General features: G+C 71.7%; 55 protein-coding genes (1 of these 55 cut by a window edge). 22 read left to right on the forward strand and 33 right to left on the reverse strand.

The window, feature by feature from the left end; translation table 11 throughout:
• Window positions 1-57: 57 nt before the first annotated feature.
• Window positions 58-531, reverse strand: a complete 474-nt coding sequence (locus ACWIF2_RS00825; RefSeq protein WP_454357856.1) for a nitroreductase family deazaflavin-dependent oxidoreductase — start codon at window positions 529-531, stop codon at window positions 58-60.
• On the reverse strand, window positions 528-1,712 hold the full coding sequence (locus tag ACWIF2_RS00830; protein ID WP_454357857.1) for an acyl-CoA dehydrogenase family protein: 1,185 nt from the start codon (window positions 1,710-1,712) through the stop codon (window positions 528-530). The genes ACWIF2_RS00825 and ACWIF2_RS00830 overlap by 4 nt, the downstream gene beginning before the upstream one ends.
• A gap of 106 nt (window positions 1,713-1,818) precedes the next feature.
• Here ACWIF2_RS00830 and ACWIF2_RS00835 point away from each other — a divergent pair, with 106 nt between their 5' ends.
• The 3 genes from ACWIF2_RS00835 (at window position 1,819) to ACWIF2_RS00845 (ending at window position 4,192) form a co-directional block, all read left to right on the forward strand.
• Window positions 1,819-2,988: a thiolase C-terminal domain-containing protein gene (locus tag ACWIF2_RS00835; protein WP_454357858.1), complete on the forward strand. Its 1,170-nt coding sequence runs from the start codon at window positions 1,819-1,821 to the stop codon at window positions 2,986-2,988.
• 79 nt (window positions 2,989-3,067) lie between these two features.
• Window positions 3,068-3,493, forward strand: a complete 426-nt coding sequence (locus tag ACWIF2_RS00840; protein WP_454357859.1) for a pyridoxamine 5'-phosphate oxidase family protein — start codon at window positions 3,068-3,070, stop codon at window positions 3,491-3,493.
• Window positions 3,494-3,520: 27 nt separating this feature from the next.
• The gene (locus ACWIF2_RS00845) at window positions 3,521-4,192 is read left to right on the forward strand and encodes a pyridoxine/pyridoxamine 5'-phosphate oxidase (RefSeq protein WP_454357860.1); all 672 of its coding nucleotides are present in this window, start codon (window positions 3,521-3,523) and stop codon (window positions 4,190-4,192) included.
• Between the two features lie 31 nt (window positions 4,193-4,223).
• Here the strand turns inward: ACWIF2_RS00845 and ACWIF2_RS00850 are convergent, their stop codons facing one another.
• The 6 genes from ACWIF2_RS00850 to ACWIF2_RS00875 all read right to left on the reverse strand — a co-directional run bounded on the left by ACWIF2_RS00850 (window position 4,224) and on the right by ACWIF2_RS00875 (window position 7,764).
• Window positions 4,224-4,904 carry an NAD(P)H-dependent oxidoreductase gene (locus tag ACWIF2_RS00850; protein WP_454357861.1) on the reverse strand — a complete coding sequence of 227 codons (681 nt, stop codon included), beginning with the start codon at window positions 4,902-4,904 and terminating at the stop codon, window positions 4,224-4,226.
• Between the two features lie 34 nt (window positions 4,905-4,938).
• Window positions 4,939-5,271: an ArsR/SmtB family transcription factor gene (locus tag ACWIF2_RS00855; protein ID WP_454357863.1), complete on the reverse strand. Its 333-nt coding sequence runs from the start codon at window positions 5,269-5,271 to the stop codon at window positions 4,939-4,941.
• 75 nt (window positions 5,272-5,346) lie between these two features.
• Window positions 5,347-6,204 (reverse strand): GNAT family N-acetyltransferase, encoded by an 858-nt coding sequence (locus tag ACWIF2_RS00860; protein WP_454357864.1) that lies wholly within the window; start codon window positions 6,202-6,204, stop codon window positions 5,347-5,349.
• A 40-nt stretch (window positions 6,205-6,244) separates the two neighbouring features.
• Window positions 6,245-6,859: a GNAT family N-acetyltransferase gene (locus ACWIF2_RS00865; protein WP_454357865.1), complete on the reverse strand. Its 615-nt coding sequence runs from the start codon at window positions 6,857-6,859 to the stop codon at window positions 6,245-6,247.
• A gap of 36 nt (window positions 6,860-6,895) precedes the next feature.
• Window positions 6,896-7,315 (reverse strand): Zn-ribbon domain-containing OB-fold protein, encoded by a 420-nt coding sequence (locus ACWIF2_RS00870; protein WP_454357866.1) that lies wholly within the window; start codon window positions 7,313-7,315, stop codon window positions 6,896-6,898.
• Complete coding sequence (locus tag ACWIF2_RS00875; protein WP_454357868.1) at window positions 7,315-7,764, reverse strand: DoxX family protein; 450 nt, start codon at window positions 7,762-7,764, stop codon at window positions 7,315-7,317. Before ACWIF2_RS00875 ends, ACWIF2_RS00870 begins: the two co-directional genes overlap by 1 nt.
• Window positions 7,765-8,022: 258 nt before the next feature.
• Between ACWIF2_RS00875 and ACWIF2_RS00880 the strand changes: the two genes are divergently transcribed.
• From ACWIF2_RS00880 to ACWIF2_RS00895, 4 genes are all read left to right on the forward strand, one after another.
• The gene (locus tag ACWIF2_RS00880; protein ID WP_454357869.1) at window positions 8,023-9,207 is read left to right on the forward strand and encodes a flavin-containing monooxygenase; all 1,185 of its coding nucleotides are present in this window, start codon (window positions 8,023-8,025) and stop codon (window positions 9,205-9,207) included.
• Window positions 9,208-9,425: 218 nt separating this feature from the next.
• On the forward strand, window positions 9,426-11,651 hold the full coding sequence (locus ACWIF2_RS00885; protein ID WP_454357870.1) for an acetate--CoA ligase family protein: 2,226 nt from the start codon (window positions 9,426-9,428) through the stop codon (window positions 11,649-11,651).
• Window positions 11,651-12,436, forward strand: coding sequence for an enoyl-CoA hydratase/isomerase family protein (locus ACWIF2_RS00890; RefSeq protein ID WP_454358009.1), 786 nt, complete (start codon window positions 11,651-11,653; stop codon window positions 12,434-12,436). The genes ACWIF2_RS00885 and ACWIF2_RS00890 overlap by 1 nt, the downstream gene beginning before the upstream one ends.
• A gap of 44 nt (window positions 12,437-12,480) precedes the next feature.
• On the forward strand, window positions 12,481-13,116 hold the full coding sequence (locus tag ACWIF2_RS00895; protein WP_454357871.1) for a flavin reductase family protein: 636 nt from the start codon (window positions 12,481-12,483) through the stop codon (window positions 13,114-13,116).
• 4 nt (window positions 13,117-13,120) lie between these two features.
• Here the strand turns inward: ACWIF2_RS00895 and ACWIF2_RS00900 are convergent, their stop codons facing one another.
• Window positions 13,121-14,239: a methyltransferase gene (locus ACWIF2_RS00900; RefSeq protein ID WP_454357872.1), complete on the reverse strand. Its 1,119-nt coding sequence runs from the start codon at window positions 14,237-14,239 to the stop codon at window positions 13,121-13,123.
• Window positions 14,240-14,370: 131 nt separating this feature from the next.
• On the reverse strand, window positions 14,371-15,627 hold the full coding sequence (locus ACWIF2_RS00905; RefSeq protein WP_454357873.1) for an alpha/beta fold hydrolase: 1,257 nt from the start codon (window positions 15,625-15,627) through the stop codon (window positions 14,371-14,373).
• On the opposite strand from ACWIF2_RS00905, the gene cutA reads away from it, so the two are divergent.
• Window positions 15,586-15,912 (forward strand): divalent-cation tolerance protein CutA, encoded by a 327-nt coding sequence (gene cutA, locus ACWIF2_RS00910; RefSeq protein WP_454357874.1) that lies wholly within the window; start codon window positions 15,586-15,588, stop codon window positions 15,910-15,912. The genes ACWIF2_RS00905 and cutA overlap by 42 nt on opposite strands.
• Before the next feature lies 1 nt (window position 15,913).
• On the opposite strand, the gene ACWIF2_RS00915 is transcribed toward cutA, so the two are convergent.
• Complete coding sequence (locus tag ACWIF2_RS00915) at window positions 15,914-17,170, reverse strand: helix-turn-helix domain-containing protein (RefSeq protein ID WP_454357875.1); 1,257 nt, start codon at window positions 17,168-17,170, stop codon at window positions 15,914-15,916.
• A gap of 403 nt (window positions 17,171-17,573) precedes the next feature.
• Here ACWIF2_RS00915 and ACWIF2_RS00920 point away from each other — a divergent pair, with 403 nt between their 5' ends.
• Window positions 17,574-17,990 carry a hypothetical protein gene (locus ACWIF2_RS00920; RefSeq protein WP_454357876.1) on the forward strand — a complete coding sequence of 139 codons (417 nt, stop codon included), beginning with the start codon at window positions 17,574-17,576 and terminating at the stop codon, window positions 17,988-17,990.
• Window positions 17,987-18,367, forward strand: coding sequence for a hypothetical protein (locus ACWIF2_RS00925; protein ID WP_454357877.1), 381 nt, complete (start codon window positions 17,987-17,989; stop codon window positions 18,365-18,367). Before ACWIF2_RS00920 ends, ACWIF2_RS00925 begins: the two co-directional genes overlap by 4 nt.
• Here the strand turns inward: ACWIF2_RS00925 and ACWIF2_RS00930 are convergent.
• From ACWIF2_RS00930 to ACWIF2_RS00940, 3 genes are all read right to left on the reverse strand, one after another.
• Window positions 18,345-19,490: an RNA polymerase sigma factor gene (locus ACWIF2_RS00930; protein WP_454358010.1), complete on the reverse strand. Its 1,146-nt coding sequence runs from the start codon at window positions 19,488-19,490 to the stop codon at window positions 18,345-18,347. The genes ACWIF2_RS00925 and ACWIF2_RS00930 overlap by 23 nt on opposite strands.
• Window positions 19,491-19,507: 17 nt before the next feature.
• Window positions 19,508-19,903 carry a YciI family protein gene (locus ACWIF2_RS00935; RefSeq protein WP_454357878.1) on the reverse strand — a complete coding sequence of 132 codons (396 nt, stop codon included), beginning with the start codon at window positions 19,901-19,903 and terminating at the stop codon, window positions 19,508-19,510.
• 144 nt (window positions 19,904-20,047) lie between these two features.
• Window positions 20,048-21,352, reverse strand: a complete 1,305-nt coding sequence (locus ACWIF2_RS00940) for an MFS transporter (protein ID WP_454357879.1) — start codon at window positions 21,350-21,352, stop codon at window positions 20,048-20,050.
• Window positions 21,353-21,424: 72 nt separating this feature from the next.
• On the opposite strand from ACWIF2_RS00940, the gene ACWIF2_RS00945 reads away from it, so the two are divergent.
• On the forward strand, window positions 21,425-22,489 hold the full coding sequence (locus tag ACWIF2_RS00945) for a GlxA family transcriptional regulator (protein WP_454357880.1): 1,065 nt from the start codon (window positions 21,425-21,427) through the stop codon (window positions 22,487-22,489).
• Here the strand turns inward: ACWIF2_RS00945 and ACWIF2_RS00950 are convergent.
• The 3 genes from ACWIF2_RS00950 to ACWIF2_RS00960 all read right to left on the reverse strand — a co-directional run bounded on the left by ACWIF2_RS00950 (window position 22,479) and on the right by ACWIF2_RS00960 (window position 25,677).
• Window positions 22,479-23,528 carry a Zn-dependent alcohol dehydrogenase gene (locus ACWIF2_RS00950; RefSeq protein ID WP_454357881.1) on the reverse strand — a complete coding sequence of 350 codons (1,050 nt, stop codon included), beginning with the start codon at window positions 23,526-23,528 and terminating at the stop codon, window positions 22,479-22,481. The genes ACWIF2_RS00945 and ACWIF2_RS00950 overlap by 11 nt on opposite strands.
• Window positions 23,528-24,676, reverse strand: coding sequence for an acyl-CoA dehydrogenase family protein (locus ACWIF2_RS00955; RefSeq protein ID WP_454357882.1), 1,149 nt, complete (start codon window positions 24,674-24,676; stop codon window positions 23,528-23,530). Before ACWIF2_RS00955 ends, ACWIF2_RS00950 begins: the two co-directional genes overlap by 1 nt.
• Before the next feature lie 89 nt (window positions 24,677-24,765).
• Entirely contained in the window at window positions 24,766-25,677 is a 912-nt protein-coding gene (locus tag ACWIF2_RS00960; protein ID WP_454357883.1) for an SDR family oxidoreductase, read from the reverse strand.
• Window positions 25,678-25,781: 104 nt separating this feature from the next.
• Here ACWIF2_RS00960 and ACWIF2_RS00965 point away from each other — a divergent pair, with 104 nt between their 5' ends.
• Complete coding sequence (locus ACWIF2_RS00965; protein ID WP_454357885.1) at window positions 25,782-26,708, forward strand: cyclase family protein; 927 nt, start codon at window positions 25,782-25,784, stop codon at window positions 26,706-26,708.
• A 527-nt stretch (window positions 26,709-27,235) separates the two neighbouring features.
• Here the strand turns inward: ACWIF2_RS00965 and ACWIF2_RS00970 are convergent.
• The 4 genes from ACWIF2_RS00970 to ACWIF2_RS00985 all read right to left on the reverse strand — a co-directional run bounded on the left by ACWIF2_RS00970 (window position 27,236) and on the right by ACWIF2_RS00985 (window position 31,438).
• A complete protein-coding gene (locus tag ACWIF2_RS00970; protein WP_454358011.1) occupies window positions 27,236-27,715 on the reverse strand; it encodes an ATP-binding protein in 480 nt (159 codons plus the stop codon).
• 509 nt (window positions 27,716-28,224) lie between these two features.
• Complete coding sequence (locus tag ACWIF2_RS00975) at window positions 28,225-29,106, reverse strand: acyl-CoA dehydrogenase family protein (protein ID WP_454357886.1); 882 nt, start codon at window positions 29,104-29,106, stop codon at window positions 28,225-28,227.
• A 2-nt stretch (window positions 29,107-29,108) separates the two neighbouring features.
• Entirely contained in the window at window positions 29,109-30,242 is a 1,134-nt protein-coding gene (locus tag ACWIF2_RS00980) for an acyl-CoA dehydrogenase (protein WP_454357887.1), read from the reverse strand.
• Window positions 30,242-31,438, reverse strand: a complete 1,197-nt coding sequence (locus ACWIF2_RS00985; protein WP_454357888.1) for an amidohydrolase family protein — start codon at window positions 31,436-31,438, stop codon at window positions 30,242-30,244. The genes ACWIF2_RS00980 and ACWIF2_RS00985 overlap by 1 nt, the downstream gene beginning before the upstream one ends.
• A gap of 91 nt (window positions 31,439-31,529) precedes the next feature.
• On the opposite strand from ACWIF2_RS00985, the gene ACWIF2_RS00990 reads away from it, so the two are divergent.
• Entirely contained in the window at window positions 31,530-33,032 is a 1,503-nt protein-coding gene (locus ACWIF2_RS00990; RefSeq protein WP_454357889.1) for a class I adenylate-forming enzyme family protein, read from the forward strand.
• Between the two features lie 20 nt (window positions 33,033-33,052).
• Here the strand turns inward: ACWIF2_RS00990 and ACWIF2_RS00995 are convergent, their stop codons facing one another.
• On the reverse strand, window positions 33,053-33,565 hold the full coding sequence (locus tag ACWIF2_RS00995; RefSeq protein ID WP_454357890.1) for an EF-hand domain-containing protein: 513 nt from the start codon (window positions 33,563-33,565) through the stop codon (window positions 33,053-33,055).
• A gap of 168 nt (window positions 33,566-33,733) precedes the next feature.
• Complete coding sequence (locus tag ACWIF2_RS01000; protein WP_030236368.1) at window positions 33,734-34,108, reverse strand: STAS domain-containing protein; 375 nt, start codon at window positions 34,106-34,108, stop codon at window positions 33,734-33,736.
• A 334-nt stretch (window positions 34,109-34,442) separates the two neighbouring features.
• Here ACWIF2_RS01000 and ACWIF2_RS01005 point away from each other — a divergent pair, with 334 nt between their 5' ends.
• Entirely contained in the window at window positions 34,443-35,024 is a 582-nt protein-coding gene (locus ACWIF2_RS01005) for a sigma-70 family RNA polymerase sigma factor (RefSeq protein WP_454357891.1), read from the forward strand.
• Between the two features lie 11 nt (window positions 35,025-35,035).
• On the forward strand, window positions 35,036-36,310 hold the full coding sequence (locus ACWIF2_RS01010; protein ID WP_454358012.1) for a zf-HC2 domain-containing protein: 1,275 nt from the start codon (window positions 35,036-35,038) through the stop codon (window positions 36,308-36,310).
• A gap of 78 nt (window positions 36,311-36,388) precedes the next feature.
• Here ACWIF2_RS01010 and purU read toward each other — a convergent pair whose 3' ends face one another.
• Together purU and ACWIF2_RS01020 are read right to left on the reverse strand one after the other, a co-directional pair.
• Window positions 36,389-37,270 (reverse strand): formyltetrahydrofolate deformylase, encoded by an 882-nt coding sequence (gene purU, locus ACWIF2_RS01015; RefSeq protein WP_454357892.1) that lies wholly within the window; start codon window positions 37,268-37,270, stop codon window positions 36,389-36,391.
• Window positions 37,271-37,316: 46 nt separating this feature from the next.
• A complete protein-coding gene (locus ACWIF2_RS01020) occupies window positions 37,317-37,817 on the reverse strand; it encodes an SCO4402 family protein (protein ID WP_454357893.1) in 501 nt (166 codons plus the stop codon).
• 117 nt (window positions 37,818-37,934) lie between these two features.
• On the opposite strand from ACWIF2_RS01020, the gene ACWIF2_RS01025 reads away from it, so the two are divergent.
• Entirely contained in the window at window positions 37,935-39,245 is a 1,311-nt protein-coding gene (locus ACWIF2_RS01025) for an ABC transporter substrate-binding protein (RefSeq protein WP_454357894.1), read from the forward strand.
• A 45-nt stretch (window positions 39,246-39,290) separates the two neighbouring features.
• On the opposite strand, the gene ACWIF2_RS01030 is transcribed toward ACWIF2_RS01025, so the two are convergent.
• Entirely contained in the window at window positions 39,291-41,240 is a 1,950-nt protein-coding gene (locus ACWIF2_RS01030; protein ID WP_454357895.1) for a hypothetical protein, read from the reverse strand.
• 201 nt (window positions 41,241-41,441) lie between these two features.
• Window positions 41,442-42,827, reverse strand: coding sequence for a transcriptional regulator (locus ACWIF2_RS01035; RefSeq protein WP_454357896.1), 1,386 nt, complete (start codon window positions 42,825-42,827; stop codon window positions 41,442-41,444).
• 306 nt (window positions 42,828-43,133) lie between these two features.
• Here ACWIF2_RS01035 and ACWIF2_RS01040 point away from each other — a divergent pair, with 306 nt between their 5' ends.
• The 3 genes from ACWIF2_RS01040 to ACWIF2_RS01050 all read left to right on the forward strand — a co-directional run bounded on the left by ACWIF2_RS01040 (window position 43,134) and on the right by ACWIF2_RS01050 (window position 46,281).
• Window positions 43,134-43,796, forward strand: coding sequence for a bifunctional DNA primase/polymerase (locus ACWIF2_RS01040; RefSeq protein ID WP_454357897.1), 663 nt, complete (start codon window positions 43,134-43,136; stop codon window positions 43,794-43,796).
• Between the two features lie 104 nt (window positions 43,797-43,900).
• On the forward strand, window positions 43,901-44,692 hold the full coding sequence (locus tag ACWIF2_RS01045) for an ABC transporter ATP-binding protein (protein ID WP_454357898.1): 792 nt from the start codon (window positions 43,901-43,903) through the stop codon (window positions 44,690-44,692).
• Complete coding sequence (locus ACWIF2_RS01050) at window positions 44,689-46,281, forward strand: transporter (RefSeq protein WP_454357899.1); 1,593 nt, start codon at window positions 44,689-44,691, stop codon at window positions 46,279-46,281. Before ACWIF2_RS01045 ends, ACWIF2_RS01050 begins: the two co-directional genes overlap by 4 nt.
• Window positions 46,282-46,308: 27 nt before the next feature.
• Here ACWIF2_RS01050 and ACWIF2_RS01055 read toward each other — a convergent pair whose 3' ends face one another.
• Together ACWIF2_RS01055 and ACWIF2_RS01060 are read right to left on the reverse strand one after the other, a co-directional pair.
• Window positions 46,309-47,253, reverse strand: coding sequence for an alpha/beta fold hydrolase (locus ACWIF2_RS01055; protein WP_454357900.1), 945 nt, complete (start codon window positions 47,251-47,253; stop codon window positions 46,309-46,311).
• 575 nt (window positions 47,254-47,828) lie between these two features.
• A complete protein-coding gene (locus ACWIF2_RS01060; protein WP_215120741.1) occupies window positions 47,829-48,521 on the reverse strand; it encodes a metal-dependent transcriptional regulator in 693 nt (230 codons plus the stop codon).
• A gap of 280 nt (window positions 48,522-48,801) precedes the next feature.
• Here ACWIF2_RS01060 and ACWIF2_RS01065 point away from each other — a divergent pair, with 280 nt between their 5' ends.
• A complete protein-coding gene (locus ACWIF2_RS01065) occupies window positions 48,802-49,557 on the forward strand; it encodes an SIS domain-containing protein (protein WP_454357901.1) in 756 nt (251 codons plus the stop codon).
• Between the two features lie 25 nt (window positions 49,558-49,582).
• Here the strand turns inward: ACWIF2_RS01065 and ACWIF2_RS01070 are convergent, their stop codons facing one another.
• Window positions 49,583-51,034 carry a PAS domain-containing protein gene (locus ACWIF2_RS01070; protein ID WP_454357903.1) on the reverse strand — a complete coding sequence of 484 codons (1,452 nt, stop codon included), beginning with the start codon at window positions 51,032-51,034 and terminating at the stop codon, window positions 49,583-49,585.
• 405 nt (window positions 51,035-51,439) lie between these two features.
• Between ACWIF2_RS01070 and ACWIF2_RS01075 the strand changes: the two genes are divergently transcribed.
• Window positions 51,440-51,913 carry a diadenosine tetraphosphate hydrolase gene (locus tag ACWIF2_RS01075; RefSeq protein ID WP_454357904.1) on the forward strand — a complete coding sequence of 158 codons (474 nt, stop codon included), beginning with the start codon at window positions 51,440-51,442 and terminating at the stop codon, window positions 51,911-51,913.
• Between the two features lie 69 nt (window positions 51,914-51,982).
• Here the strand turns inward: ACWIF2_RS01075 and ACWIF2_RS01080 are convergent, their stop codons facing one another.
• Window positions 51,983-53,083, reverse strand: a complete 1,101-nt coding sequence (locus tag ACWIF2_RS01080; RefSeq protein ID WP_454357905.1) for a citrate synthase 2 — start codon at window positions 53,081-53,083, stop codon at window positions 51,983-51,985.
• Between the two features lie 284 nt (window positions 53,084-53,367).
• Between ACWIF2_RS01080 and pdxH the strand changes: the two genes are divergently transcribed.
• Complete coding sequence (gene pdxH, locus ACWIF2_RS01085) at window positions 53,368-54,036, forward strand: pyridoxamine 5'-phosphate oxidase (RefSeq protein ID WP_382495268.1); 669 nt, start codon at window positions 53,368-53,370, stop codon at window positions 54,034-54,036.
• Window positions 54,037-54,059: 23 nt separating this feature from the next.
• Here pdxH and ACWIF2_RS01090 read toward each other — a convergent pair whose 3' ends face one another.
• Window positions 54,060-54,671 (reverse strand): TetR/AcrR family transcriptional regulator, encoded by a 612-nt coding sequence (locus tag ACWIF2_RS01090; RefSeq protein ID WP_382495266.1) that lies wholly within the window; start codon window positions 54,669-54,671, stop codon window positions 54,060-54,062.
• On the reverse strand, window positions 54,659-55,081 hold the 3' portion of the coding sequence (locus ACWIF2_RS01095) for an enoyl-CoA hydratase family protein (protein WP_454357906.1). Its footprint extends 312 nt past the window's final position; only the last 423 of its 735 coding nucleotides appear in the window; its start codon lies beyond the right edge, outside the window; the stop codon is at window positions 54,659-54,661. Before ACWIF2_RS01095 ends, ACWIF2_RS01090 begins: the two co-directional genes overlap by 13 nt.

Raw genomic sequence — 55,081 nt, forward strand, 5'->3', positions numbered from 1 at the left:
GTCGCGCTTTCGGCTTCCGTGCGACGTCTACGTCTACGTCTACGTCTACGTCTACGTCTACCTGCGTACGATCCTGAAGAGCCGTATCTCCCGCGCCACCCGCGCCTGGTACGCGGCGTACGGCGGCCAGAACTCCAGCACCGCCTTCCACGCCGCCGCCCGCTCCTCTCCCTGAAGCAGCCGGGCCGTGACCGGGATGTCCTGGCCCTTCCAGCTGATCTCGGCTCTCGGGTGGGCCAGCAGATTGTGGCTCCAGGCGGGGTGCCCCGGGCGCCCGAAGTTGGACCCGACCAGGATCCAGCCGCGCTCACCGTCGCCCTCCGGCATACAGGCCAGCGGCGTCCGCCGGGCCAGCCCGCTGCGCGCCCCGGTGGCGGTCAGCACCACACCCGGCAGCATCTGCGCGCTGAGCAGCACCTTTCCACGGGTGAGCCGGTGCACGGCCCGGTCCAGGGCCGGGAACACATGGGGTGCCACCCGCGCGAACCCCGGGGTGGAGGACACCTTCTGCACGAACCGCACGCCCCTCATCGGCCGGCCTCCTCGAAGACATGCGCCGCGTCGGCGGCCCGCGCCCGCAGCCGGTGCACCGGCCCGAACAGCAGCTCGTCCCCCGCGGCACGCTTGAAGTACAGCTGTGTGTCGTGCTCCCAGGTGAACCCGATGCCGCCGTGCAGCTGGATCCCCTCGGCGGCGGCCCCGCGCAGGGCCTGAAGCGCCTGGGCGAGGGCGAGGCCGCCTGCCTTCTCGCCTTCGCCTGCGGCACCGGCCCAGGCCGCGTAGTACGCCGCCGAGCGGGCCGCCCGCACCTGGACGTACGCGTCGGCCAGCCGGTGTTTGACCGCCTGGAAGGAGCCGACCGGCCGCCCGAACTGCTCGCGCCGCCCCACGTACTCCACGGTCCGCTCCAGCACCCGGTCGGCGGCCCCCACGGCCTCGGCGGCGAGACAGACGGCGGCGGTGTCGCCGAGCCGGGCGAGGGCGGCGAGGACGTCGCCGTCCTCCCGCCCCAGCAACTCGGCTTCCACCTCGCGGAGTTGGACGCGCGCTTGCGGACGGGTCGCGTCCAGCGCGGTCTGCCGTGTGCGGGTGAGCCCGGCGGCGTCCGCCCGTACGAGGAAGAGCAGGACGCGGGAACGGGCGAACCCCCCGGTGTGCGCGGGGACCAGGAGCAGCCCCGCGCTGTGCCCGTCGAGGACCTGCCCGGCCTCCCCGTACAGCCGCCAGCCGTCCGTCCGCCGGGCCTGCACTCCCCCGGCGCGTCCGCCGCCGGCCCACGTCCCGCGCGGGTCGTGGCCGGTGAGCGCGAGGGCGGTGGCGAGGGCGGTCCCCGGTACGGCGAGGGCCGCGGTGAGGGCGCCGGAGGCGATGCGCGGGAGGAGGCCGGCCCGCTGGGTGTCGGTGCCGAGGGCGAGGAGCAGCGGGGCCGTGAGGACGGCCGTGGCGAGCAGCGGCGAGGGGGCGAGGGCCCGGCCCGTCTCCTCGCAGGCCAGGGCCAGCTCGGTGACGGAGCAGCCGACACCGCCGTAGGTCTCGGGGAGGGCCAGCCCGGGGAGGCCGAGCTGCTCGGCGAGGGCGGTCCACAGGGCCGGGTCGTGTCCGGCCGGGGTGTCGAGGGCGGCCCGCAGTTCCACGGGTCCGCACCGCTTGTGGAGGAGCTCGCGCAGGGTGCGGCGGATCTCTTCCTGTTCGGCGGTGAGGCGGGCGTCCATGGGGGTACCTCCGCATCTGACGGTGCGTCATATTAGGCCGCCTTGACGGGGATGCCCAGAGCCCCGGCGCTCCCTCCTGAGCCCTATCTGATGTACCGTCAGATTCATGGTTGGCCGGAGGAAAGTGGCCGTCGTCGGCGTGGCCCTCTCGGACTGCGGCCGCGTGGACGACGCGACCCCGTACGCCCTGCACGCCCAGGCGGCCCGCCGCGCCCTGGCCGACGCGGGCCTGGACCGCTCGCTGGTCGACGGCTTCGCCTCGGCGGGCCTGGGCACATTGGCCCCCGTCGAGGTCGCCGAGTACCTGGGGCTGCGTCCCACCTGGGTCGACTCCACCTCCGTCGGCGGCTCCGCCTGGGAGGTCATGGCGGCCCACGCGGCGGACGCGATCGCGGCCGGGCACGCGCGCGTGGTGCTGCTCGCCTACGGCTCGACGGCCCGCGCGGACGTGAAGGCGGGCCGCCGCACCGGGACACTGTCCTTCGGCACCCGCGGCCCCCTGCAGTTCGAGGCCCCCTACGGCCACACCCTGATCGCCAAGTACGCCATGGCGGCCCGCCGTCACATGATCGAGTACGGCACGACGATCGAGCAGCTCGCGGAGGTGGCGGTCCAGGCCCGGGCCAACGCGGCCCTGAACCCGGAGGCGATGTTCCGCGCGCCGGTCACTGTCGACGACGTCCTGGCCGGTCCGATGATCGCGGACCCCTTCACCAAGCTGCACTGCTGCGTCCGTTCCGACGGCGGGGCGGCGGTGCTGCTGGCGGCGGAGGAGTACGTACGGGACTGCCGTACGGCACCGGTGTGGGTGCTGGGCAGCGGGGAGCACATCAGCCACTCCGCGATGTCCGAGTGGCCGGACTTCACGGTGGCGCCGGCGGCGGTGAGCGGACGGCTGGCCTTCGAGCGCGCGGGCGTACGGCCCTCGGAGGTCGACTTCGCCGAGATCTACGACGCGTTCACCTATATGACCCTGGTGACGCTGGAGGACCTCGGGTTCTGCGCGAAGGGCGAGGGCGGGGCGTTCGTGGAGAAGGGCCGGCTGCGGGTCGAGGGCGGCGAGCTGCCGGTGAACACCGACGGGGGCGGTCTTTCGGCCCAGCACCCCGGGATGCGGGGTCTGTTCCTGCTGGTGGAGGCGGTACGGCAACTGCGGGGCGAGTGCGGCGACCGACAGGTGCGACGCGGCGACGGCTCCCTGCCGCGGCTGACGGTGGCGTCGGGAACGGGGGGCTGGTTCTGCTCGTCGGGGACAGTGGTGCTGGGGGCGGGGTGAGACAAGGGGAACACCGATGCCGGGGCCGGTGTTGGCTTGGGGAAGAAGGATCTGAGCGAGCCGCTGGAGGAGACCCGGAATGGCCCTGACCCGCGAAGAGCGCGAACAGTTCCTGGCCGAGCCGCACATCGCCGCGCTGGCGGTCGACGCGGGGGCGGGCCGTGCCCCGCTCACGGTGCCGATCTGGTACCAGTACGAGCCCGGTGGCGACATCTGGATCATGACGGGCCTCGATTCCCGAAAGAACGAGCTGATCAGCAAGGCGGGCCGGTTCTCGCTGATGGTGGACCGGCTGGAACCGACGATCCGCTACGTGTCGGTCGAGGGCCCGGTCGTCGACACGGCCCCCGCGACCCTCGAGCTGCTCCGGGAGCTCTCGGCCCGCTATCTGCCGGCCGACAAGGTCGACGGCTATGTCGACTTCGCCTGGAAGAACCACGGAGAACAGCTGGTGCTGCGGATGCGGCCGGAGCGGTGGGTGTCGTCGGACCTGGGGCAGGTCTGACCAACACTCCCGGGTGACAATCGGCCCATGGCACCCGATCTTCACGAGCTGCTGAGGTCCCTGCGCGTCTGGGACCCGCAGTCCACGCACCTGCCTCCCTTCGACCCGACGGCCGCCCCCGCGACCCCGCTGCCGCTCTTCACCGAGTGGTTCGCGGCGGCGGTGGCGGCCGGGCAGACCGAGCCGCACACCATGTCCCTGGCGACCTCGGACGAGTCCGGCCTGCCCGACGTACGGATCGTCATGCTGCACGGCGCGGACGAGACCGGCTGGTCCTTCGCGTCCCACGCCGGCAGCCGCAAGGGCCGGCACCTCGCCGCCCGGCCGTACGCCGCCCTCACCTTCTACTGGCCGGTGCTGGGCCGCCAGGTCCGGGTCCGCGGCCCGGTGACGGCGGCCCCCTCCGCCGACGCCCAAGGCGACCTGCACGCGCGGTCGACGGGCGCCCTGGCAGCCGCGCTGACCGGCCGCCAGAGCGAGGTCCTGGACTCGGTGGAGGACCTGACCCGGGCGTCCGAGGCGTCCTGGGAACGAGCCCGCAGCGAGCCGGAGGCTCCCGTGCCGTCCTGGACCCTGTACCGGCTGCGGCCGGACGAAGTCGAGTTCTTCCAGGGCGACGGACAGCGACGGCACGTACGGCTGCGCTACCGGCGCGGGGAGGAGAAGGAGGGGTGGGTGCGAGAGCTGCTGTGGCCTTGAGGGGCCACGTGCCCCGGCTCCCCGGTCGGCGTCAGTGGACGGCCGTGCGGACATCCGTCGCGTGGAGCTTGACGGACTCGCCGACCCTGGTCAGCGCGGCCGTTCGTTCCTGGTCGGTCATGCGGGCCGGGCCGTAGGTGATCACGGGGGCGAGGACCTCGAAGCCGACGAACTCCAGCATTCCGCGGTGGATGTGGAACAGGAAGTCGTCCATCGGGCCGAAGGCGCCGCCGGGCCGGAACGACTCGTCGGCGCCGCCGGTAGTGAACAGCAGCATCGCGCGCTTGCCGGCGAGCGCCGCGTCGCCGAAGAGTCCGTGGTCCCCACCGAAGACACCGCCCATCACGAAGACCCGGTCCACCCAGCCCTTGAGGATGGCGGGCAGCGAGAACCACCACAGCGGGAACGACAGGACGAGCAGATCGGCGGCGAGCAGCCGGTCGAGGTGGGCCCTGACGGTCGCGTCCAGCGTCCCGTCCCGGACCGCTCGCATCTGCTCGGCCTGCGGCTTGAAGGCGCCCTCCACCGGCGCGAACTCCTCGCGGGCGAGGACCGGGGCCCATGGGTCCGCGTAGAGGTCGAGGACGTCGACCCGGTACCCGGCGTCGCGCAGGGCCTGGGCCGCGGTGGCCATCTGGGCGGTGCTGAACGACCGGGGCTCGGGATGAGCGTGAACGATCAGGGCGGTGGGTGCGGCAGCGAAACTCGACATGACGAGATCATATCGACGTATTGCGATACGTCAATCAGATGGTGGTGCCGATCGACCGCTCCAGGTGCGCCAGCCGCTCCTCACTGCGCCGGTAGTGGGTCCACTTGCCCACCCGGGTGGACACCACGAGGCCCGCGCGTTCGAGCGTGCTCATATAGCTGGAGACCGTCGACTGAGCCAGTCCCGCCTTCGCCTGGATGTGCGTGACGCACACCCCGACGGAACGACGATCCGCGATCGGCTCGTACTCGCCGAAATGCGCGTCGGGGTCCTTCAGCCACTGCATGATCTGCAAACGGGCGGGATTGCCGAGGGCCTTGAACACCTCGATCAGATCACCCGAATCCAGTCCCGCCGGCGCGACCATGGGGCCACCTCTCTCGTCAGACAGTCCGACACACCACGATATCTCGATCCGTTCTCCCTCGACGGGCCCGTCGGGCTACGCGAAGTCGTACACCGCGAAGTCCGCCACCGCCCGGTACCCGATCCGCTGGTACAGCCCGTTGCTGGTCGGGTTCGCCAGGTCCGTGAAGAGCAGCACTTCCTGTGCGCCGGAGGCGAGGGCGGTGCGGCTGATCTCGGCCGTGGCCGCGCCCGCGTAGCCGCGGCCGCGGAGGTGGGGCGGGGTGTAGACCGGGGCGACGCGGATCTGGCCGGCGATCAGAGGGGTCCTGCCGGCCATGGCCACGGGCGTGCCGTCCGGGGCCTCCCAGAAGGTGACGGCGCCCTGTTCGATACGGGAATCCACCCACTCCTCGGCGTCGCGGAGGGTGCCCATGCCGATCGCGGCACTGAACTCCCCGTACCAGCGGATGAGCAGGGCGCGGTCCGCCTCGACGGCGATACGGGGCGCGCCGGGCGGTGCGGGCGCGGGCACGGTCAGGGTGCCGAGCCGGTAGAGCCGCTGGCGCTGACGGAGCGTGGCCGTGGCGCCCGTGTGCCGCCGCCAGGCCTCGGTGAAGGCGGCGGCGGTGTCGCGATCGGCGTTCACACCGGGCAGTCGCTGCCCGAGAGCGGCCAGTCGCGCCGCGAGGGCGTCGGCCTCCTCGGGGGTGAGGGCGGTGAGGTTCAGCCAATGGGGCGGGGTGCGGAAGAAGGAGGCCCGGACGGCCCCGTCCCGCTCCAGTACGCCGAACTCCGGCACCCCGTCGCCGTAGACATGCCGTCCGCGGGTGCGCAGCGCCTCCGTGACGGCCAACGGGACGGTGTGCAGGGCCGGTTGGGAGCGGAGGAAGGATCCCGCGCGGGCGAGGAAGTCGTCGAGGTCCTGGGTGAGGTGCCAGTCGTCGGTACGCATGCTCCATGGTGCCGCCCGTGCCCCGGCCGGCACCTCCGAATTACGCCCCGGTGTCCACTCCCGCCTCCGGTTCCGGATCCGTGGCCAGTCGCGCGTGCAGATGGGCGTCCCGGAACGCGTCGTGCCGGTCCTCCTCGAAGATCGCCCCGCGCAGGGTTCCCTCGTACGCGAAACCGCATCGCTCGGCTATCCGGCACGACACGTCGTGACCGACCGCGTGGTCCAGCTCCACCCGGTGCAGGCCGAGTTCGGCGAAGGCCCAGCGGGTGGCGAGCAGCAGGGCCCGGGTGGCGACGCCCTGGCCGCGGGCCTCGGGGAGCACCCAGTAACCGACGCGGGCGACCTTCAGGTGGTACTTGATCTCGTTGACGCCGATGTGCCCCAGGGGCGTATCGCTGCGCGCGTCCGCGACCCGGAACGACACCGACGTGCCCTCCACGGCGCTCTGCGCCCGTGCGAGCAGCGACTCCCGGGCGCTCGTCCGGTCCGTGACCAGCCTCAGCGGGGTGTTCCAGCGCCGGAACTCCGGGTCCCGCATGCCGCACAGCCACGTCTCGACGTCGGCGCCGGACGTCGCGTCCCAGGGGCGAAGACGGAGGCCGTGGCCGTGGAGTTCGGGGAGCGCAGTCGGGGACTGGTCGCGTATGGGGGCCATGGGGACATTCAAGCCCGTGGGGAGGGAGGGGTCACCTCACTTGCCGGGTCCGACGCCGGGCGTGACCCGGAACACGGGGATCCCCTCCCGGAACGCCACCTCCAGGTCCGCCCCGGCGGACAGTCCCCGCTCGGGCAGCCCCCGCTCCCCCACCAACTCCGTCATCATCCGCGGCCCCTCGGCCAGCTCGACCACGGCGGCGACGTACGGCGTGCGTTCCGCGAAGGGCGGCAGGTCGTTGCGGTGGACGACGGACCAGGTGTAGAGAGTGGCCCGGCCGCTCGCGGCCTCCCAGACGACGTCCTCGCTCCAGCAGCGGGGGCAGAACTCGCGCGGGTAGTGGTGGGCCCGTCCGCAGTCCAGGCAGCGACGGATCAGCAGCCGGCCCTCGGCGGCCGCGTCCCAGTACGTCCGGGTGAAGGCGTCGGCCTCGGGCAGGTCGAACCGCCCGGCCATCAGAACAGCCCCAGCGCGCTGTCCAGCGACCACGTCTGCCAGGACATCCCGAACAGCCCGGCCACGGACATCAGCGCCATCATCGAGTTCTGCCCCTGCTCGGCCACGTCGTGGATCATGAGCGTGAGGTAGAGGGCGTTGAGGAGGAACCCGCCGACCAGGGCGACCGGGGTGAGGAAGCCGGCGATCAGGCCCAGGCCCAGGGCGAGTTCCGCGTAGACGACGACGTACGCCATCACGCGCGGGTGGGGTGCGACGACCGTGGCGAAGCCCGAACGGACAGCGTTCCAGCGGTGCTCGGCGGCTATCCCGGCCGCCCACTTGATGCCGGTGCCCCGTTCGAACCAGGCCTTGCGGTCCTTGTGCCGCCAGCTCTCCAGCCACCACAGCCCGAGCCCGATCCGCAGTACGGCCAGCCACTCCGCTCCGCCGAGCCAGATCGTGTCCATGCGATCTGACGGTACGTCAGATTCTTGGATCCGCAAGACCTCACGGACGGCCGGAAGCTGTGCGCTCGCCATGAAGCCAGGCGTTCACAATGAGTCCGACAGAATTGTCGGCCCCGTCAGGAACGATCACGAGCCCGCCACAACCAGGCCCGCTACGCCACCAGCCCCACCCCCTCCTCCTACAGCCGTGATCAATCCGCAACCAATTCCGGTCTTGACCGAGACCCATCAAGCGGCCTCGTGATTACGCTCCCGCTCATGGCCGACTCCACGCCCTCCCCACATTCCTCCGGGCACCCCACACCGGATCGCCCCGTCTACGTCATCGGCGGCGGCCCCGGCGGACTCGCCGCCGCCTACGCGCTGCGCGCCCGGGGCATACGGGCCGTCGTCCTGGAGAAGTCCGACCGCGTCGGGGCGTCATGGCGCCGCCACTACGACCGGCTGCACCTGCACACCACCCGCCGTCTGTCGGCCCTGCCCGGGCTGCCGATGCCGCGCCGGTTCGGGCGGTGGGTGTCCCGGGACAACGTGGTGCGGTACCTGGAGAAGTACGCCGAGCACCACCGCCTGGAGATCGTCACCGGCGTCGAGGTGTCCCGGATCGAGCGCACGCCCGACGGCACGGGCTGGCTGCTGCACGCCACCGGGGGCAGGGAACTGACCGGCTCGGCGGTCGTGATCGCGACCGGCTACAACCACACCCCGCGCCTGCCGGACTGGCCCGGCCGCGACACCTTCACCGGCGAGTTCCTGCACGCCGCGGACTACCGCAACGGCGAGCCCTACGCCGGCCGGGACGTCCTCGTCGTCGGCATCGGGAACACCGGCGCCGAGATCGCCGTGGACCTGGTGGAGAGCGGCGCCTCCAGGGTCCGGCTGGCCGTGCGCACCGTCCCGCACATCGTGCGCCGTTCGACCGCCGGCTGGGCCGCCCAGTACAGCGGTGTCCTGGTACGCCGGCTGCCGGTCGGCCTCGTCGACCGGATCAGCCGGGCGCAGGCCAAGGTGGCGATTCCCGACCTGTCGGCACATGGGCTGCCGCGCCCCGACACCGGGCTGTACACCCGGGTGAAGCAGGGCGCGATCCCGGTGCAGGACGTGGGCCTGATCGATGCCGTGCGCAAGGGCAAGGTCGAGATCGTGGCCGCCGTGGAGACCTTCGAGGGCGACGGCAAGATCGTGCTGGCCGACGGTACGCGGATCTCCCCGGACGCGGTGATAGCCGCCACGGGGTACGTCCGCGCCCTGGAGGGCCTGGTCGGCCACCTCGATGTCCTCGACGCCCAGGGCAAGCCGGTCACCCACGGTGCTCGCAGCCCGAAGACGGCCCCCGGCCTGTACTTCACCGGCTTCACGAACCCGATCAGCGGCAACCTGCGCGAGCTGGCGCTCGACGCGGTGAGCATCGCGAAGGCCATCGCGCGGGACAGTTCGGTGTAGGTGGCATTCAATCTCCGCCATTCGGGGCCCTGCTCTTCTCCAATGCCGGGCCCTCGCCCCGACCCGCCGCGGACCGGCACCCCGGGGAACCAGCCGCCCCGCCTCCAGGCACCCCCGCTCGACGGCTTTGCCTGCACGGCCATTCCTGACGTCGCATCAGTTCAGTAATCTGACAGTGCGTCAGTTAGCGGCTGTCTCACAGGGAGCGGGCGGAAACGATGCTTGGATCGACCCACGGCACCCTCACCACCGACTCCCGCCGGGCCCGGGCCATCGCCTGTGGCGAGCGGCCGGGGCCCGCCGTGCACGGCAGGCCGGCCCAGGAGGGCGACTTCGACGTCAGCGGGCGTCCCCTGCACGCCGACGTACCCGACCTCGACCACTTCTTCCGGCCGCGGTCCGTCGCCGTGATCGGCGCCTCGGACACCGAGGGGCGCCCGCACACCGGGATCACACGGCAACTGGCCGACTGGGCAGAGCGCGTCGGCGCCCGGCTGTACCCGGTGCACCCGAGCAGGCCGTCCGTCTTCGGCCTCCCCTGCTCGCCCTCCGTCGCCGCCCTGCCCGAGCGGGTCGACCTGGCGGTCGTACTCGTCGGCGACCCCCTTCCCGTGCTGGAGGAACTGGCCGAGGCCAAGGCGCGGTTCGCGGTCGTCTTCGCCTCCGGGTTCGCGGAGACCGGCCCCGAGGGCGAGGCCGCCCAGCGGCGACTCGCCGCCGCGGTCGAGCACTCCGAGCTCCGCCTGCTGGGCCCCAACACCAACCTCAACGCCTTCGAGCATTTCCGCGACGACCTCGACGGCCCCGCGATCGCCCTGATCACCCAGTCCGGCCACCAGGGCCGCCCCGTCTTCGCCCTCCAGGAACTCGGCATCCGCCTCTCCCACTGGGCGCCCACCGGCAACGAGGCCGACCTGGAGACCGCGGACTTCCTCTCCTACTTCGCCGAACAGCCCGGGATCGGCGCCATCGCCTGCTATCTGGAAGGGCTCAAGGACGGCCGCTCCTTCCTCCTCGCCGCCGACCGGGCCGCCCGGCGCGGAATCCCGGTCGTCGCCGTCAAGGTGGGCCGCACCGAGACCGGCGCCCGCACGGCCGCCTCCCACACCGGCAAACTGACCGGCGCGGACGCGGTGGTGGACGCGGCGCTGCGCCAGTACGGCGTGATCCGCGTCGACGGCCTCGACGAACTCCAGGACACGGCAGCTCTCCTGGCCCGGGCCCGGCCACCCCGCGCGGACGGCGTCGTCGTCTACTCCATCTCGGGCGGCACGGGCGCGCACGTGGCCGACCTGGCGACCGAGGCGGGCCTGCGACTCCCGGTCCTGTCCGAGGCCAGGCAGGCCGAGCTGCACGAGTGGATACCCGGGTACCTGAACGTCGCCAACCCCGTGGACAACGGTGGGCATCCGGTCGGGGACGCGCGCGGCCGGAAGATCATCGACGCGATCCTCGCCGACCCCGAGGTCGGCGTGCTGATCTGCCCGATCACCGGACCCTTCCCACCGCTCAGCGACCGGCTGGTACGGGACCTGGTCGACGCGGCCGAGCAGACGGACAAGCTAGTGTGCGTCGTATGGGGATCGCCGGTCGGCACCGAACCGGCCTACCGCGAGGTCCTGCTCGGGTCCTCCCGCGTGGCCACGTTCCGCACGGTCGGCAACTGCCTCACCGCCGTCCGCGCCTACCTCGCCCACCACCGCTTCACGACCGCGTACCGCTCCCCCTTCGACGAGGCCCCGCGCACCCCCTCGCCGTCCTACCGCAAGGCCCAGGCGCTGATGCGCCCCGGCGAACAGCTCAGCGAACACGCCGCGAAGCAACTGCTGCGGGCGTACGGCATCCGCGTACCGCGCGAGCAACTGGTGACCAGCGCGGCGGCAGCGGTCCGGGCCGCAGGCCTGGTGGGCTACCCGGTGGTGATGAAGGCCTCGGGCGCCCGGATCGCCCACAAGACGGAACTGGGCCTGGTGAAGATCGGCCTGACCTCGGCGAGCCAGGTCCGCGACGCCTACCGGGAGCTGACCGACATCGCCCGCTACGAGGATGTCTCCCTGGACGGCGTACTGGTCTGCCAGATGGTCGAGCAGGGCGTCGAGATGGTCGTCGGCGTCACGCACGACGACCTGTTCGGCCCGACGGTGACAGTCGGACTCGGCGGGGTGCTGGTCGAGGTCCTGCGCGACACCGCCGTAGGGGTACCGCCCTTCGGCGAGGAACAGGCGCGGGACATGCTCGCCGGTCTGCGCGGCCGTGCCCTGCTGGACGGGGTCCGGGGCCGCCCGCCGGCCGACCTGGACGCCCTGGTCGAGGTCGTCCTGCGGGTACAGCGCATGGCTCTGGAACTCGGGCACCAGCTGGCGGAGTTGGACATCAACCCGCTGATGGTGCTGCCGCAGGGGCAGGGCGCGGTGGCGCTTGACGCGCTGGCGGTGTGCCGCTGATGCCGGCCGTGCTGCACGCGACGGCCGGCCAGGTCCTCTCCATCACCCTGAACCGGCCCGAGACGCTCAACGCCCTCACACCGGACCAGCGGGACGAGATCGTCGACCTCCTGTCGAAGGCGTCCGAGACGGCCGGCATCCGCGCGGTGGTGATCACGGGAACGGGCCGCGGCTTCTGCGCGGGCGCCGACCTCCGGGGCGCCGCCACCACGGACGAACGCATCGCCGGCGATGTCGCCCGCACCCTCCGCACCGGCGCCCAGCGCCTGATCGCCGCCGTCCTGGACTGCGAGAAGCCGGTGATCGCGGCGGTCAACGGCACGGCGGCCGGCCTCGGAGCCCAGCTGGCACTCGCCTGCGATCTCGTCCTGGCCGCCGAATCGGCCAGGTTCATCGAGGTGTTCGTACGCCGAGGGCTGGTCCCCGACGGCGGCGGGGCGTACCTGCTCCCCCGCCTCATCGGCCCGCAACGCGCGAAGGAGCTGATGTTCTTCGGCGACGCGCTCACAGCGACGGAAGCGGAGCACTTGGGCCTGGTCAACCGGGTCGTTCCGGACGCGGACTTGGCCCATACGACCCGATCCTGGGCCGAACGCCTCGCCTCCGGCCCGACCCGTGCCCTCGCCCTGACCAAGCAGCTCGTGAACGCCTCCCTGGACACCGACCGGGCGACCGCCTTCGCCGCCGAGGCCGCGGCCCAGGAGATCAACATGACGACGGCGGACGCGCAGGAGGGCGTACGGAGCTTCGTGGAGCGGCGGAACGCGGTGTACAGGGGCTGCTGAAAGGCTTCCAATCTGACATACCGTCAGCTTCAATCGTAGACGTGATGGGACAAGCAGGAATGGCGGAGGCCGCCGTCCGCTACCTCAGGTCGACCCGCGCCCAGGCCCCAGGGCCCGTGGAGGCGCTGCCGCGCCCGGAGTTGCGCTGCGTGGGCGAGGACGAGCGCGCTCCCCTGGACCAGGCCGAGTTCCGCAGCGTCATGGGTCGCTTCGCAACGGGAGTGACGATCGTGACGGCACCCCCGGTCACCACTGCCAACGCCCCCGACTCCACCGCCCCCGCGGGCTTCGCCTGCCAGTCCTTCACCTCACTCTCCCTCGCCCCGCCCCTCGTCGCTTTCATGGTCGGCCGTACGTCCACGACGTGGCCCCGGATCGCCCGAGCCGGCGTGTTCTGCGTGAACGTCCTGGGCGCCGGCCAAGGGGAGTTGTGCCGCTCCTTCGCGGTGAGCGGCGCGGACAAGTTCACGGGCGTGGCATACGACGCGGCCCCGGTGTCCGGCTCACCGCGCCTCTCCGGCGCGGTCGCCTGGATCGACTGCGCGATCCACGCCGTCCACACCGGCGGCGACCACCTGATCGTGGTCGGCCGGGTGAACGCCCTCGGCACGGGCGCCGACGATCCGGACGGACCGCTGCTGTTCCACCGAGGGCGCTTCGCGCGGCTGACGGAGGGCTAGGGGCCTAGTCGGCAGCGAGCCGCCACAGCGAGGTGACCTCGGCGGCCCGTACGGCGTGCAGCGGATCGTCCGTGTCCGACGCCCGGTCATGGCGCGGGCGGGTGTCCATACGCCCGACCACCCGCAACCCGGCACGCTCCACGGCGGTCATCAGCTGCTCCCGGCTGCGCAGCCCGAGCCGCTCGGCCAGGTCGGACAGGACGAGCCAGCCCTCACCGCCGGGTTCCAGCCGCCCGGCGAGCCCGCTCAGGAAGCCCTGCAGCATGCCACCGCCCGCGTCATACACACCGAGGTCGAGGTCGGAGGCGGGACGGCCGGGAATCCAGGGCGGGTTGCACACGACCAGGTCGGCGCGCCCCGGGGGATACAGCTCGGACCCGCTCACCACCCTGACCACCCCCGAGAGCGCCAGCCGCCCCACGTTGTCCCGCGCACACGCCCGGGCCCGTGCGCTGACGTCGGTCGCCACGACCTGCCCGACGCCCCGCCGGGCCAGCACGGCGGCGAGCACGCCGGTGCCGGTGCCCAGGTCGAACGCGGTCCGCGTGCCCGCCGCCGGCAAGGGCGCCCGCGCGACGAGATCGACGTACTCGCTCCTGGTCGGCGCGAACACCCCGTAATGCGGGTGCACCCGTGCCCCCAGCGCCGGGACGTGGACGCCCTTCTCCCGCCACTGCCGGGCGCTGATCACCCCCAAGAGCTCCGTGAGGGCGACGGCGACGGGCCCTTCGGGCGGCCCGTACGCCTCGTCGCACGCCCGGCGCACATCGGGCGCCCGGCGCAGCGCCAGGACGTGATCCTGCTCCAGCAGGACGAGCACCTTGCCGAGCACACGGGCGCGGTGGGCGCGGAACCGGCGCTGAAGGTGAAACACGTCGGCTGGGGTGCCGTCCCCGCCGGGCGCGGCACGCCCCACGCGACGGTCCATGGCGCGCAGCAACTGCCGCGCCTGATGAAAATCCCCGCGCCACAACAAAGCGGTGCCCTCGCAGGCCAGCCGATAGGCAACGGCGGCCCGCATCCGGTCGTCGGCGACGACGACCCTGCGGGGCAAGGGCAGCCCGGACTCAGAATGCCAGCGGGCGGAACGGGGTTGAGTCTCGATCCAGTGGATCGTGGACACGGCATACTCCTCGGAAGGTCGAGCGTGAACGAGCGTGCTGGGTCACGACGTCCACGTCACCGAGGACCATGCCGAGTGTCATCAACAGACCTTTCAGGGCGCTGAGTTGCCGGTTTCAGGATGCCAGACGCTCAGCCGGACAGCCCCCGGACGAACGAGGCGACCAGCCCCGCCACCGCCTCCGGAGCCTCAAGGATCATGGGATGGGTGGCGTCGATGCGCTGAACGCTGATCGACGGCCGGGCGCGGGAGACCACGGCCAACTCGTCGGACACCTCCCGCGCGAACCGGGTGCTGAACTCGTCGAACCACTCCATGCCGGGCGCGGGCGACAGCCGCCGCCCGGCCTGCACGACCAGCAGCGGCCGCTCCACCCCGTCCAGCCACGCCGCGACACCGCGCGCGCCGATCCGATGAAGCTCGTCGACGATCTCCAGCGCGGCCGCACGCTCCGGCAGCGTCTGCCACGTCCCGTCGGGCAACGGACGCGCCGCCGCACGAGCAGCGACCTCCGCACGGCCGACGGGAACCCCGAACCGAGCGGAGTTGGCGACCTGCTGCTCGACATACTCGGCCGACGCCACGCCCCCGACCGACGCCAGCAGCCCCTCAGTCACCTTTTCGGCACCGGGGTACTCACGCCGCCACCAGAACCCGTCGAGATTCACGGCGGCACGGGCACGCTCCGGATACGCCCGGGCGTACTCGACGGCGACGATTCCACCGAGGGAGTGGCCCACCAGAACGGCCTCCGATACACCGCACGCGTCGAGCGTCTCCGCGATGTCCCGCACCACGGCGGGAAGAGCCCAGGGCGAAATATCAGGAGAACGACCGTGCCCGGGCAGATCGATGCCGATAACCCGATACCCGTCAGTGAGCTGAGCCGCCGAGGCACTCCAGTCGGCCAAAGACCGCCCGAACCCGTGCAGAAGAACCAGTCGCGGGCCATCGCCCCCATAGTCATGCGCATGTAGGAGAGTCATATGGGCCTCACCGTAGGACGGCCCCCGGCCACAGGGACACCGAATTACGAACCCACCCACCCACCGCTCGCCGCTGAGCCCACCCGGCGTGCCTGCGAGCCCCCACCGCGCCCGCCAACGCCGCTCAGCGAAACAACGCCCGAAGACCGCAAGCAGCGCCTGGCCACCCGCTCCCCCTGGGCCGCCCGCTCGCTTCTCCCCCGTGCTGGAACGGCCTGGGTCAAGGGTCGGCCGCAGGCCGATCGCCGAAGGCGACGCGAAGCGCCCTTGACGCAGGCCGTGGAAGCACGACACTGCCAAAGAAGCGGGCGGCCCCGTGATGCCCTTCCTGATCCTCTGGCCGCCGCCTACGCTCCCGGCATGGCTGACTTTCTCCAGGTTTCGACCGCGACTCCGACCCATGACCAGGCCGTTGAACTCGCCCGTACGGTCGTCGCCGAGCGACTCGCGGCCGGCGCGCAGATCATCGGCCCTGTCACATCGGCGTTCTGGCACGACGGCGAGTTCGGCACCGGGGAGGAATGGCAGCTCCTGCTGAAAACCACCCGATCCCGCTACTCGGAATTGGAGTCCCACCTGCTGAAGCACCACCCGTGGCAGAACCCGGAGATCGCGGCCGTCCCGATCGAGGCCGGCTCGAAGGGATGCCTGGAGTGGATTGCGGCGAACACCACACCGCCCGCGTAACTCAACCGCCCGCGCGCTCCAAGACCTCGGCTACCGCAGGGAACGCCTTGTGCCCGCCGAGCCGCTGCAGGACGGGCGCAAGTCGCTGTCGTGGCCGTACGGACGCCACCCCGGAGGCGAGATCGAGGGCGCGGCCTGTGACCGTGGCCGCCTGCTCGACCTCCCCGGCGGTCAGATAGGAGTCTGCGAGCCACGACAGGTACAGGGCCTTGTCCCGCGCATGAGAGTCGTCGTACCGGGCCAGCGCCCCCTCCAAGACAGACACAGCCCGGAGGGGGCGACGGAGTTCCGTCCAGCAGCGGCCGGTCATGATGTCCAACTCGGTCTGATCAACCCAGGCGGCCCAGTCAGGCTGCGGTTCACCAGCTTTCCGCTCCTCGTCGAGGGCAGTTCGTGCGGCCTCCAGTGCCTGCTCGACGCGGTGAGGCAGGCCGGCGACAGCGCAGGCCCACGCCATCCGCTCGTACAGGAGCGCACGCACACAGGCGGGCGTGCTGGCGGTGATGGTGGAACAGCTGCTTGAGGCGATCTCGACCGCCGTGTTCCTGTCGGCGGTCTGATAGGCCAGGAACGCGTACGCGTTGCCCAGGAGATCACTCTCCACCGCTTCACGGGCCGCCCGCCTGCTCTCCTCATACAGGCTCTCGGCCTGCTTCTGCTCGCCTCCGTCGAATGCCGCCCAACCGGCTTGCTGGGCCTGCTCGGCGAGCAGGGCGACTGTGCGGCGGCGGGACTCCGGAGTGAAGGTGGAGGTGCGCAGCAGGGCTTTGGTGGCCTGGTACTCGCTGACATAGACGCGGTATGTGTCGCCGCCACCGAGGATGTCGTCGAGTCGTCTGAGTCGTGCCGTGCGATGCCTCATGCGCTCGACATCCCCGTTGGAGACATGCCGGGGAGTCGGCGGTTTCGTCAGTGCAGGGAGGGCGGCTGCCAAACCGGTGGTGGTGGCCACTTGGAGGACGGTTCTGCGGCGCACGCTGGTCTGTCCCCTTCGTGGGCCGTACGTCTGCACGGGAGGTTCGGCGGTCTCCCACGGGCGTGGAGCCAGACCCACCATGTGGCCGGGGACGCGTAACGCGTCCGCGATCTGCCGGACCTTGTCGAACGTGGTGACCCTTCCCTGCCCCTTGGCCAGCGTGCCGACCCGGTCCGGCTTGATGTCGCACTCAGCGGCGATGCGTGAATAGCTGATCCCGGCGCGGCTCTTCGCGAGCCGGAACACCGTCCCGAAGTCGTGCTTCTCGAGCGCTCGGCGCATTTCCTGATCTGCGAGAAGTCCGGGGGGCAGCGCGGTCGGTGACTGGTGAATCATGCGTGCACTTCCTGCTCGCCACAGTCTGCGGGGTGTCTGTCTGAGGGCTGTACCCATCATGGGTATACCGCGCTGCGGGAGGTGCGTTCTTCGCGAGAAACCCATTCTGGACGCGAAGAGCCCCGGCGGCCATGATGCCGCCGCTCTGCCGGGGCACGAACGACTGTGAGGAGTCGCCACCATGCGTGAAGCTACTCAACGCGCCTCAAGGTCAGAGGATTTGGAGGAACCATTCGCGCCTGCGATCACGACCGGTGCTGAGCGTGCGCTTCTGCTTGAGCACTGGCTCCTGACCACCCTCCCTGCACCACACCGCGACCGCGCCCGCCTGGAATGGCAGCAACACGACGTGACCATGCTCCCGCTCGGCATCCACTTCTCCGCCGTACGGATCCCCGGCCGCCTCGTGGTCGCCCTGGCGGACAGCTCCGAGGCGTCGGAACTCGACGAGTTCGTGCGCCAAGCCCTCGACGACGGCCCGGTCATCTGCGATCCGCGCCACCTCCGCTACTACGCCCTCGTACCCGCGAGCATGCCGAGAACCTGGCGTCAGGCCGTCGACGACTGGCGGCCACTGGACGTGGAGTGCCTGGGTCAGGGCAGCTACCTCGGAGTCCCCAGGGCGGACGCCGTGGAGTGCACCCGCGTACGTGCCACGTACTGGTCGGTCCCGATGGCCTCGGCCGCGACCCTGTGCAGGCCCTTGAAGGTAGCCCGGCTCATCGCGGCCGGCCGGCACCGCCTGACCTCGGAGCCGGAAGCGTGAGCGACGCGGCAGGTACGTACGACTCGGCGCGGATCCGGCGACGGTGCGAGGAGGCGCTGTGGGGCCCGAGCGGGCCGCCGGCCGAGCAACGGACCCGGCTCCAGGAGATGGAGGGGTACGTACGGCTGCTGGCGCCCGAGCTGTCGAAGCTCATGCCGCGGATGCCACATGGCATACGGGCCACCGCCCGGATCGCCCTGAGGCACGCGGACGAGCTCGTCAGCAGTGGTACGGCATCAGGTGATCCGGCCAGGCGGTTGCACGACGCCGGCGTCAGCGCCCGTGCGCTGCTGGGTCTGCTCGAACGCCCCGGCGAGCTCACCCCCGACCTCGACACCGGCCAGGCGAACCCCCTCAGCGCCCCCGGCCCGCATTGAGTCGCGCCGCCTGCCTCGTCAAATGGTCGCGTTCCGCGAGGTTGGGTGCCAGTCGGGCCGCCTCGGCGTACAGCCGTGCCGCCCTCGCCAAGTCGCCGTCACGCTCGTGGAGGTACGCCGCCACCGCGGCATGGCGCGGAAGCGAAGAGTCGACCGTCGCGAGTGCCGCCAGCCCGGCGCGGGGCCCGTCCGCCTCCCCCACGGCGACCGCGCGGTTGAGCCGGACGACCGGGCTGTCGGTGAGGCGGGCGAGTTCGTCGTACCACTCGACGATCTGCACCCAGTCGGTCTCCTCGGCGGTGGGCGCGTCGGCGTGGAGGGCCGCGATGGCCGCCTGGGCCTGGAACTCGCCCAGCCGGTCACGGGCGAGGGCAGCCTGGAGGATCCCGACGCCCTCGGCGATCGACGCGGTGTCCCACCGGCCCCGGTCCTGCTCGGCGAGCGGCACCAGACTGCCGTCGGACGCGGTCCGGGCGGCACGCCGGGCGTGGTGGAGCAGCATGAGGGCGAGCAGACCGGCCACCTCGGGATGGTCGATCGAGGCCGCGAGCTGCCGGGTGAGCCGGATGGCCTCCGCGGCGAGGTCGACGTCGCCGGAGTAGCCCTCGTTGAAGACCAGGTAGAGGACGCGCAGGACGGTGGCCACGTCCCCGGGCTGGTCGAACCGCACCCCGGAGACCGTGCGCTTGGCCCGGCTGATGCGCTGCGCCATGGTCGCCTCGGGTACGAGGTAGGCCTCGGCGATCTGCCGGGTGGTGAGGCCGCCGACGGCGCGCAGTGTGAGCGCGACCGCCGATGCCGGGGTCAGCGACGGGTGGGCGCACAGGAAGTAGAGCTGAAGCGTGTCGTCCGCCGCGGGCGCGGGCCCGGCCGCCGGTTCCTCCTCGACGCGGTCCTCACGCCGGCGGCGTGCGGTGTCGGCGCGTGTCGCGTCGAGGAACTTGCGCCACGCCACGGTGACCAGCCAGCCCTTGGCATCCCGCGGCGGGTCGGCCGGCCAGACGCGGAGCGCCTCGACCAGAGCGTCCTGCACGGCGTCCTCGGCCGCCGCGAAGTCGGCTCCGCGGCGGACGAGGACGGTGAGCACGCTCGGCGTGAGGCTCCTGAGCAGGGCCTCGTCCATGGCGGACACCTGAGACCTCACTCCGTGATGGTGGGCTGCACTCCGTAGAACGGGCGCACCTCCAGCCACTCGTGGATGGGCTTGCCGCCCGCGCCCGGGGCGGCGGACAGCTCGACGGCGCGCTCGTAGCCGTCGACGTCAATGATCATCCAGCCGGCGATGAGGTCCTTGGTCTCGGCGAACGGCCCGTCGGTGACCGGCGGGCGCCCCTCACCGTCGTAGCGGACCCACGCTCCCTCGGGAGAGAGCGCCTGGCTGTCTACGTACTCGCCGGTCTTCTCCAGCCGGGCCGCGAAGTCGTTCATGTACTGCACATGTGCCGAGATCTCCTCCGGGCTCCACTGGTCCATCGGCACGTCGTTGACCGAAGCCGGGGCGCCACGGTAGTGCTTCAGCAGCAGGTACTTGGCCATGATGGTTCTCCTCGGTGCTCCTGCGACCCATTGTGGTCGCGTTCACACCGGGGACGGAGCCGGACGCGGGTTCTCGACATCGCCGTCCGACTTTTTTCTGGCCCTTTGGAAATTCTGAAATTCCGGCCCTCCGGAAATGGGGCCTCACACCGTCGCCGGCACCTCCCCCGCCCGCCGCCGGATCACCAGCGCCATCAGCGCCGCCACCGCGCACAGCGCCCCCGACGCGTACCAGACCACGTCGTACGAGCCGAACGTGTCGCGGGCGACTCCGCCGAGGAAGGCGACCAGGGCGGCGCCCACCTGGTGGGAGGCGAGGACCCAGCCGAAGACGATCGCGCTGTCCTCGCCGTACTGATCGCGGCACAGGGCGAGGGTGGGCGGGACCGTGGCGACCCAGTCGAGGCCGTAGAAGACGATGAAGAAGATCATCGGCGGATGGACCGAGGGCGCCAGCAGCAGCGGCAGGAAGAGCAGCGACACCCCTCGCAGCGCGTAGTACACCGCGAGCAGCCGGCGCGCGTCGAAGCGGTCCGTGAACCAGCCGGAGGCGATCGTGCCGACGACGTCGAAGATCCCGATGACGGCGAGCAGCGAGGCCGCGGCCGTGATGGGCATGCCGTGGTCGTGGGACGCGGGCACGAAGTGGGTCTGGATCAGGCCGTTGGTGGAGGCGCCGCAGATCGCGAAGGTACCGGCGAGCAGCCAGAACGGGCCGGTGCGGGCGGCCGAGAACAGGACGGACACGGCGCGGCGCGCGGCGCCGGTCACCGGGGCCGGCTTCGGTACGAACTCCGTCGCTCCGTAGGGCTTCTGGCCGACGTCGGCCGGGTGGTCGTGCAACAGGAGCCACACGAACGGGACGACCGCGAGCGCCGCGAGCGCGACCGTCACGGCCGCCGGACGCCAGTCGTGCCGGTCGATGATCCAGGACAGCAACGGCAGGAAGATCAGCTGGCCCGAGGCCGACGCGGCGGTGAGGATGCCGCTGACCAGGCCGCGCCGCTGGGTGAACCAGCGGTTGGTGACGGTCGCCGCGAACGCCAGCGCCATGGAGCCGGAGCCGAGGCCGACCAGCAGCCCCCAGCACAGCATCAGCTGCCAGGCCGCCGTCATCCACACCGTCAGGCCGGAGCCGAGCGCGATCACCGTCAGGGCGACCGCGACCACCCGGCGGATGCCGAAGCGGTCCATCAGGGCCGCCGCGAACGGGGCTGTCAGACCGTACAGCGCGAGATTGACGGAGACCGCGGCGCCGATCGTGCCGCGCGACCAGTCGAACTCTTCGTGCAGGGGGTCGATGAGCAGACCCGGTACGGAACGGAAGGCCGCGGCGCCGATGATCGTCACAAAGGTGACGGCCGCGACGAACCAGGCGCGGTGCACACGCCTGCGGTTCGGTTTCGACGGCTGCTCCGCGACTGCGGGGGCTTCGCTTGTCTGTGTCACGTCATAGAGCTTCCGATCCGGGCCCGGTACGCAGCGAGTGGCCCGAAGGACAGCATTCGCTAGGATCGGGCCATGGCAGCGAGCGCAGCACACTCGGGCTTCCGCCCCCACCGCGTCGTCGTCCTGGCCCTCGACGGCCTGCTCCCCTTCGAACTGGGCATCCCGCACCGCATCTTCGGCCGCCCCAAGGACTCGAAGGGCCGGCATCTGTACGAGGTCGTGACCTGCTCGATCCGCCCGCCCGGCCCGGTCAAGACGGACGCCGACTTCGACATCCACGTCGCCCATGGCCCCGAGGCCCTGGCCACCGCCGACACGGTGATCGTCCCGGCGTCGTACGAACTCGGCCCGGTCTACGAGGAGGGCGTGCTGACCGGCGAACTCGCCGCCGCCCTCGCCCACCTCCGGCCCGGCACCCGGCTGGCCTCCATCTGCACCGGCGTCTACGTCCTCGCCGCCGCGGGCCGACTCGACGGCCGCCCGGCCACCACCCACTGGTCCGACGCCGAACGCCTTCAGCGGCTCTTCCCCCTGATCGAGGTCGACCCGGACGTGCTGTTCATCGACGACGGCGACGTGCTGACCTCCGCGGGCGTCGCGGCCGGACTCGACCTGTGCCTGCACATGGTGCGCCGCGACCACGGCGCCGCCGTCGCCAACGAGGTGGCCCGCCGTACGGTCGTACCGCCCCACCGCGACGGCGGGCAGGCGCAGTACATCGAGCGGCCGGTGCCCGATCCGCAGCAGGCGTCCACCACCGCCGCCCGCGCCTGGGCCCTGGGCCGCCTGCACGAGCCGATCCAGCTGCGCGACATGGCCGCTCAGGAGTCCATGTCGGTGCGCACCTTCACCCGCCGCTTCCGCGAGGAGACCGGCGTCAGCCCGGGCCAGTGGCTCACCCAGCAGCGTGTGGAACGGGCCCGGTATCTGCTGGAGTCCACCGACCGCTCCGTCGACCAGGTGGCCCACGACGCCGGGTTCGGCACGGCCCAGTCGATGCGCCAGCACCTCCAGACGGCACTCGGCGTCACACCCACCGCCTACCGGCGGACCTTCCGGGCCGGGGAAGGCAAGACGCCTGAAGTCCCTCGGGGCACGAATGAAGTATCTCAAGCCACGAAGACCCTCAGAACGTGAGCACCCCCCGCGCCACCCGCCCCGCCTCCGCGTCCGCCGCCGCCTTCTCGAACTCCTCGACGGGATAGGTCCGGGTGACGAGTTCGTCGAGCAGCAGCCGGCCCTCGCGGTACAGGTCGGCGTACAGGGCGATGTCGCGCTGCGGGCGTGAGGAGCCGTAGCGGCAGCCCAGGACGGACTTGTCGAGGTACATCGACGAGACGCGGAAGGACGCCTCGGCGGTCGCCGGGGGCACACCGAGGAGGACCGCCTGGCCGTGCCGGTCCAGCGCGTCGATCGCCTGGCGGATCAGCTCCACCCGGCCGACGCACTCGAAGGCGTGGTCCACGCCGGTGGGCAGGACACTGCGCACCCCCTCTGTCGAGGTGAGGAAGTCCGTCGCGCCGAAACGCCGTGCCACCTCCTCCTTCGCCGGATTGGTGTCGACGGCGACGATCCGCAGGGCACCCGCGAGCCGCGCCCCCTGCAACACGTTCAGCCCGATGCCGCCCGTCCCGATCACCAGCACGCTGTCGCCCCGGTCCACCCGCGCCCGGTTCAGCACGGCGCCCACCCCCGTCAGCACCCCGCACCCGATCAGCGCCGCCGACGCCATGGGGATGTCCTCGGGGATGCGGACGGCCTGCACGGCCTTCACCACCGTGCGCTCCGCGAAGGCCGAGTTCGACGCGAACTGGTACACCGGCAGGCCGTCGTGGCTGAACGGCCGCCCCGGGCGCCCGATCGCCCCCCGGCACATCGTGGGCCGCCCCCGGTCGCACTCCGCGCACGTCCCGCAGTTGGCCAGGGTGGACAGCGCGACATGGTCGCCGGGCGCCACATGGGTGACGCCCGCGCCCACCGCCTCCACGACCCCGGCCCCCTCATGGCCCAGCACCACGGGAACCGGGAATGGTATGGTCCCGTCCACCACCGACAGATCGCTGTGGCACAGCCCGGCCGCCCGGATCGCGACCCGCACCTCACCCGGCCCCGGCTCCCGCACCTCCAGATCCGTCACGACCCGGACCTGCTTCCCGTCGAAGATCACGCCTCGCATCACACGGCTCCCTTGGGCTCCCTGGGCAGGCCGAGCACACGCTCGGCGATGATCGTGCGCTGGATCTGGTCCGAGCCGCCGTAGATGGTGTCGGCCCGGGAGAACAGGAACAGGTGCTGTGCCGCGTCCAGTTCGTACGGCGCCGAGGCCGACCAGTCGGCGGGACCCACACCCGCCGCCGCGCCCCGCACCAGCACCGCCAGCTCCCCCAGCCGCTGATGCCAGCCGGCCCACAGCAGTTTCGCCACGCTCGGCGCCCCCGCGTCGCCGGAACCGCCCAGTGTGCGCAGGGCGTTCCAGCGCATGGTGCGCAGTTCGGCCCACTGCCGCACGAGCCCATCCCGTACGACGGGATCCCGCACGGCCCCCGACTCCACGGCCGCCCGCACGACGCCCTCCAACTCCTGGGCGAACCCGATCTGCTGGGCCAGCGTGGACACGCCCCGCTCGAAGCCGAGCAGGCTCATGGCGACGCGCCAGCCGTCGCCCTCGCCCCCGACGACCTGATCCGCGTGCGCGCCGTCGAAGAAGACCTCGTTGAAGTCGCTGGTGCCGGTCAGCTGCCGGATGGGACGGACCTCGACACGGCCCGGCTGGTCCATGGGGACGAGAAGGAAGGTCAGCCCGTGGTGCCTCCGGGACCCGGCCTCGGTACGGGCGAGCACGAAGCACCAGTCGGCCTCGTGCGCGAGCGACGTCCAGATCTTCTGCCCCGTGACGCGATACCCACCGCCGCCCTCCTCGCGCACGGCGGCGGTACGGACCCCGGCCAGATCCGAACCGGCACCGGGTTCGCTGTAGCCCTGGCACCAGAGTTCCTCACCGGCGGCGATCGGAGGCAGGAAGCGGGCCTTCTGCTCCTCGGTGCCGTGGGCGATGAGCGTGGGCGCGAGCAGGTTCTCCCCGATGTGCCCGGAACGCGGAGGCGCCCCCGACCGCGCGTACTCCTCGGCCCAGACGACCTGCCGAGTGAGACCGACCCGCCGATTCCCGTACCCCTCCACCCCCCACCCGAGCCCGATCCACCCGGCTGCTCCCAGGGTGCGTTCCCATGCGCGCCGCCCGCTCGCGCCCCCGCTATGCGCGGCAAGCCATTCACGGACCTCGCCGCGAAAGTCCTCGTCATCACGCGTGAACCCAAAATCCACGAGGTTCGCTCCTCCCTAAGGGGCGCGGGGAACTGCGCGAACAACCCCCACCCGCCCGCACCCGCCACACAACAGACACGCCCACCCCCTCACGCGTTAGGCCGCTCCCCCTCCCGCGCAGCCCTCTCCATCCCCCGCACCCGCTCCAACAAGGGCATCGGATCCACCCCCACCGACCCCGGCAAAAACTCCGCGATCTTCTCCACGGTCCACCCCCCAGAAGCAAACCCCGCCCGCAACTCCCTCGGCTGAGCCCACACCGCGATCTTCGCCCCCGCGACGGTGTACACCTGCCCGGTAATCCCCTGCCGAGAGGCCTCGTCGGACAGCAGATACACCACAAGCGCGGCGACATCCTCCGGCTCTCCGATCTCCGCCAGCTCCATCGGCACACCCGCCGACATCCGCGTCCGCGCGACCGGCGCCACCGCGTTCGCGGTCACCCCGTACTTGTGCAGCCCCAGCGCCGCGCTCCGCACGAGCGAGATGATCCCGCCCTTCGCCGCGCTGTAGTTCGCCTGCGACACCGACCCCTGGTGATTCCCGCTGGTGAACCCGATCAACGTCCCGGCCCGCTGCTTGCGCATCACCGCCGAGGCCGCCCGGAACACCGTGAACGTGCCCTTCAGATGGGTCGCGACGACCGGGTCCCACTCCTCCTCGGTCATGTTGAACAGCATCCGCTCGCGCAGGATCCCGGCCACGCAGACCACCCCGTCGAGCCGCCCGTACGACGACAGCGCCACGTCGACGACCCGCTGCCCGCCGGCCATGGTGGAGATGTCGTCGACGACCGCCACCGCGGCCCCGCCCGCCGCCTCGATCTCCTTGACCACGGCCTCGGCGATCTCGCTGGTGGGCGAGGCGCCGTCGACCGAGACGCCGTAGTCGTTGACGACGACCTTCGCCCCCTCGGCCGCCGCCGCGAGGGCGACCGCCCTACCGATGCCCCGTCCGGCGCCGGTGACGGCGACGACCTTCCCTGCCAAGAAGTTCCCCACGCCCGGCCCCTTCCCGTCCCACGGTTTCTGACGGACCGTTAGATTTCAGGTTCTCGAATTCTACGACCCGTCAGATACGGGAAGACAAGCCCCGGGGAGGACTCATGTCGCTGCCGGACGCGTTCCACGACATCGCCAAGCGCGTGAACAACTGGGGCCGTTGGGGGGCAGACGACGAGCTCGGCACGCTGAACCTGATCACCGACGAGGTCGTACGGGAAGCCGCGGCCACCGTCCGCAGCGGCCGCCGCGTCCCTCTCGCCCTGCCCCTCGAACAGAACGGCGTCCAGACGGGGATGATCCCGGGCCGTATCGACCCGCTGCACGTCATGGTGCAGATCAACCAGGAGCTGTTCGGCCCGGGCACGGTCGCGTGCAGCGACGACGTCGTGACCATGGGGCTGCAGGCGGCCACCCACTGGGACGCGCTGCCCCATGTCTCGCACTCGGGCCGGATCTACAACGGCCGCCCGGCCGACTCCATCACGGCGCACAGCGGCGCCGGGTTCAGCGGCATCGACAAGGTCCGCCACCTCGTCTCGCGCGGGGTGCTGCTCGACGTCGCCCGGGCCCGGGGCACGGACCGGCTCGACGGCGGGTACGCCGTCACACCCGAGGACCTGGACGCCGCCGAGGAGCTGGCGGGTACGCGAGTACGGGCCGGCGACATCGTGCTCGTGCGGACCGGGCAGGTCCAGGTCTGTCTGGCCGGGGACCGGCACGCGTACGCCTTCCCGTCACCGGGGCTGTCGATCCGGACGCCGGAGTGGTTCCACGCGCGTGATGTCGCGGCCGTCGCCAACGACACCCTGACCTTCGAGGTGTTCCCGCCCGAGGTGGACGGCCTGTGGCTGCCCGTGCACGCCCTCGACCTCGTGGAGATGGGGATGCCCCAGGGCCAGAACTGGAATCTCGAAAAGTTGTCCACAGCCTGTGGAGAAGCAGGGCGCTACGCCTTCCTGCTGACGGCGACGCCCGAGCCGTTCGCCGGAGCGACCGGATCTCCGGTGGCGCCGGTCGCCGTCCTCTAGGGCACCGCCCCCCAGATACCCGCCGAGCAGGATGGCGGCGCCGCGCTGCTCGCCCCGAGCACGGCAGCGCGCGCCGCCACCCGACTCCGGCGCTCCCGCCCCGGCTCCCCTGGCCCTGAAGGAAGCCGACGCCGAATCACGACTCACACTCGCCGAGGGCTGCCGTCACCGATGCCCTCGCCGTCCCCTCACGGCGAATCGCTGCCCACCAGCGTGAGCAAACGGTCACGACGCGTCAACACCCGATTCGGTGATTTGTCGCTTATGCGGGATGTGCCACAGGCGCGCACGGAAGCACATCCCGGCGCATCACCGCATGCCCTGACGGAAGCGGCCGGCCGCCGTGCACCCACGCCCCGGCCTTCGCCGCAAGACCCCTCGGCATGTGCCGCCGTCCACCACGCCTCGCGCTCCACGCGCCCGGCGGGCGCGGACAAGGCGGGGACAGGCGCAGGCAGGCGCGGACAGGCAAGTACGGGCAAGTACGGGCAAGCCGAAGGACCGGACCCCGGCCCGCCCCGCCGGCCCTACACCGCCTCGTACGCCAGCCCCTCGAAGGACGTCCCGCCGCCGTACGCCGCCGCGCCCCCTCCGCACGACGCCGTGACCTCACCGGACTTCGCGCACCGGTCCAGCTCGCACCAGATGCGCTTGCCGGTGCTCTCGACGCTCCAGCCCCAGCGGTCGGCGAGGCCGTCGACCAGGGCGAGCCCCCGGCCGCCGGTCGCGTCGTCGTCAGCGCACCGGGGCACGGGGGCCCGGCCGCTGCGGTCGGCGACCTCGAGCCGGACCGTGGCCTCGTCCGTCACCGCGTGCGGCAGTGACAGCAGCAGTACGGCCGGACGGCCGGTGTGCACCACGGCGTTGGTGACGAGCTCCGAGACGAGCAGGATCAGCGTCTCGGCGAGCGGTTCGTCGGCCTGTATGCCGGACCCGGCCAGGCGCGAGCGGGCCCACCGCCTGGCACGCCCCACCTCTGCGGGGTCGGGCCGGATCTCCAGCTGCACTTGAAGCACCTGCACCGCTCACACCATCCGAACCGGCGGACACTTAGGCTCGCGCCTCACGAGGGCCACGATCGTAGCCATTTTCTGCATGGCCAGAACAACGGCCGGGACAAGGATCACGGAACGTGAATCCCTTGTGGGACAGCATGGTTGACGTACAGTCACCCCAACAAGCGCTTCGGGCATATTCCAGCGCGAAGGAGTACCCCTGCGGGATACTGTGCGACGCTCGCTGCGGGGAGTCGAACAGGCGGCGTAGCGGGGCCGCACTGCGGGGCAAGCAGCGGCGCGCATCGTCGGATCCGCAGCCGCCCCGGGGGCGACTGCGGCGCGGCGCGTGTTCAGGACCACTCGCATCTCACACAAGGTACCGGAGCGGACCGCCGACTCCGGGCTGTTACGAGTCACGCATCGGATACGACCCGGTATCAACTCTCCGTAATTCCGGCATGCCACAATCCGCGACATCTCTGCGGGCATCGTCGGCAATGTCGCAGCCAGACGGCCTGTCAGACCGTTCCGGCCGTCAGATCGGCCGCGAGGAGTTCCTCACTCTCCGTGACTCCTCCCGCACGTTGGGTTCGAACCCATGCGCGTTTCAGATGCAGATGGACCTCGGACTCCCAGGTGAAGCCCATGCCGCCGTGCACCTGGAGACAGTCGCGGGCGCCGCGTACGGCGGCCTCGTCGGCGAGCAGACGGGCGGCGGCGATGTCGGCCGGGTCGGCGGTGACGGCGGCCGCGTAGACCGCGGCGCGTGCCGTCTCCGCCCGGACCAGCATCCCCGCGCACAGGTGCGCCACCGCCTGGAAGGCCCCTATGGGCCGTCCGAACTGTTCGCGGGCCCGGGCGTGTTGCGCCGCCAGATCGCAGACGCGGTGCGCCGTGCCGAGCTGCTCGGCGGCGGTGAGGAGGACGGCGACGGGGTCCGGGGCGGCCGCCGTGCCGCCGGGCACACGGTGCAGGGGTGTCAGCGGGTCCAGGGAGCGCAGCGGCACGGCTCCGGCGGTGTCGCCGCGTACGACGTCGGCCTCCGCCAGCCACTCCGCGAGGCCGCCGTCGACGGACGTCACGACGGTCTCGCCCGTGGCGGCGCCCGGTACGGCACCGGCCGCGAGATGGGTGGCGGCCAGCGGCCCGGGCAGCAGCGCCCTCCCCGTCTCCTCGAACACCAACACCGCCTCGGGGAGCCCCAGTCCGACCCCGCCGTCCGACTCCGGCAGCCGCAGCGCGAAGAACCCGGCGTCGCCCAGGGCCCGCCACAGCGCCCGGTCCAGGCGCGCCGGGCCCCGTGCGGCGGCCCGCAGCGCCTCCGTGTCGAAGCGCCGGGCCAGCAGCTGCCGCACCCCCTCGCTCAAGGCCCGCTGGTCGTCCGTCAAGCGGAATCGCACGGTCACCGTCCCTTCGGCAGGCCGAGGATCCGCTCGGCGACGATGTTGTGCTGGATCTGCGAGGTGCCGGCCGCGATGGTGTACGAGAGGGACGAGAGACGGTCGAGGGTCCAGGGCCGGTCCAGGTCGAGGCAGTCGGGGCCCAGCACGTCGGCGGCGGCGTCGTAGAGCTCCTGGCGGGCGTGCGAGTACCGGAGCTTGAAGACCGAGCCTCCGGTCCCTGGCACCCCGCCCGAGGTCTCCGCGGCGCTCACGTTCCACTGCGTGAGCCGCCACAGGGACCGGAACTCGGCGTTGAGCCTGCCCAGCCGGCGCCGGAGCACCGTGTCGTCCCAGCGGCCGTTCTCGCGGGCCTCGACGGCCAGTTCGGCCAGGACGCGGCGGCAGGCGACGACCTCGCCGGCGAAGGCCGTGCCGCGTTCGAAGGACAGCGTCACCATCGTCACGCGCCAGCCGTCGTTCTCGTCCCCGACCCGGTTCGCGGCCGGCACCCGCACCTCGTCGAGGAAGACCTCGGCGAACTCGGCCGACCCGGCCGGCGTGCGCAGCGGCCGTACGGTGATGCCGGGGGCGTCCATGGGCATGGCGAGCCAGGTGATGCCCCGGTGCTTGGGCGCCGCGGGGTCCGTGCGGACCAACAGCTCGCACCAGTCGGCGACTTCCGCGTGGGAGGTCCAGATCTTGGAGCCGGTCACCACGTAGTGGTCGCCGTCGCGCCACGCGCGGGTGCGCAGGGCCGCGAGGTCGGAGCCGGCCTCCGGTTCGCTGAACCCCTGGCACCAGACGTCCTCGCCGCGCAGGATCCGCGGCAGCCAGCGCGCCCGCTGCTGGTCCGTGCCCTCGGCGGCGATGGTCGGCCCGGCGTGCAGCAGTCCCACGAAGTTGGCGCCCACGTAGGGCGCGCCGGCCTTCTCGGTCTCCTCCAGGAAGATCAGCCGGGTGGTCGGGGAGGCGCCCCAGTGGACGTCGGCGTATCCGGCGTCGTGGAGCCTGCGCTGCCAGCCGAGGTCGTACGCCCGCCGCCCCGGCCAGTCGTCGGGCGACGGCTTGGGCGGGAGACCGGGGAGCGTCCGCGCGAGCCACTCCCGCAGCCGGGCCCGGAAGTCCTCCTCCTCGGGCGTGTACGACAGGTCCATCAGCGGTCGAGGTCCAGGTCGAGCATGCGGATGGCGTTGCCGCGCATCAGCTTGTAGACCGTCTCGTCGTCGAGGCCCTTGACGTGGTCGAGGGCGACTTCCTTGGTGTGCGGGAAGGTCGAGTCGACGTGCGGGTAGTCGGTCTCGAAGGTGGCGTTGTCGCGGCCGACGACGTCGAGCGAGGCCACGCCGTGCTTGTCGCGGAAGAAGCAGCAGAAGATCTGCCGGTAGTAGTAGGTGGACGGCGGCTCCGGGATCGTGTCCCGCACCCCGCCCCAGGCGCGGTGCTCCTCCCAGACGTCGTCGGCGCGCTCCAGGGCATAGGGGACCCAGCCCATCTGGCCCTCGGAGTAGGCGAGTTTGAGGCGCGGGAACCTCACCAGCACTCCGCTGAAGAGGAAGTCCATCATCGAGGCCATCGCGTTGTTGAAGCTGAGCGAGGCCTGGACGGCGGGCGGTGCGTCCGGGGAGGCGGCGGGCATCTGGGACGAGGACCCGATGTGCATGTTGACGACCGTCCCGGTCTCCTGGCAGACCGCGAAGAACGGGTCCCAGTAGCCGGAGTGGATGGACGGCAGCCCGAGGTGGGTGGGGATCTCGGAGAAGGTCACCGCCCGTACCCCGCGCTCGGCGTTGCGCCGGATCTCCGCGACCGCCAGCTCGACGTCCCACAGCGGGATCAGGCAGAGCGGGATGAGCCGCCCGCCGCTGTCCCCGCACCACTCCTGGACCATCCAGTCGTTGTAGGCGCGCACACAGGCCAGGGCGACCTCCTTGTCGTGCGCCTCGGCGAAGGTCTGGCCGCAGAAGCGGGGGAAGGACGGGAAGCAGAGGGACGCCTCGACATGGTTGAGGTCCATGTCCTCCAGGCGGGCCTTCGGGTCCCAGCAGCCGCGCCGCATCTCCTCCCGGGTGATGCCCTCCAGGGTCATCTCGTCCCGGTCGAAGCCGACGGCGGCGATGTTGCGCTTGTACGGGAACTTCAGGTCCTCGTAGATCCACCAGTCGGTGGGCGGACCGTCCGGGTCCATGGTGATCCGGTACTTGCCGCCGATGTAGGCGAGTTCACCGATGCCGGCGGTCAGGGGCCTGGGCCCGCGGTCGCGGTACTTGGCCGGCAGCCACGTCTCGAAGAGGTGGGCGGGCTCGATCACGTGGTCGTCGACGCTGATGATGCGGGGCAGTTCGGTCGCCATGGGTCCCCTCCGCCGGACGGTACTTATCTGATGCACCGTCAGTTAGCATCCCACCTGACGACCCGTCAGCCAAGGAGTCAAGGGGGCAGTCGTGAACGAGACCCCGCACGCCCTGAGTTCGTCCCGCACACTGTGGGAGCTGGTCACCCGTCGCGCTGCCCTCACCCCGGACGGGCCGCTCTTCCTGGAGGACGAGCGCGCGCTGACCTTCGGAGGACTTCGCGCGCGGGCCGAGCGGGTCGCGGCCGGGCTGTACGGCATGGGGGTACGCCCCGGCACGGTGGTCGCCTGGCAGCTGCCCACCCGGATCGAGACGGCCCTGCTGTCCTTCGCGCTGGCCCGTCTCGGCGCCGTGCAGACCCCGGTCATCCCCTTCTACCGGGACCGCGAGGTGGGGTTCGCGCTGCGCGAGTCGAGGGCGGAGTTCTTCGCGGTGCCGGGCGAGTGGCGCGGCTTCGACCACGCGGAGATGGCCCGGCGCCTGGGTGCGAAGGCTGTCTTCGAGGCGTACGGCGACCTGCCCGACGGCGATCCGTCCGTCCTGCCTCCCCCGCCCTCCGACGGCACCGAGGTCCGCTGGATCTACTGGACGTCCGGCACGACCTCCGACCCCAAGGGCGTGCTGCACACGGACCGTTCCCTGATCGCGGGCGGCTCCTGCCTCGCGCACGCCCTGCGGCCCACGGGGGACGACGTGGGGTCGATCGCCTTCCCGTACGCCCATATCGGCGGGCCCGACTACACGGTGATGCTGCTGCTGTACGGCTTCCCCGCCGTCCTCTTCGAGCAGTTCGCGCTGCCGGAAGCGCTGGAGTCCTACCGTCGGCACGGGGTGACCATGGCGGGCGGGTCCACGGCGTTCTACTCGATGTTCCTGACGGAGCAGCGGAAGCGGCCGGGGACCCCGGTGGTCCCGACGCTACGGCTCCTGGCGGGCGGCGGGGCGCCGAAGCCGCCGGAGCTGTACCACGCCGTGGTGCGCGAGATGGGCGTACAGCTCACCCACGGCTACGGCATGACCGAGGTGCCGATGATCACCATGGGCGCGCCGGACGACACCCCGGAGCTGCTGGCGACGACCGAGGGACGGCCGCCGGAGGGCATGGAGATACGGATCGTGGACGGGGAGGTGCGGTTGCGCGGGGAGGCGGTGTGCCAGGGGTATCTGGACGCCGGGCAGACGGCGGAGGCCTTCGACCCGGACGGCTTCCTGCGCACCGGCGACCTCGGGCACGTGACGGAGACCGGGCACCTGGTCCTCACCGGCCGGCTCAAGGACGTGATCATCCGCAAGGGCGAGAACATCTCGGCCCAGGAGATCGAGGACCTTCTGCACCGGCATCCGGCGGTCGGGGACGTGGCGGTGATCGGCCTGCCGGACGCGGCGCGCGGCGAGCTGGTGTGCGCGGTGGTGGAACAGCCGCCGGGCGCCGAGCCCTTGACCCTGGCGACGGCGACCGCCCACCTGCGCGCCGAGGGCCTCTCCGTCCACAAGCTGCCGGAACGGCTCGAGGTCGTGGACGCCCTTCCGCGGGGCGAGACCCTGCGGAAGGTGCTCAAGTACAAGCTGCGCGAGCGCTACTCGGGCAAGTGACGTGACTGGGGCAAACAGCCCTATTCAGGCACCGTGAAGTAGCGGGCGAAGGCGGGTACGACCTCGGCCTCGCCGACCTTGCCGTCCTCGTCCGCGTCGAGCGCGCCGGCGGCCGTGCCGGCGACGTCCTCGGGGGCGCCGAGGCAGGTGAGGACGCGGGACACCTCCTCGATCGTCGCCGCGCCGTCACCGTCCGTGTCGGCGACGTCCAGTGCCGCGTGCAGGAAGGGCCGGGCGATCTCGGCGAACCGGTCGGGGTTGTCGCGCAGGCGCTTGACCGCGCCGTTGACGAACTCCCCGCGCGTGATGCGCTGGTCGCCGTCGCGGTCCGCGATGCCCGCCATGCCCTGCCAGAACGCCTCCGCGCCGCCGTACAGCGCCTGTCCCTTGTCGGACCGGGCCGCTACGGCGAACTCCGCGAGCAGCGCCTTGGCCGCCCCGTAGAAGTCCTCGCGGTCGATGTAGCCGTTGCCGTCCTGGTCGAAGATGGCGAACCGGGCGGCGATCCTGCGCTCGTACTCGCTGCTGACCATGTCTCTTTCAGGCCGCCTTACGTCAGGTGGGGTGCGTCTCGCTCGGAGCGTACGACGGAGGGGGCCGTTCGGGCGCGGGAAAACGTCACTTGCGCCAAGACCGGGGGAATTCCGGGACAACAGCGTGTCAGAACGGCAACACTCGCCCTACCGTGCGTCATCGGCCCGTCACGCGGACAGGGGTTCGCCCTCGTCACCCAGGGCGGCGTCCACATCGCCGTACACGTCGAACAGCCTGCGAACACCCAGCGCGCCGAGGACCCGGTTGACATGGGACCCGTCGGCCGCGCCCCGGGCGGGCAGCACCAGCCGCAGCCGGCCCTGGCAGGAGCGGATCAGACGGCGCGCGGCGATCAGCACACCGACGCCGCTGGAATCGCAGAAGAACACATCGGACAGGTCGAGGACAAGACAGTGGTGCCCCTCGGCCACTACGTCGTGCACACGCTGACGCAGCACCGGCGAGGTCACCAGATCCAGTTCGCCCGACACCTGGAGCACGGCCCATTCGCCCTGCTCGCCGCCGGTCACTTTGAAGGTCACCACACGCCCTTCGATCGCCAAAACGGAAGCAGTGCCTACGCTTCCTTGCAGCGCGGCTGCCCAGCGGCCGTTCCCTGAAACACAACCCGAAAAACGGATCCCCTTCGAATCAGGCTTGTTTTAGTCGGCTTCGATCCTGTTCGATCCTCTTCAGTCAGGTCTGATCGGACAGCGGAGGGGTAGACGCCTCTACCACCTGCGGCCGGTCAGGGGGCGCACATTGCCACAAAGGGGCGTGCGCTACCGGACGTGCCGACTACATTCGAGGAGACATCAGGCACAGGCTGGACAGGGCACGGGCGCGGGACACGAGCAGGGGGGTGAGGGGGGCCGCATGGCGAAAAAGGACGTACCGCCCCGCTGGGACCGCAAGATGCAGCAGCGGCTCGCCCGCGGGGAGGCCGCCGCCCTCGGTGAGCTCTACGACCGGTTCGCCTCACTCGTGCACGGCCTCGCCCACCGCGTCCTCGGCGACGAACGCGCCGCCGACGGCATCACCCGCGAGGTCTTCGTCCACGTCTGGGAACACCCGGACGCCTACGACCCCAGACAGGGCCCGCTGCGCACCTGGGTCGCCACGCTGACCCACCGCCTGGCCGTGCAGCGCCTGCGCGCCACCGAGACCGCCGCTCTCGCCCGCGAGGGCTCCGGCAGCGCGGAGGAGCTGGAGCACAGGGTGCGCCGCGCATCGGTCGCCGCCCGCGCCGACTACATCGTCCAGTCCATGCCGGTCCCGCTGCGCTCGGCCCTGGAGCGGGCCTACTTCCAGCGCCGCGACTACCACCAGACCGCCACCGACCTCGGCATCACCGAGGACGAGGCCCGCCGCCGGCTGCGCCTGGGCCTCCAGCTCCTGTCCACCGCCCACGAGACCGAGCCACCCGGCGCACCGCCCGGAGACGGGGGTGCGGTGTGAGCGGCTCGGAGATCCCCTCGGGCCCGGGCGAGCCGGACGGGCCCGAGAACGACGAAGGACAGGAGCCGGGGAAATCGCCGCGCATCCCCATGCCCCGGGCCTCCGTCGAGGACAGCGGACAGCCGCTGCCCGCACTGGAGGACCTCGGTGACAGCGCACTGCCTCCCGTACCGCCCGTACTGGAGCACCCCGTGCTGAAGGCCCTGCTCGGCGCCTGGGCGCTGGCCGCCTGCTCGGCCGAGGAGGCCGTGGCCGTCGAGGAGCACCTCGGCGAGTGCGGGCAGTGCGCCGACGAGGCACGGCGGCTGCGCGAGGCGGTCGGGCTGCTGCAACGGCCCGAGAGCCTCGACCTGGACCCGTCGCTGCGCACCCGGGTCCTGGAGACCTGCCTGGAGCGGCGCCCGCCGCGCATTCCGGTGCCGGACTGGGCCGCCGCGTACGACGCCGAGACCGCGCGCCTGGACGCCCTGCTCCAGGACTTCGGCGACGCCGAGTGGCACGCGCCGGTACGGCTGCGCTGGTTCCGGGCCGACGAGTCGACGAGCCGCCGTACGACCGTCGCCGGGGTCATCGCGCATCTGCTCAGCGTCGACGGTCTGGTCGCCCTCGCGCTGGGCCTGGACGACCCGCTGGGCGATGTCACGTCCCGGCGCCCGACTCCGGCGGCCCGCACCGAGGCGTACTGGCGTGCCTCCCACTTCCCGCCCACCCGATCTGTGCGGGCGCCCTGGCGGGAACAGAGCCACAACCTCGTCCGCACGGTGTCCTTCACGGGCGGCGGCGCCGGGAAGATGCCGGTACCGTACGGCGACTTCGCGCTGCCCCTGCACGACGCGATGCTCGACCGTGCCTTCGAGTGCTGGGTGCACGCCGAGGACATCGCGGACGCGGTCGACTACCCCTACGACCCGCCCTCGCCGCGCCATCTGCACCGCATGATCGACCTGGCGGCCCGCATGCTGCCGACGGCCCTGGCGCACCGCCGCCGCACCGGCCTCGCGGCACCCGCCCACCACCGCCACCTCGTCGCGGCCGGCGAACCGGGCCGCAGCCTCCGCCTGGAGATCGAGGGCCTCGGCGGCGGAGAATGGCTGATCCCCCTCGACTCCCCCGCGGCCAAGGGCTCCGCGGAACACGAGGTGGCCCACGTAGCCCTGGACGGCGTCGAATTCTGCCGCCTGGCCGCAGGCCACGTACCCCCACAGGAAGCGGCAGCGGGCCAGGTAGGAGACAGAGAGGCGATCAGAGACGTCCTGTTCGCCGCCGCATCACTAAGCAGGATGTGACTAACCCAGGGGCGCGGGGAACTGCGCGACAAGCCACAAACCACCCGCACTCGCCCCCAAACGGGACAACCCACCCCCTCAGGCGAAAATCACAGTCCGCCGCCCATTGGGCAGAATCCGCCGCTCCGCATGCCACTTCACAGCCCGAGCCAACGCCTGACACTCCACATCACGCCCGATGGCAACAAGCCCCTCAGGCGTCACGTCATGCCCCACCCGCTCGACCTCCTGCTCGATGATCGGCCCCTCATCAAGATCAGCCGTCACATAGTGAGCAGTCGCCCCGATCAGCTTCACACCCCGGGCGTGAGCCTGGTGATACGGCTTCGCCCCCTTGAAGCTCGGCAGGAACGAGTGGTGGATATTGATGATCCGCCCGGACAGCGCCTTGCACAGATCGTCCGACAGCACCTGCATGTACCGGGCGAGAACGACCAGCTCGACACCCTCCTCACGCACGATGTCGAGCAGCCGCCCCTCCGCCTCGGCCTTCGTGTCCCTCGTCACCGGAATGTGGTGGAAGGGAATGTCGTACGAGCCCACCAGCTCGGCGAAGTCCGTGTGGTTGGACACCACCCCGGCGATCTCCACCGGCAGCGCCCCGGTCCGCGCCCGGAACAGCAGGTCGTTCAGGCAGTGCCCGAACTTGCTGGCCATCAGCAAGATGCGCATCTTCTGGTCGCCCCGGTTGATCTGCCACTCCATCTGGAAGGAGTCACCGATCGCCGCGAAGCTGGCCCGCAGTTTCTCCACGGACACCGGCGCGTCCGCCGAGAAGTGGACGCGCATGAAGAACAGTCCCGTGTCGTGGTCGCCGAACTGCTGGCTGTCCTCGATGTTGCAGCCGGTCATGAACAGATAGCTCGACACGGCGTGCACGATGCCCTTCCTGTCCGGGCAGGAAAGGGTGAGGACGTACTGGTCCGGCGGGGTCGGGGCGGTGGTGGACTGCTCGTTCATGCAGGACAGGTTCCCACAGGCGGCCGCACCGCCCGCAATCGTCCCGCTAGGCGGACCTGGTCATGAGCCGCAGCACCTCCAGGCTGCGCGGCGGCGTGTCCGGCTCCTCGCCGTCGCTCGTGGCGAGCCGCACATGCGCGTCCCGGGCCGCCTGGATCGCCTCGGGCCACGCCTGGTTCTCGAGGTACGCGGCGACCGGGGCGTCCGGCCCGACCTGGTGCATGATCCGCAGCACCCGCAGCACGGCGGTGTCCACGAGGGCCGCCTCCTGCGAGTCACGGAATATCGTGCCGACGTACTTCTCGGCGGACCAGTGATCCAGCCAGGTGTCCTCGACCAGCCGGTACACCGCGTCGGTCACGTCGCCGTAGCCGTCCACGCCGGCCAGCCAGACGTCCCGCTGGAACCCGGGATCGGAGAGCATGTGCAGCGCCGAGCGCACGTTGCTGCGCCAGCGCCACCACGGCATGTCGTTGGCAGGCATGCCGCCCATGGTGGATGAGCGACGGCCACGACGGGAAGAGTTCTCCGAAGCTTGCACGGTCATCGATCGTACGTTCCCCTCCACATCGGTCACACAGACCCCCGTAATTCACCTGCGCGTCACCCATTGTTGAGCCGAGATCACTCCCGGGTTGGTCATGTGGCGGAATCGTGCGGAACCATGACCGGCAGGCGACGCACCCGCAGCACATTCCTCCCCGGCCACCTCACCCGTCACGCCAGAAAAGGCGTCCTCTCCGCGGGCGCGGCGGTCGCGTGCGCGTCGTTCCTCGCCGGCTGCGGGGTCGTCCCCGGCACCACGGGGGATGCCGGGGACGATCCGATCACCGTCATGACCTGGGCGCCGCAGGACACCAAGGCCACCAACAAGCCCGGAATGCCCGCCTTCGCCCACGCCTACGCCCGTTGGATCAACGCCAAGGGCGGGATCAACGGCCGCAAGCTCAACGTGCTGACCTGCAACGACCACAACGACAGCGTGGCCGCCGCCAAGTGCGCCCGGCGGGCCGTCAAGGAGAACGTGGTCGCGGTCGTAGGATCCTACAGTCAGTACGCCGACTCCTTCTTCCCGTCCCTGGAGGGCGCGGGCATCCCGTACATAGGCGGCTACGGCATCACCAACGCCGAGTTCACCAGCCCCCTGTCCTACCCCGTCAACGGCGGCCAGCCCGCGCTGCTGGCCGGTCTCGGCAGGTCCCTCGCCGGCTGCGGGCCGGTCGCCCTGGTGCGGCCCGACACCATCGCGGGCGACCAGCTGCCGCCGCTGCTCGACTCCGGCCTGAAGGCGGGCGGGCACCGGGCCGCGCGGGACCAGCGGGCGGCGGAGGACGCCACCGAGTACGACGGCCAGGCCCAGCGGGCGCTGGAGACGACGACCTCCGTCCCCGGGACCGAGGGGTGTGTGGTGCCCGCGCTCGGGGACCGCAACGGCACCTTCATGGACTCCTTCCGGCGGTCCCGCGAGGACTATCCGGACGTCCGGACGGCCACCGTGCTCGGCAGCGTCGACCAGACCGTGATCGACGCGACCGGCGGGGCCTCGGGGCCGTACGAGGGCTCGTACATCACCGGCTGGTACCCCGTGGAGAGCGATGCCCGCTGGAACGGGATGAAGCAGGTGATCAAGCAGGAGGCCTTCGGCGACAACCGCATCGACGCCGCGGACGCCGGAGTGCAGACCACCTGGATCGCCTACACCGTGTTCAAGAAGATCGTCGAGTCGCTGGGCGACGGCGAGGTGAGCGCCGACACGGTGACGGAGGCCCTCGACAACGGCCTCAGGATCAACACGGGCGGACTCACTCCGACACTGCGGTGGCAGTTCCAGGACAAGCTCGCCGCCGTCGGCTTCCCGCGCCTGGTCAATGCGAACGTGACCCTTCAGGTGGTGCGGGAAGGGCGGCTGGTGTCGGCGCGGAAGGGCTTCGTCGACACGACGAAGACGCTGCAGGACGCCGACGTGAACTACTGAGCCCCGCCCAGCGGTTCACGCCCGGTCCGCCCACGTCCCCTCACGTCACAGCTGCGTCGGCTGGCGCTCGGTCAGGCCGTACGTCTTCGCTATGGCGTTCCACAGCCCGGCCGCCTTGGTCTTCTCGGCGCTCGCGACGCCGCTGGCGCGGTTGCCGGCCTGGGTCTGGCCGGTGGCACGGGCCTGGCCCTTCCTGCAGCCCTTCTTGCCCGCGGTCTGGTCGGCCCAGGCCGCGTAGTGGTTGTCGGCCGACGCCGAGGCCTGCCACGCCTTGGTGAGGGCGGTGGTCAGCGCGGCGTGGTCGGGCAGCTGGTCGACCGTGATGCCGGAGAGCCGGGTGACCAGCTCGGTGCGCTGCTTGGCCGCGTCGCGCAGGTTCTTGGCCGCCTGGGGCAGGTTGTCGCAGCGCTTGACGTCGGCGACGGAGGTGATCACGGTGGTGCGGCTGTCGCCGCTGTCGGCGAGCAGCTTGTCCAGCTCGACCGCCTGGGCCCGGGCCGGGTCGGCGGAGGGCGAGGCGGAGTCGTCCGTCGCGGGCGCCGAGGCGGCCACGGTCTTGTTGTTGTCACCGCCGCCGTCGTCACCGCCTCCTGCGGCGAGCAGCGCGCCGGCGCCGACGCCGAGGACGGCGATCCCGATGCCGACGGCCGCGATCACCGGCACGCGCGAGCCGGTACGGCCGCCCCGGCCGCCCCGGCCGCCGCCGGAGTGGCCGGGCGGGGCGTAGGAGGGCTGAGGGGCGCCGTACGGGGCGTGTGGCTGGGGCTGCGGCTGCTCGATGCGGGGCATCTGCTGCGTGGCACCGGCCGGGCTCTCGGCGCCCTGGTCGCTGCGGAAGAGGTTGTCGAACTCGGCGGGCGGCTGCTTGTCCCCGCCGGGCACCGGCGCGATGTACTGCGTCGCCTCGGCGTCCGGATTCGAGGCGGGCGGCAACGGCCCGGCTCCGGCCCGGGGCGCGGTGCCCAGGAACGTGGTCGCCTCGGGGTCGTGACCGGTGGGCGCCTCGGGCGGCAGCGCACCCGGGCCCACCGGGGGTATGTACTGCGTCGCCCCCTCGTCGGCAGCGGGCGCGGCGACGGGCGGCAGGTACTGGGTCGCGCCCTCGTCGGCGGGCGCGGGCAGGGGTGCGCCTCCGCCTCCGGCGCCCGTGGACGAGGAGTGGGACCCGTATCCGTCCGTCGCGGGCGGCAGCGGGGCGCCTCCGGCGGGAGGGCCGTACGCCCCTGGAGCGGAGCCGTACGCGCCGGAGGCCGGCGCAGGAGCCCCGTACGCGTCCGTCGCCGGAGGCAGCGAACCGCCCGGGGCGGCGGAGCCGTAGGCGTCGGAGGCCGGCGCGTTAGAGCCGTACCCGTCCGTGGCCGACGGCAGCGGGCCTGCCCCGGCCGGGGAGCCGTACGCGTCGGAGGCCGGAGGCAGCGAACCGCCCGCGGCGGACCCGTACGGGTCGGAGCCCGACGGCTGCCCGCCACCGGCGGGGGAGCCATAGCCGTCCGTCACCTGCGGCGAACCGCCCGCGGGAGAGCCGTATCCGTCCGTGGCCTGCGGCAGCGGGGTGCCGTACGGGCCGGGGGCCGGGGGCAGTTGGGAGGCGTCGGCCGGAGGTCCGTAACCGGCGTACGGGTTGGGGGGCTGGGTGCCCTCCTGGGGGAGCGCGCCCGGCGCGGGGAGCTGCGCGTCCCACGCCGGAGGCTCCGGGGTGGTCCACTGCTGAGACTGCTGGGACTGCTGGGGCGGCGGGGACTGCCAGCTGTTGTCCTGCGGCGAGGGCGGGGACTGCTGGTCGGGTCCCCACGGCTGGCCCCAGGTCTGGCCGCCGGCGGGGGCCGAGGCCGAGGTCTGGCCGGTCGGGGCCGGACCGGGCCGGTGGCCCGCCGGGGTGTCACCGGGTCCGCCCGTCATCCCCGGCAGCAGGGGTTCGCCACCGTCGGAGGGCAGCACGATGCCTTCGCGCGCTTGGCGCGCCGAGGGCTCCTCGCCCTGTCCACTCTGCGTCACCGGGACTCCTACTTATGGGGGACCTTGTGAATCGTCGGGTCACGCTACCGGGTCCCCAGAGCCCCGTGCCACGCACCACAGGGCCCGGCCTCGAGCCCTGTGAGCGCGGTAACACAACCGGGTCACGGCACGCTGTTCATGTCACCTCCTGCGTGCACAACGGCCGTTTCCCGCACGTTCACGCATCCGCAGACCCTGTGTTCACGCCGCCGCCTGCAGGTCCAGCCGCGCCCCGAACTCCCTGACCACGGCCTCGTCCCGGTACGGCTCCAGCCGCTGCTGGAAGTCCTCCAGATACTCGGCGCCACGGTTGGACCGCAGCCCCTCCAGCAGTTCCACGGCCTTCATGCCCGTGCTGCACGCCTCTTCGACCTCGCGCTGCTGCACCTGAGCCGTGGCCAACAGCACATAACCGATGGCCCTGCGGCGCGCCCGCGTCTCGGGATGCCCGGCCAGCGACTCCTGCGCACACCGCGCCGCCGCGTCGGCCTGCCCCAGGTCCCGGTGGCAGTGGGCCAACTCGTCGGCGAGATAGGCCTCGTCGAAGTGCGCGATCCACACCGGGTCGTCCCCGGCGGCCGGGTCGGCCGCCTCCAGAGCGCTCACCGCGCGCCCGGCCGCCGACTGGGTGGCGCGCACGTCGCCCATCAGGGCATGCCCGCGCGCCTCCGCCGCATAGAACATGGACTCCGCGCGCGGTGACACGCGCCCCCGCGCCCCTTCCTGCGCCGCCCTCGCCAACTGCGCGATCTCCCGCGGGTTCCCGAGCTGCGCGGCGAGATGGCTCATGGAGGCGGCCAGCACATAACCGCCGTAGCCGCGGTCCCCGGCCGCCTGGGCCAGCCGCAGCGCCTGGATGTAGTAGCGCTGCGCCAGACCCGGCTGCCCGGTATCCACGGCCATGTACCCGGCGAGCTCCGTCAGCCGGGCCACCGCGGCGAACAGGTCCCGCCCCACCGCCTCCCGGTACGACCCCGCCAGCAGCCCCGAGACCACGCTGTTGAGGTAGTGCACGACGACCGGGCGCACATGCCCGCTGCCGTACTGGTGGTCGAGATCCACCAGCGCCTGCGTCATGGCGAGGACCGCCTGCACGTCGGACTGTCCCACGCGCGGTCCGGCCGAGCGCGACACCTGTCCGTCGGGCGCGGAGATCAGCCAGTCACGGCTGGGCTCGACCAGCGCGGACGCGGCGACGGAGGAGCCGGACAGGAAGTCCCGCCGCCCCACATCGCTGCGCCACAGCTCGCAGACCTGCTCGATGGCCCCCAGTACCGTCGGCGAGAACTGGAGACCAACGCCCGAGGCGAGGTTCTTGCCGTTGGCCATGCCGATCTCGTCGATCGTGACCGTACGGCCGAGTTTGCGGCCCAGTGCCTCGGCGATGATCGCCGGGGCCCGGCCCCGCGGCTGCTGCCCGCGCAGCCAGCGCGCCACCGACGTCTTGTCGTAGCGCAGGTCGAGACCGTGCTCGGCACCGCACATGTTGACCCGGCGGGCCAGGCCGGCGTTGGAGCATCCGGCTTCCTGGATGAGCGCCTGGAGCCGTTCGTTCGGCTGCCGGGCGACGAGCGGCCTTGCGGCCATGGCGTACCCCCTGTGGCTGCGGTGCCTGCCCACGCACCGAGTTGACGTGTCTTCCGCGGCCGAACCCCTCACGTCCCAGCGAAAAGATCCGGCCGTGAAGATCAATGCCCCGCCGACCAGGCGAAAATGCGAGGCATGTGAGGAATGCCGGGGTAACGGCTGTTGCCGGCCCCACTCGTGGCTACCCAGCTCCGGCCACCGATCCTCCTGCGCGCCCCCGCACATGCACCCATGCGCCCCGAGGACAGGGGCGGTGCGCTTCCCCGCGCACACGGGCGGGCGTAACCCCTGGTGACGACCAGAGTTGTGTTCATCGTGGAAGAGACGATCGCCGGCACCGAAGCCGCTCAGATCCCGAAGCAGCGCGGGGAATCGCTGCTGGAGACCGCTGTCCGCTACGCCGAGGAGCGCCACTGGGACGTGTTCCCCGGGACCTGGCTGGAAGCGGTCGAAGGAAATCAGCAGTGCTCCTGCGGTGACGCCGCGTGTCCGGCACCCGGATCGCACCCGGCGCGCCCGGACTGGGCGACGCAGGCGACGGGCAGTGCGACCGTCGCGCGACGGATGTGGCAGAAGCAGCCGACGGCGTCGATCCTGCTGCCGACGGGGCGGACGTTCGACGCGATCTCCGTGCCGGAGACGGCCGGGTTCCTCGCGCTCGCGCGGATGGAGCGGATGGAGCTGACGCTCGGGCCGGTGACGCTCACACCGGATCGGCGGATGGAGTTCTTCGTGCTGCCGGGGGCCGGTGTGAAGGTGCCGGATCTGGTGCGCAAGCTGGGGTGGTCGGTGTCCTCGCTGGATCTGGCCGTGCTGGGCGAAGGGGCGTATGTGGCTGCGCCGCCTACGCGGTTCGGGTCGCGGGGGGCTGTGCAGTGGGCCTGCCGGCCTACGCCGGCCAATCGGTGGCTGCCGGATGCGGAGGAGTTGATCTCGCCGTTGGCCTATGCGTGCGGTCGGGATCGGTAGCGCCTGATCGTCTGCGCGGTTGCCGTTGATCGGCGGCTGCGGGCCGGTTGTGGTTGATCGCGCAGTTCCCCGCGCCCCTGAAAGACGCCACCGTAGGGTGCAAGGTGACGGAGGGAGACGCGGTGGGATCCAGCGCTGTACGGGTGCAAGGGCTCTGGAAGCGGTTCGGGCAGCAGGTCGCTGTGGCCGGGGTCGATCTTGAGTTGCCCGCGGGCAAGTTCATCGGGCTCGTCGGGCCGAACGGGGCCGGGAAGACCACCACCTTGTCGATGGTGACCGGGCTGCTCAGGCCCGATCACGGGACCGTCGAGGTGGTCGGGCACGACGTGTGGCGCGACCCCGTCGAGGTGAAGGCCCGGATCGGGGTACTGCCCGAGGGGCTGCGGCTGTTCGAGCGGCTGTCGGGGCGAGAACTGCTGGCGTACAGCGGGCGGTTGCGCGGACTGCCCGGTGCCGAGGTCGACAAGCGGGCCACGCAACTCCTCGACGTTCTCGATCTGGCCGGTAGCCAGCACAAGCTCGTCGTCGACTACTCGACCGGCATGCGCAAGAAGATCGGGCTCGCCACCGCTCTCCTCCACAATCCCGAAGTGCTGTTCCTGGACGAGCCGTTCGAGGGCGTCGACCCCGTCTCCGCCCAGACCATCCGGGGCGTGCTGGAGCGGTACACCGCCTCGGGCGCCACGGTCGTGTTCTCTTCCCACGTCATGGAGCTCGTCGAGTCGCTGTGCGACTGGGTGGCCGTCATGGCCGCCGGGCGGATCCGGGCCACCGGGACCCTCGCCGAGGTGCGCGGTGACGCGCCCTCGCTGCAGCAGGCGTTCCTCCAACTCGTCGGGGCGCAGAGCCGGGACGCCGGGTCCGACCTCGACTGGCTGGGCGGCGGGGCCCGGTGAGTGCGCCCGCCCTCACCCCCGTCGTCGTACGGCTGAAGCTGTCGCTGCTGCGCAACGGGCTGCGACAGTCCGGCGGACGCAAGGCCGCCTACATCGCATCGGCCGTCTTCGCCCTGCTCTTCGCCGCGCTGCAACTGCTCGGCCTGATCGCGCTGCGCGGACACGCGCACGTCGAGTCCCTGGTCGTGCTGGCCGTGGCCGTACTGGGGCTCGGCTGGGCGGTGATGCCGCTGTTCTTCCCCAGCGGTGACGAGACACTGGACCCGACCCGGCTGGTGATGCTGCCGCTGCGGCCCCGGCCGCTGGTGCGGGCGCTGCTCACGGCGTCGCTGGTCGGCATCGGGCCGCTGTTCACGCTGTGCCTGCTGGTGGGCTCCGTGATCGCCGTCGCCCGGGGCGGGGCGGCGTTCGCGGTGGGCGTCGTCGCGGTCGCCCTGGCGCTGCTGGTGTGCGTGGCCTTCGCGAGGGCCGTCGCCGCCGCCAACGTACGGCTGCTGACCAGCCGCAAGGGCCGTGACCTCGCGGTGCTGAGCGGGCTCGTCATCGCCGTCGGGGCGCAGGTCGTCAACTTCGGCGCGCAGCGGATCGGTTCGGCGGGCCTCGGCGAGCTGGACCCGGTCGCGGAGGTGCTCCAGTGGGTGCCGCCGGCGACGGCGATCAGCGCCGTGCACGCGGTGGGCGAGGGGTCGTACGGTCTCGCCGCCGTCCAACTGGCGCTGACCGCAGGTGCGCTGGTGGCGCTGCTCGCGGTGTGGTCCCGGCATCTGACGCGGCTGATGACCTCGCCCGACGGATCCACGCTGCCCACCGCCGAGACGGCCGCCCGCGAGCGGTCGTCGAGCGGGCTCGGGCGGCTGCTGCCCGGGGGCCGCACCGGCACGGTCATGGAGCGCAGCCTGCGCTATGTGTGGCGCGACCCCAAGACCAAGGCCGCCTGGGTGACCTCACTGGCCATCGGCCTGATCGTGCCGGTGTTCAACGCCTGGCAGGGCACCGGTTCCGTGTACTTCGCGTGCTTCGCCGCCGGGATGCTCGGCATCCAGATGTACAACCAGTTCGGGCAGGACACCTCGGCGTTCTGGATGGTCGCGATGACGATCTCCTCGACCCGTGACGCCTACGTCGAACTGCGAGCCCGGGCGTACGCCCTGCTGCTGATCACCCTGCCGTACGCCACGCTCGTGACCGTGCTGACGACGGCCATGCTCGGCGACTGGCGGCGGCTGCCCGAGGCTCTGGGGCTGTCCTTCGCACTGCTCGGCGCGATGCTCGCGACCGGGGCGTGGACGTCCGCCCGCTTCCCCTACTCCATCCCGCAGGAGGGCTACAAGAACGTCGCCCCCGGGCAGACCGGGCTCGCCTGGATCTCCATCTTCGGCGGGATGATCGCCGCGGCTGTGCTGTGCGCGCCCGTCATCGCGCTCACGATCTGGCTGAACGTGAGCGCCGAGGGCGACGACTGGACGTGGCTGCTGTTTCCGGTGGGGTCGGTGTACGGGGCGGTGCTCACGGCGGCCGGGCTGCGGCTGGCGGCTCCGCGGACGGCCCGGCGGCTGCCGGAGATCCTGGTGGCGGTCAGCAAGGGGTGAGCTTCCGTCCCGGGTTGACCTGCGCCTTCAGTTGGAATTGAGGGCGTCCAGGAACGGCTCGATCGCCGCGCGCCAGGCCTCCGGCTGGTCGTAGTGCACCAGGTGGCCGGCGTCGGCGACCTCCGCGTACTGGCCGCGGGGCAGGACGCGGACCATCTCCTGGGCCTCGGCGCGGCCCAGCTCGCCGTCGAGGCCGCGCACGACCAGGGCGGGGCACCGGACCTGGGTCAGCTCCTCCCAGTGCGCGTCGTACACCCAGGTCTCGCGGGAGCGGAGCATCTGTTCCGGTTCGAAGACGGGACGCCAGCCGTCCGGGGACTCGGCCATCACCTCGGCGTAGAACGCGCCGCGGGCCGGGTTGGGCCGCTCCACCCAGGGGTCGTCCTCGCCGAACCACTTGCGGACGTCGGCGAGCGTTGCGAAGGGCAGCGGCCAGGAGCGGAACCACTGGTCCCACTCGCGCTGCGAGGCCGCGCCGAGCGCGGAGGCCCGCATATCGCAGATGATCAGCCCACGGACCAGGTCCGGGCGCTTGGCGGCGAGCTGCCAGGCGGTCAGCGCGCCCATGGCGTGGCCGATGAGGACGACCGGGTGGAGCCCGAGCTGTTCCAGAGCGGCCTCGACGTCGTCGACGTAGGCGTCACGGGAGAAGGCTCCCTGCGGGGGCTTCTCGCTGCGGCCGTGGCCGCGCTGGTCGAGAGCGACGGCGCGGTACCGGCCGGAGAGCCAGCGGGCGGTGGACGCCCAGTGCGAGGCGCGGCCCATGAGGCCGTGCAGTAACAGCACACCCGGGGAGCCGTTCGTCGCGGTCCCCGCGCCGGGCGTGCGCTGCGCGTCGAGCGGGTCATTCGCGTTTTGCGAGTCGTGCAGGTCGTGCGGGTCGTGCGCCGGATCGGTCTTGGGCGGGTCGCCGAACTCCCAGGCCGCGAGGCGTACGCCGCCCGTCCCGGTCACGTCGATGCGTCGCGCCATGTCCTGGCACCCCCCAAGCTTCGCGCGGACCGTGGTCGTCTCCGGCCGTTCGGTCCTGTGAACCGTGTTCTGCCTGCTGCGCCTTGTTGCTGTGCCGTGCTGTGCCGTGCTGTGCCGTGCTGTGCCGTGCCGTGCCGTGCGTCACGCGCACACTATCGAATGCCCATTCGAGGATGCTGTTCTCGCGGGCAACACCCCTCGTTCGAGTGACCATCCTCAGGGATTGATAGCCGCTGCCGAGGGGAGATCTTCAGCGGGAGGCGGACCGCTCGGGGAAACCGGTCCGAGGGGAATGACCCTGAGAGCTCGGGGCTCCGGGTCAGCACAGGGGAGGACAGGCCCCGGCGCCACAAGGCGCCGGGGCCCTCCACATCTCCACGGCACATCCTCCCGCCCCCTCCCCGGCCGGGCGACATCGCTGTCGAGCCACGGCCAAGAGCCCTCAGGTCATATGCCTCACGCGACAGCGTCGCACGGGAAGCGGACGAGCGCTGCCATTCGACGGACTGAATCCCGGATACGGCGGGATCACGCCAACACCACCGGCGCGGCCGCCAGGTCCGACCCGGCCGGGCTCAGGGCTTGGCGACGAACACGTGGGAGGCGACCTCCGACTCCAGTTCGGCCGCCTCGCCCCCGCTGCCCACCAGCACACCGCCCGCCGACTCGGTCACGCTGACCACCGAGCCCGGCTGCACGCCCGCCCGCCGCAGCGTGTACATCAGCTGCGCGTCCGTCTGGATCGGCTCACCGATCCGGCGCACCACGACCGTCTTGCCCTCGGCGCCCGGATCCAGAGTGGCCAGCGACACCATCCCCTCGTCCAGGAACGGGTCGGCGCCGTCCTTCTCGCCGAGCTCCTCCAGACCCGGGATCGGATTGCCGTACGGCGACTCCGTCGGGTGCCGCAGCAGCTCCAGCACACGGCGCTCCACGGCCTCGCTCATCACGTGCTCCCAGCGGCACGCCTCGGCGTGGACCTGCTCCCACTCCAGACCGATCACGTCGACGAGCAGACACTCGGCGAGCCGGTGCTTGCGCATCACACGCGTGGCGAGACGGCGGCCCTCGTCGGTGAGCTCCAGGTGCCGGTCGCTGGCGACGGACACCAGACCGTCGCGCTCCATCCGCGCCACGGTCTGGCTGACGGTCGGCCCGCTCTGGTCCAGCCGCTCGGCGATACGGGCGCGCATGGGGACCACACCCTCTTCCTCCAGCTCGAGGATGGTGCGGAGATACATCTCCGTGGTGTCGATCAGTCCGGACATACGTGCCCCTCGATGAGATCTGCCGGAGGCTGGACGGCTCACCGGCGCGTGCGCTGGCCCTGCACCCAATTCTGCCGGATACCACCGACAACCGTGCCGCCGGAGGGAGACCGGGGGATTGCGCGGCCCGCCGGAAGGGTACGAAGTTCCCCTTCACGGGCCCCTGAACCCCACGCGGCGCCCTTGACCCGGCCGCCACGACCGTATTGACACCGCACTGGTCCAGACCGCACCGTGATGCGCGACACGCGCCCACCAAGGCCTCCCGAAGGGACCCCGTATGAGCGACCGCGCGCCGGCCGGCCAGTTCCTCGACGCCGCGATCGACCTGCTGCGGCGGGTCCGCGACGAGGAGGCCGACAGCATCACGGCCGCCGGCACGCTCCTCGCCGACACCGTCGAGAGCGAAGGCCGCCTCTTCGCCTTCGGCGCCGGGCACTCCTCCCTCGCCGCGCAGGACCTCGTCTACCGCGCCGGCGGCCTCGCCCTCATGAACCTGCTCGCCGTACCCGGCGTCGTCGGCGTCGACGTCATGCCCGCACCGCTCGGCTCCGCCCTGGAACGCGTCGACGGCCTCGCGAGCGCCGTCCTGGACAGCTCCCCGCTCCGCGCCGGCGACGCCCTGCTGATCATCTCCCTGTCGGGACGCAACGCCCTCCCCGTGGAAATGGCCATGCACGCCCGCGCCCGGGGCGTACGGGTCATCGGCGTCACCTCAGTCGCCTACGCCACGGAGACCAAGTCCAGGCACAGCTCCGGGACGTACCTGAAGGACCACTGCGACCTCGTCCTCGACTCGAAGATCGCGGTCGGCGACGCCGAACTCACCCTCGACAACGTCCCGGCCCCCTTCGCCCCCGCCTCCACCGTCGTCACCTCGGCCCTCCTCCAGGCCGTCATGGCCACCACGGCCGCCACCCTCGCCGACCGCGGCCTGGAACCCCCGCTCCTGCGCTCCGGGAACGTCGACGGCGGACACGACTGGAACAGCCGCGTGATGGAGCAGTACCGGGACCGGATCTTCTACCGGCACTGAGGCGACAGCGGGACACGCTCCGGCCTTACAGCTGCTCGCCGGACAACCCCGCGAGATCCAGTGACGCCGCGATCCGCACCGCCACGTCCTCCGCGTACATCGCGTCGGACCGCTCGAACGCGCTGCGCCCCGCACCCCGCAGAAACGTCACCACCCCCAGCGTCCGCCCCCGGCTGCGCAGCACCGCGCACAAGGCGTGCACCGCGTCCGGCGGCCACTGCCGGGCCTCTGCCCACAGCCGGGCCTCCTCGGGCCCCGCGGCCCCCGCGCTCGCCCGCAGCGCGCCGACCCGCTCCACGCACTGCAGAGCCGGATGCCCCTCCGCGTACCGCGCGGGCAGGCCCGCCTGGCCGGAGAGCTTGCTCGGCCCCGGAGCGCCGGACGGAGTGGCGGCGACCCGCACCAGCCGTACCGGCCCCTCGCTCTGCGCGTCGACGAGCGCACCGCCCGCCACCCGGTCGATCAACGCGTGGTCGGCGAACCCGGCCAGGGCGAAGTCCAGGTGCACCGTCGCCGCCTCCGCCGGGTCCTCACACTCGGCCGCGGCCCGCGAGGCCCGGTACAGCTGCTGCGTACGGAACCTCAGCAGCGACGCCTCCTGCTCGCTCTGCTTGGCCTCCGTCACATCCTGGAACAGCCACCCCACACCCAGCGGAACCGGCTCCTCCGCGAGCGGCGAGGCCAGCCGCACGAAGCCGCTGCGCCAGCACCGCCGCCGCTCCCCCTCCGGCAGGCGCACACCCACCCACACCTCGGCCGGCGCGGGCGGCGCACCCTCCGCCAGCACATGCTGCAGCGCGCTCTCCAGCTCCTCCACGCCCTGCGACAGCAGATCCCCGAGCGGGCGGCCGAGCACGGACGTACGACCCGTACCCAGCGCCTTGGCCGCGTGCGCGTTCACCACCGCCGGCCGCAGGTCGACATCCACGAGCACGACGCCCCAGCTGGCGTCCTCGAACAGCGCCTCACTCAACGCGATCGACCGCTCCAGATCGATCTGCGCGTGCACCTCGCTGAAGGCGCAGTACACACCCGCCGGCTTCCCGTCAGGCCCTCGCACGGCCGCCGACTGGGTCCGTACGAGCACCCGCCCGCCGTCCTTCGTCAGCAACGCGAACTCGTTCACCTGCCGGCCCGGCGCGTGCATCGCGGACAGCAGCCGGCTCTCGACCTCCTCGGCGTCCGCGCTGCGCACGGCCCACCCGGCCAGACCCCGCCGTCCCACGGCCTCGTCCGCGCCCCATCCGAGAATCCGCTCGGCCTCACGGTTCCAGTGCGTCACGACACCGTCGGCGTCGAAGGCACACAGTGCCGCGTCCATCCCGTCCAGCAACGCGGCAAGCAGATCCGACCCGTCCCGCTCGGGCTCGTCGGGCCCCAGCTCGTCGGTGGTCCCACTACGCCGGGAAGCACTCACCTGGACCCCCTGCAGGCTGCGTCCGCACGTACCGCACGTCGGTTCGCTACTTGCAATCATTCAACTGGAACGTGACCCAGCGCACACCGTGTTCCCACAACATTGAAAGAATCGTTGTACGAGGGCATTCCCCACGTCAGCCGCGAACGAACACCCAGCCTCCTCCGGCGCGGCCCTGCGTCAAGGTCTCAGAAAAACGGTTGATCCGAGGCCGATCGGTTTCTTAGGGTTCCAGGTACACGAGAGAGGAGGTGGTTCGGCAGATGTATGAGAACCGGACGCGTGAGGTGGCTGCGGGCTAGCGGCCCGACACCACACACAGTGCGGTGCCGGACCAGCGCGTGAGCGAAACGCGCAGCCGGCCCAATCTCCAGCAGTCACCCGACCCGCGAGCCGCCGGTACGTCCGGCCGGCCCTCCTCAGGAGGACCAGGCTCGCGGGTCGCCTGCGTTTTCGGGGGTGGTCGTGGAAGGCGAATGGCGCGAGGACCGGGTCGGCAGTGCGCTGCGGGGTACGAATCCGGCCGTGCTGCGGAGGCTGGACGCCGGGTTCGCGGCGATCGGGGACGTGCAGTTCCTGCCCGGCTACTCGGTGCTGCTGACGGATGATCCCGGGGTGCGGCGGCTGTCCGAGCTGCCGCGGGGCAGGCGGCTGGCGTTTCTGGCCGACATGGACCGGCTCGGGGAGGCCGTCGAGCGGGCCTGTCGGCGGGTGGAGTCGGGGTTTCGGCGGGTCAATCTGGAGATCCTCGGGAATGCCGACGGGTTTCTGCACGCGCATGTGTGGCCGCGGTACGACTGGGAGCCCGAGGATCTCGTACGACGGCCCGTGTGGCTCTATCCGCGGGAGAGGTGGAGCGACGAGCGGTATGCCCTCGGGGCACGGCATGCCCCGCTGCGGGAGGCGATCGGGGAAGAGCTGGACCGGCTCGGAGAGTAGACGCCGGGACGGCGAACGGCCATCACGCGGAGCGCTCGGCTCCGGGCGATGGCCGTCGATGTGACGGGCTCAGTGGGCGATGTCCCCGTAGCCCTCGATCTCGCGGGGGTCGCGGCTGCCCGGGCCGACGTAGCGGGCCGAGGGGCGGACGAGGCGGCCCGTGCGCTTCTGCTCGAGGATGTGGGCGGACCAGCCGGCCGTGCGGGCGCAGGTGAACATGGACGTGAACATGTGCGCCGGGACCTCGGCGAAGTCCAGGACGATGGCCGCCCAGAACTCGACGTTCGTCGCGAGGACCCGGTCGGGGCGGCGGGCGTGGAGTTCCGCGAGGGCCGCCTTCTCCAGGGCCTCGGCGACCTCGAAGCGCGGAGCGCCCAGTTCGCGGGCGGTGCGGCGAAGGACTCGGGCGCGGGGGTCCTCGGCGCGGTAGACGCGGTGACCGAAGCCCATGAGGCGCTCGCCCTTGTCGAGGGCCTGTTTCACATAGGCCTCGGCGTCGCCCGTGCGCTCGATCTCCTCGATCATGCCGAGGACGCGGGACGGGGCGCCGCCGTGCAGCGGGCCGGACATCGCGCCCACCGCGCCGGAGAGCGCGGCCGCGACGTCAGCGCCCGTCGAGGCGATCACACGGGCCGTGAACGTGGACGCGTTCATGCCGTGCTCGGCCGCGCTCGTCCAGTACGCGTCCACCGCCGCCACGTGCTTGGGGTCCGGCTCACCGCGCCAGCGGATCATGAAGCGTTCTACGACGGACTGGGCCTTGTCGATCTCTCGCTGCGGGACCATGGGCAGGCCCTGGCCGCGGGCCGACTGGGCGACGTAGGACAGGGCCATGACGGCGGCGCGGGCCAGGTCGGCGCGGGCCTGCTCCTCGTCGATGTCGAGGAGCGGCTTGAGGCCCCAGACCGGGGCCAGCATGGCCAGGGCCGACTGGACGTCGACGCGGATGTCACCGGAGTGGACGGGGATGGGGAACGGCTCGGCGGGCGGCAGGCCGGGGTTGAAAGCGCCGTCGACGAGCAGGCCCCAGACGTTGCCGAAGGAGACATGCCCGACGAGGTCCTCGATGTCGACGCCCCGGTACCGGAGTGCGCCGCCCTCCTTATCCGGTTCGGCGATCTCCGTCTCGAACGCGACTACTCCCTCGAGCCCGGGTACGAAGTCGGACATCAGGCGGCTCCTCGTGATGTAAGTGACAGATGGTGTCTGGTGGGGTGAGACGTGTGAACCATGTGTCAGTCAGCTTGCGAAGCGGGCGGCCGTCCGGTGGATCCACGGTCGTAGCGGCGACTCGCGGCCCTGGCCGGTCTCCCCTGTGATGCCCCGTGCGGCTGGCGGTCACCCAACCCGAACGGCATCAGAACGATATCCCCGAGTGCCACCGTTGGGGAGGGTTCACGGCACTCAGTGCCACTCAGTGACGAAGGACACCGTCCATACGGCAAGATGACCGGGTGACCGACCGCGACGCCGTCCCCTTCGATCTGGCCTCGATGCGCAAGCAGTACCGGGCCGAGGGGCTCTCCGAGACCGAGCTGGCCGCCACCCCCGTCGAGCAGTTCGCGCGCTGGTTCAAGCAGGCCGCGACGGACGGCGGGCTGTTCGAGCCGAACGCCATGGTCGTCTCGACGGCCGACGCCGAGGGGCGGGTCAGCGCCCGTACCGTTCTGCTGAAGCACTTCGACGAGCAGGGCTTCGTCTTCTACACGAACTACGACTCCCGCAAGGCCCGCGACCTGGCGGAGAACCCGTACGTCTCGCTGCTGTTCCCCTGGCATCCGATGGCCCGGCAGGTCCTCGTCACCGGTGTCGCGCGGCGCACCGGCCGGGACGAGACGGCGGCGTACTTCCGGACCCGGCCGCACGGCTCACAGCTGGGCGCGTGGGCCAGCGCCCAGTCCTCCGTGATCTCCACCCGTGCCGACCTCGACCGCTCGTACGCCGAGCTGGCCGCCCGCTATCCGGAGGGCGAGCAGGTGCCCGTACCGCCGAACTGGGGCGGTTTCCGGGTGGCCCCGCAGGCGGTGGAGTTCTGGCAGGGCCGCGAGAACCGGCTGCACGACCGGTTGCGGTACGTGGAGCAGGCCGACGGGAGCTGGCGGGTGGAGCGGCTCAGTCCCTGACGGCCCACGCCTCTACAGCCCTCTCAGCCCAGCGTCTCCTCCAGCAGTCCCGCCCACTGCTCCACCACCCGTTCCCGGCGGGCCGTGTCGTCGGTGAGGAGGTTGGCGAGGCCGAGGCCGCGGGCCATGTCGAGGAGGCCCTGGACCGTTTCCCGGACGCCGGGGAGGGATTCGTCGGCGGCGAGGAGGTCGACCGCTATGCGGTGGGTCTCGCGGCCTACGCGGGATTCGAGTTCGGTGACGCGGGGGCGGAGCTGGTCCTCGTTGGAGGCGGCGACCCAGAGGTGGAGGGCGGCGCGGAAGAGGGGGCCGGTGTAGAGGTCGACGAGGGCGGCGACGACCGCGTGGCGGTCTCCGGACGCGCCCTCGGGGAAGAGGGCGCGCAGGGCGGTCGAGCGTTCCTCGGCGACGTACTCGACGGCCGCGGTGAAGAGGTCCTCGCGGGTCGGGAAGTGGTGCTGGGCGGCGCCGCGGGAGACGCCGGCGCGTTCGGCGACGACGGACACGGTGGAGCCGGCCCAGCCGTGTTCCGCGAGGCAGGCCACGGCGGCTTCCAGGAGCCGCTGCCGGGTGGCCCGGCTGCGGTCCTGCTTGGGGACTCTCTCCGCACGGTCGGCCGTGCTCACACCACCCATGCCGCATCCCGTCGTTCGAGGAAGGCCGTCATCCCCTCGCGGGCCTGCGGGGAGGAGAACAGCCGGGCCGAGAGTGCGGTCAGGTCTGCCGCGTCCCGGTCGAAGGCTTCCAGCACCCTAGCCGTGAGCAGCCGTTTCGTCTCGGCCAGGGCGTCGGGGGCGGATTTGCGCAGGCCGTCGAGGATGGGGGCCAGGGTCGTGTCCACGTCCATGCCGTGCGTGGTGAGCAGGCCCGTGCGTGTCGCCTCCGCCGCGTCGAAGCGTTCGCCGGTGAGGTAGTGGCGGGCCAGGGCGCGCGGGTCGGTGCGTGGGAGCAGTGGCAGGGAGATGACCGCGGGGGCGACGCCGATGCGGACCTCTGTGAAGGCGAAGGTGGCCTCGGTGGAGGCGGCGGCGATGTCGCAGGCGGC

The organism is Streptomyces sp. NPDC055506, from assembly GCF_053643595.1.

Excerpts from the sequence above, each read along its gene's own strand:
- ACWIF2_RS00915 (WP_454357875.1), bottom strand. The coding sequence starts at position 17,170 with ATGCGCCGAGCGCTCGAGAAGCACGACTTCGGGACGGTGTTCCGGCTC.
- ACWIF2_RS00850 (WP_454357861.1), bottom strand. The coding sequence starts at position 4,904 with ATGTCGAGTTTCGCTGCCGCACCCACCGCCCTGATCGTTCACGCTCAT.
- ACWIF2_RS00930 (WP_454358010.1), bottom strand. The coding sequence starts at position 19,490 with ATGGACGAGGCCCTGCTCAGGAGCCTCACGCCGAGCGTGCTCACCGTC.
- ACWIF2_RS00835 (WP_454357858.1), top strand. The coding sequence starts at position 1,819 with ATGGTTGGCCGGAGGAAAGTGGCCGTCGTCGGCGTGGCCCTCTCGGAC.
- ACWIF2_RS00845 (WP_454357860.1), top strand. The coding sequence starts at position 3,521 with ATGGCACCCGATCTTCACGAGCTGCTGAGGTCCCTGCGCGTCTGGGAC.
- ACWIF2_RS00870 (WP_454357866.1), bottom strand. The coding sequence starts at position 7,315 with ATGGCCGGGCGGTTCGACCTGCCCGAGGCCGACGCCTTCACCCGGACG.
- ACWIF2_RS01090 (WP_382495266.1), bottom strand. The coding sequence starts at position 54,671 with ATGGGTGGTGTGAGCACGGCCGACCGTGCGGAGAGAGTCCCCAAGCAG.
- ACWIF2_RS01070 (WP_454357903.1), bottom strand. The coding sequence starts at position 51,034 with ATGATTGCAAGTAGCGAACCGACGTGCGGTACGTGCGGACGCAGCCTG.
- ACWIF2_RS00840 (WP_454357859.1), top strand. The coding sequence starts at position 3,068 with ATGGCCCTGACCCGCGAAGAGCGCGAACAGTTCCTGGCCGAGCCGCAC.
- ACWIF2_RS00980 (WP_454357887.1), bottom strand. The coding sequence starts at position 30,242 with ATGGACCTGTCGTACACGCCCGAGGAGGAGGACTTCCGGGCCCGGCTG.
- ACWIF2_RS00985 (WP_454357888.1), bottom strand. The coding sequence starts at position 31,438 with ATGGCGACCGAACTGCCCCGCATCATCAGCGTCGACGACCACGTGATC.
- ACWIF2_RS01060 (WP_215120741.1), bottom strand. The coding sequence starts at position 48,521 with ATGTCCGGACTGATCGACACCACGGAGATGTATCTCCGCACCATCCTC.
- ACWIF2_RS00895 (WP_454357871.1), top strand. The coding sequence starts at position 12,481 with ATGGGACAAGCAGGAATGGCGGAGGCCGCCGTCCGCTACCTCAGGTCG.
- purU (WP_454357892.1), bottom strand. The coding sequence starts at position 37,270 with ATGAACGAGCAGTCCACCACCGCCCCGACCCCGCCGGACCAGTACGTC.
- ACWIF2_RS01025 (WP_454357894.1), top strand. The coding sequence starts at position 37,935 with ATGACCGGCAGGCGACGCACCCGCAGCACATTCCTCCCCGGCCACCTC.
- ACWIF2_RS00995 (WP_454357890.1), bottom strand. The coding sequence starts at position 33,565 with ATGGTCAGCAGCGAGTACGAGCGCAGGATCGCCGCCCGGTTCGCCATC.
- ACWIF2_RS00890 (WP_454358009.1), top strand. The coding sequence starts at position 11,651 with ATGCCGGCCGTGCTGCACGCGACGGCCGGCCAGGTCCTCTCCATCACC.
- ACWIF2_RS00860 (WP_454357864.1), bottom strand. The coding sequence starts at position 6,204 with ATGCGTACCGACGACTGGCACCTCACCCAGGACCTCGACGACTTCCTC.
- ACWIF2_RS01035 (WP_454357896.1), bottom strand. The coding sequence starts at position 42,827 with ATGGCCGCAAGGCCGCTCGTCGCCCGGCAGCCGAACGAACGGCTCCAG.
- ACWIF2_RS01065 (WP_454357901.1), top strand. The coding sequence starts at position 48,802 with ATGAGCGACCGCGCGCCGGCCGGCCAGTTCCTCGACGCCGCGATCGAC.
- ACWIF2_RS00865 (WP_454357865.1), bottom strand. The coding sequence starts at position 6,859 with ATGGCCCCCATACGCGACCAGTCCCCGACTGCGCTCCCCGAACTCCAC.
- ACWIF2_RS00880 (WP_454357869.1), top strand. The coding sequence starts at position 8,023 with ATGGCCGACTCCACGCCCTCCCCACATTCCTCCGGGCACCCCACACCG.
- ACWIF2_RS00855 (WP_454357863.1), bottom strand. The coding sequence starts at position 5,271 with ATGGTCGCGCCGGCGGGACTGGATTCGGGTGATCTGATCGAGGTGTTC.
- ACWIF2_RS01055 (WP_454357900.1), bottom strand. The coding sequence starts at position 47,253 with ATGGCGCGACGCATCGACGTGACCGGGACGGGCGGCGTACGCCTCGCG.
- ACWIF2_RS01080 (WP_454357905.1), bottom strand. The coding sequence starts at position 53,083 with ATGTCCGACTTCGTACCCGGGCTCGAGGGAGTAGTCGCGTTCGAGACG.
- ACWIF2_RS00945 (WP_454357880.1), top strand. The coding sequence starts at position 21,425 with ATGGCAGCGAGCGCAGCACACTCGGGCTTCCGCCCCCACCGCGTCGTC.
- cutA (WP_454357874.1), top strand. The coding sequence starts at position 15,586 with ATGGCTGACTTTCTCCAGGTTTCGACCGCGACTCCGACCCATGACCAG.
- ACWIF2_RS00905 (WP_454357873.1), bottom strand. The coding sequence starts at position 15,627 with ATGGGTCGGAGTCGCGGTCGAAACCTGGAGAAAGTCAGCCATGCCGGG.
- ACWIF2_RS00935 (WP_454357878.1), bottom strand. The coding sequence starts at position 19,903 with ATGGCCAAGTACCTGCTGCTGAAGCACTACCGTGGCGCCCCGGCTTCG.
- ACWIF2_RS01005 (WP_454357891.1), top strand. The coding sequence starts at position 34,443 with ATGGCGAAAAAGGACGTACCGCCCCGCTGGGACCGCAAGATGCAGCAG.
- ACWIF2_RS01020 (WP_454357893.1), bottom strand. The coding sequence starts at position 37,817 with ATGACCGTGCAAGCTTCGGAGAACTCTTCCCGTCGTGGCCGTCGCTCA.
- ACWIF2_RS00965 (WP_454357885.1), top strand. The coding sequence starts at position 25,782 with ATGTCGCTGCCGGACGCGTTCCACGACATCGCCAAGCGCGTGAACAAC.
- ACWIF2_RS00885 (WP_454357870.1), top strand. The coding sequence starts at position 9,426 with ATGCTTGGATCGACCCACGGCACCCTCACCACCGACTCCCGCCGGGCC.
- ACWIF2_RS00875 (WP_454357868.1), bottom strand. The coding sequence starts at position 7,764 with ATGGACACGATCTGGCTCGGCGGAGCGGAGTGGCTGGCCGTACTGCGG.
- ACWIF2_RS00825 (WP_454357856.1), bottom strand. The coding sequence starts at position 531 with ATGAGGGGCGTGCGGTTCGTGCAGAAGGTGTCCTCCACCCCGGGGTTC.
- ACWIF2_RS00950 (WP_454357881.1), bottom strand. The coding sequence starts at position 23,528 with ATGCGAGGCGTGATCTTCGACGGGAAGCAGGTCCGGGTCGTGACGGAT.
- ACWIF2_RS00830 (WP_454357857.1), bottom strand. The coding sequence starts at position 1,712 with ATGGACGCCCGCCTCACCGCCGAACAGGAAGAGATCCGCCGCACCCTG.